The organism is Pseudomonas sp. L-22-4S-12 (assembly GCF_009799935.1).
GTDB lineage: Bacteria > Pseudomonadota > Gammaproteobacteria > Pseudomonadales > Pseudomonadaceae > Aquipseudomonas.
The window spans coordinates 36,720-84,717 of record NZ_WELL01000008.1 but is presented as its reverse complement, the minus strand read 5'-3'; the positions used below and the strand labels follow the sequence as shown (position 1 = coordinate 84,717).

Sequence of the window (47,998 nt, the reverse complement as noted above, 5' to 3'; positions counted from 1 at the left end):
CGATGGCGACACCGCCAGCGCCACCGTCAGCATCGACGTCGCCGCGGGCAACGACGCCCCCACCGGCACCGATGACGTCATCAGCCTCAACGAGGACGGCAGCCACAGCTTCAGCGCCGCCGACTTCGGCTTTACCGATACCGACAGCGCCGACAGCCTGCAGGCAGTGCGCATCGATAGCCTGCCGGGGGCCGGTTCACTGCAACTGAACGGCGCCGCGGTCGGCGCGGGCCAGGTGATTGCCCTGGCCGATCTCGACAACCTGACATTCAAGCCGGCGCCCGACGCCAGCGCTGACGATTACGCCAATCTGACCTTCTCGGTCAGCGATCAGGCCGGTCTGTTCGACAGCACGCCCAATACGCTGACCTTCGACGTGGCCCCGGTTGCCGACGCGCCCATCGTCACCCTCAATCTGGGCACAGGCACCCCCAGCATCACCACCATCAGCAGCGCCAACGCCACGGCGAGCGGCCAGGGCTTCAGCGTCAGCGCCGTCAAGCTCGATGGCACTGCGGGGGTGATTGCCATCAATGGCAGCCCGAATGGCTTCGGGGTCGCCGGGGCGGCCTCCGGCGCCGACAGCGAACTGGGCCAGGCCAATGGCCAGTCCGAACGTATCGCGGTGACCTTCGATGCCCCGGTGGCGAACGCGACCGTTAGCTTCGCCTGGCTGCATACCGGCGAAAGAGCCACCTACGAACTGTTCGACAGCAACGACAACCCGATCGGCAGCGGCACCATCGCCGGCCTGACCGACGCCGTCGACCCGGCCATCACCCTGACCAGCAGCACGGGTGCCGCGATCGGCCGCATCGAGTTCAGCGCCCCGGGCGGCGGAGACAACGATTACCTGATCAACTCGATCGAGTTTGTCTCCAGCATCGGCTACCCGCTGACCATCACGGCCACGCCCAGCGACATCGACCACTCCGAGTCCATCGCCAGCATCACGGTGGCAGTCCCCGACGGGGCCACCCTGTCCGCCGGTACCGACAATCTCGACGGCACCTGGACGCTGCCACTGACCGGCGCAGGCGGCTATAGCGTGGTGGTGAACCCGACCACCCAGGCGGTGACCATCAGCGGCCTGACCATGACCATCCCGGGCAACCCGGTTGGCAACCTGAGCGTGACCGTGACGGCGACGGCCCAGGATGGCGCGGACACCGAATCGGCCTCGGCCAACCTCACCATTGGCGATACTGGCGCCCCCGAAACCGACGATGAGCTCGTTAGCGGGAATGAGGATGCTGCTATCAGCATCACCCTGAGCGCGAACGATAGCGCCAGCAGTATTGCCAACTTCACTATCGACAGCCTGCCGGCGAACGGCACGCTGAGCTACAACGGCCAGGCGGTGCAGGTTGGCCAGGCCATTCCCGCCATCGGCGATCAGGCTGTCCTGAGCTTCACGCCGAACGCCAACTGGAATGGCAGCACCGAGTTCCAGTATCTGGCCACCGATGTGGCCGGTAACGCCGACCAGAGTGCGGCAACCGTTTCCATACAGATCAACCCGGTGAACGATGCGCCCGTCAACAACCTGCCGGCGAGCTACAGCTCTAATGAAGACAGCACACTCAAGCTAAGCGGTCTTTCGGTAAGTGACGTAGATGCCAGCGCCAGCAGCAACCTCTCGGTGAGCCTGAGCGTGAACAGTGGCCTGCTCAGCGCCAGCTCCAGCGCAGGCGTAAGCGTCAATGGTTCCGGCACCGGCAGCCTGCTGCTGACTGGCAGCCTGGCGGCGATCAACGCCTACCTCGCCGATGCGGCCAGCCAGCCGGTGTTTACCCCGGTGACCGACGCCAGCGGCACCGTCACCCTGAGTATGATCAGCAGTGACAATGGCAATACCGGCGCCGGCGGCCCCCTGACCGACAGCGACAGCATCAACATCATCGTCAACCCGGTGGCCGATGCCGTGCCCGGCAGCGATGTATCGCTGGTCATCGGCGCGCCGCTGACCAACGAAATCAGCTTCGTCAGCGATGGCGGCCTGACCGGCCTGAGCGAATACACCTTCGGCAATGGCGTGACCATCTCCACCAGCACTGGCACATTCCACTGGTCTAACGGGAATGACCTGGGGGTTGACGGCACGATCATCAAGAAAGGAGAGGTCGTCTCTGAAAGCGGTGATGATGAACAACGCATAGAAGGAAGCGACGAGGCCATCACCTTCACCTTCCCCTACGGCATGCAGTACATGGACCTGCGGCTGAAGAACTCGAGCGACGACTCGGTGCTGATCCGCAGCAACCTGGATGTAGGCGACCTGACCGACGAGAGCGTCGCCGGCAGAATCACCTCCTCCTCGGGGCTGGCTGTCGACTCCACCAGTCTCAAGATAGAGCTGGTCCTGAACCTTGACGGCCAGAGCAGCCCGCTGATCCTGGACAGCGTGAATAATTCCGATAAGGTCAAGGTCAACGCTGACGGCACCTGGTCCGCCGACCTCTCGGGCATTAGCGGGACCATCCTCGCCGCCTCCGTCAATGCCTATGTCGATGGTAGCCTGTTCAACCAGGGCGGCAACGGTGACGCCGGCCTGCATTACTCGATCGACACCGACATGACCCAGCTGGCGATCAGCCAGGACGCCGGCAATCTCTACCAGGAGAAGAACAACGGCTTCCAGATCGAGTACATCGCCGTGGACGCCAATCCGACCGGCCTGACCAGCTACAGCTACCCGGTGGATCTGTACGCCGTTGTGCAGGACCAGGTCGGCACCGCCGAGACCTTCACCGGCCTGACACTGAGTGACCTGCCGGACGGTTCGACCCTCAGCGTGGCGCTTGCCGACGGCACCTACCGGGAGATCATGCCCGACGCCCAGGGGGTCTATGATCTGAGCGCCTACACCGACCTGCTGAACACCGCGACCACCACCGTGGGCACCGACAAGATCTACCTGATCACCCCTGACCCGCTCCCCGACGGCTACGCCCCGACCCTTGCCATCCAGGTCAGCGACGGCGGCCTGAGCAGCGCCTGGACCATCCTCGGTGGCTCCGACGGCTCGACCCACACCGGTGGTGCCGGCAATGACTACATCAGCGGCGGCGCCGGCAACGACAGCCTGATTGGCGACAGCGGCAACGACATCCTGCTGGGCGGAAGCGGAGCCGATCTGTTTACCTGGACAACCGGCGATACCGGCAATGACGTGATCAAGGACTTCAATGCCGGCGAAGGCGACCGTATCGACCTGAGTGATCTGCTGAGCGATATGGACGACTCCGCCGACCTGTCCCAGTACCTTGGCCTGGACACCGACACCTCGACCCTGCTGATCAGCACCACGGGGACGCTGGCGACCGAGGGTGCGAATGTCACCATCAAGGTGGAGAATGCCGGGGTCAATGTGCTGACGGCCAGCGACACCATCAACTCGCTGATTGCAGGCGGCGATAGCGCGCTGGTCAAGGTCAACCCGGACTGATGGCGGAACCCCGCGCCCCTAGGCGCGGGGTTCACTCAGGGCGGTCAAGCATGTAAGGAGCAGTCGATGCTGTATGTGAAACATGACGCCTGGGGCAACCTGGAGCGGGTCGAACCGGCGCCATTCGCGGGCATGGACGGCGAGCTGGCGGCCGATAGTCAGGAAGCCCAGGCCTGGTTTGCCAACCAGAGCGTGGAAAACAGCCTGCTGCAACTGCAGCAGAGCGATCTGGACATGATCCGCGTGCTGGAAGACCTGATCACCGCGCTGATCCAGAAAGGCGTGCTGCGCATCACCGATCTGCCGGAAGCGGCGCAAGCCAAGCTGGTGGGCCGCAGCAAGGCGCGGGACGCGCTGGGCGGCCTGCACCGGCTGATCAACGATGAAGAGTCCGGCCTGATCTAGCAGGCCGTTGAAAAACTACCTGCGTTGCCGATGCGTCGTTAAAAACAGGCTCAGAAAGCCGCTTGCGGCTGACGCGCTTTAGCGCGGCCCGAAGGGCGAGCAGAGCGAGTCATGCTCATTTACAGCTCGTAAACTGCGCTTTTTCGCCGTTTTGACCAGCCGTAGGCTGTTACTAACGTTGCGCCTAGCCTCGGCTGCCTCGCCAACATTTTTCAACGGCCTGCGAGTCCGGCCGCGCGGGCCATGATGCAGCCCCCGCGCTCAGCCGACGCCCCTCCGCTCACGGCCACCCTATCCGACCGCCACTCCCGACCCCGAGTCAGGCGCAAGGCCACAGCCCGCGCCACAGGGCCGTCACTGCCAGGGCTGAGGCTCGCCGAACAAGCGGCCCTGCACGCCCACAATGCCCATCGAGCGCAGCACCTGCCACTCGCCGTCGGTCTCGACCCGCTCGGCGATCAACGGCAGGTCGATGCTGTTGGCGGCGCGCTGCATGGCCTCGATGAACAGGCGCTTGTCGTTTTCCTGATCGATGGCGCGGATGTGGCTGCCATCCACCTTGATGTGGCTGAGGCCTAGTTTGGCCAGGTTGCCGATCATGCTGAAACGCCCGCCGAAGTGCTGCAGAGCCATGCCGAACCCCAGCGCGTGCAGGCGCTGGGCCAGGGCCTGCAACTCGTCCTGCGCGGGCAGCTGGTCCTCATCCAGTTCGATGATCAGGCGCGCGCCCAGCTGGGCGTGCTGGCGCAGTTTCTCGTAGAGCCCGGCCAGCGCCTGCGGGTCGCGCAGGGTGCTGCCGGACAGGCTCAGCGCCACAGTGCCGTCGCGTTCGTGCAGGTGCGCCAGCACCCGGTCGAGCATGCCCATGTCCAGGCGCGCGGCCCAGCCGAAGCGCTCCAGCCAGGGCAGGAAACTTCCTGCCGGCAGCAGATTGCCCTGCTCGTCGAGCAGGCGCGCCAGCACCTTGTGGTGCAGCACCCGATCCGGCTGGTTGGCATCGACCACCGGCTGCGCATACAGCTGCACGCGGCCCTCGCTGAGCGCCGTATCCAGCAGGCGATACCACTCCTGGCGCTCGTCGACGGGCTGCTGCCCCTGGCCCTGCTCGCGGCAGGCCCAGTTGCGCTGCGTCTGGCTGGCCGCCTGGGCCAGCGCTTCGTCGGCGGCCTTGAAGATGGCGACGGCCTCGTCGCCGGGGGCGAAGGCGCTCAGGCCGATATGCGCCACCGGCAGGCTGTCGGCAATGCCGCTGCGCTGCAGGCCGGTCAGGGCCTGGTCCAGCATCTCGGCCAGTTGCTCGGCCTCGTCGCGTTGCAGGCCGATGGCCAGCAGGGCGAATTCGCCGCCGCGATTGCGCGCCAGCACATGGCGGCCCTGGCTGAGCAGTTGCAGTTGCTCGGCCACGGCCTTGAGCAGCAGGTCGGTGCGCTTGCCGCCCAGGCGATGGTTGAGCCCGGCCAGGTCGTTGATCCGCAGCAGCAGCAGGAAGCCGCTGCTGGCCTGCTCGCCGCTCAGGCGGCCTTGCAGCTGCAGGTCGAAGTAGCGACGGTTGGCCAGCCCGGTGAGGCTGTCCTCGTAGGCGTCGGCGCGCAGTTTTTCGCTGCGCGCGGCCTCCTCGGCAAAGAGCGCCTTGAGCTTCTCGACCATCTGGTTCATCGCACTGACCACCCGACGGAACTCGGGAGTCTTGGGCAGCGCCGGCAGGCTGAGGAACTCGCGCCGGGCGATGGCATTGGACTGCTCCACCAGGTATTCCAGCGGGCGCAGCTGGCGCTTGAGGAACAGCACGCCCAGGCCCACGCAGAGCAGGCTGCTCAGGGCCAGCCACATCAGGGTGCCCAGGGCGCTCTGCCAGAGTTTGCCGACGGCGAACAGCGGATGGCTGACCACCTCGACGCGGGCCGCCTGGCGCCAGCCGTCACTGACGATGGCGTCGCCGCTGGCGGCCTCCAGATCGACCAGGCGGGTGAACCACTCCGGGGCGCTGGGGCTGACCGGCACGCCACTGCGCTCGACCAGCAGCTCGCCGCTATCGGCGTCGAGCACGCGAATGCTCTGGAAGTAGCCGCTGTCGAAGATCGAGCTGACCATCAGCTCCATCATCGGCACGTCGTCGGCGTGCGGGCTCAGCGACAGGCCCAGTGCCGTCGCCGCATCCTGGGCGTGCGCGCGCAGCTGGTTGACCTGCTGCTCGCGCGAGCCCTCGACGCTGACCAGGAAGCTACCGGCGAAGTTCACCAGCATCAGCACGCAGATGGCAATGAACAGCTGTTTGAACAGTGACATGCATAAACCCCTCGGCCGTTATCAGGGAAATCCCTCGGCGCGCATTTTTTTCAACAGGTCTTGCCAGCGCGACAGGCGCTTGGCATCGCCGACCTGCTTGCCGCCGCCCGCTCCGGGCAGCCACAAGCCTTCGGCATTGAAGGCATAGACCGGCACCAGGTCGGTGCGGCGGTTGGCCGGCTCGATGGCATCGATCAGGTTGTCCAGCACCAGCGGTATCGCCGAGGGCTGCGGGTAATAGGTCAGCACCATGTGCGCCTGGTTCTGGCGCAACGCCTTGACGTAGGTGATGCGCAGCTTATGGCTGGGAACCCCGAGCTGACGCAGGCTGAAGTACTTGGCGATGGCGAAATCCTCGCAATCGCCGGCGCCGCGGTACAGGGCCTCCACCGGGGTGGCCCAGTAGTCCTTGACCCGCCACAGCTGGATGTCGTCGCGAAAGCGCAGGCGCAGGTTGAAGAACCGGTTGACCGCCTTCAGCTGTTGCAGCTCGGCCTGGCCCGCCTGCGCCTCGAACAGGCGCTGCCAGTCATCGATGCGCCCGCGCCCCTCGCCCAGCGGCCCGTAGAGTTTCTCCGCCCGCGAGCTGATCAGGCCGAAGTCCCAAGCGGCCTGCAGAACGCCGGCAACGGCCAGGCAGACCAGCAAAAAAACCACTTTCGCTGGCCTACCCGGATGCTGCAGAAAAGAGACTAGGCGACCGATCGGCAAAGCCGGTACATCCAAACCGATAAACGGCCGTCATGGTGAGTGGCGCAGGCTGAAAACACAATCCTCGCCCCGCTCGATCGGGCCGGACGGATGGCTCCGGCGACGCTCGCCTAACGCCGGCCATTACGGCTCGGCGCGGGCCTCAGTTGGCGATACGCCAGCCGCGCTGGCCATCCTGGTGCGACGAACGCTGCTGACGCCGCTCGTCGTGGTGGCGCTCATGCTGGCGGCCCTCGTCGCGGCGGTCGCTCTGGCGCAGCCAGGAGCCCTGGCGCCGCTCATCGTTGCCCTCGCGACGATCCCAGCCATAGCGCGGCTGCTCGCTGTGCCGGCGCTGCTCGTGGTAGCGCTGCTGGTCGCCGTAGCGCTGCTGCTCGGCGGAGCGATGGCGGTCGTTGCGCCAGTCATAGCGGCCGTCATGGCCGGGGGCATAGTGGGAGTGGCGGCGTTCCTGGTAGCGGTCGTGGTGGCCGCTGTAACGCCGGTCATCGTCGTAATAGCGGTAGACCCGATAGCTCGGGTACGTCTCGTAGTACTGCACGTTGTAACCGCTGTAAGGGGCGTACTGACGGTAGTGGGGGCGGTCATCGCCATAGGCGACGCAACCGCCGAGACTCAAGCCGAGAACTGCACACAAGACTGCTCGAATGGACATGGGCGGCCTCCTTCGACCGCTGGGATGGCGCCGACGAATATCGGCGCCCGGGATCACTCCCACAGGCTTTGACTCTTGCCCCCCGAATGAAGTGCCGAGCCGGCCCCGCGCATAAGTTGTATCCGCGCATTTCCGGTGCACCAGCTCGGCGCAAAGTGGCTCGCCGTTGGTGCAAAGGCCCATGGCAGAGCGCTCCGTGCCGACCGGGCAGGCCGCGCAATGGCGCCCAGCAGACGCTTTGGCACGCCATTCGCTAGGCAGGGCGGACACAGGATTGCCGCCACGCGCAATCGCACCAGTACATCATCGCAATGGTCGACTAGGGTTCCGGCTTGCCCGCTCCGCAACGAGACGGGCAAGCGACTGGTCCGAGAGTGGACAACCTCGGCAGAGGTCACACGGCGGGACAAAAGCCCGGGAGAACGCGCAGCGCCTGACTGCCGCCATCCTGTGCCCGTCTCTTCTGCCTGAGGTCAACCATGCCCCGCCGTTCCCTGTTCGCCCGTCTGCTTCTCGCCTGCCTGCTGGCCCTGCTGTTTGTGCAAGCGCCCGGCGCCAGCGCGGAAACGCCCAAGTTCAAGGTCTGCTGGTCGATCTACGCAGGCTGGATGCTCTGGGGGCAGATGGCCGAACAGGGCATCATCGACAAGTGGGCGAAGAAGTACGGCATCCAGATCGAGGTCGAGCAGGTGCCGGACTACGTCGCCTCCATCGAGCAGTACACCGCCGGCGACTACGCCGCCTGCGCCATGACCAACATGGACGCCCTGACCATCCCGGCTGCGGCCGGGGTCGACTCCACCGCGCTGATCGTCGGCGACTTCTCCGCCGGCGCCGACGGCATCCTGATCCGCGGCGCGGATCGCGACATCAAGGACCTCAAGGGCAAGACCATCCTCCTGGTGGAAAACTCGGTATCCCACTACCTGCTCGGCCGCGCCCTGGAATGGGCGCACCTGGACGAGAGCGAGGTGAAGATCGAGAACGTCTCGGACAAGGACCTGGCCCAGCTCTGGCGCAGCGGCAAGGGCGATGCAGTGGTGACCTGGAACCCGATCCTCGCCGACCTGCGCCAGGACGGCGACAGCACCCTGGTGTTCAGCTCGCACCATATCCCCGGGGAAATCCTCGACCTGCTGGTGATCAACAGCGCCACCCTGGCCGCCCACCCCGAGCTGGGCAAGGCGCTGACCGGCGCCTGGTTCGAGGGCATGCGCCTGATGGGCATGCCGACCGCCGAGGGCAAGGCCGCTCGCACGCAGATGGCGACTGCGGCAGGCACCAGCCTGGAAGACTTCGAGCTGCAACTGAAGACCATCCGCTCCTTCTACGCCCCGCGCTCGGCCCATGCCTTCGCCAGCAGCGACAAGATGCCCCTGCTGATGCAGCGCGTGGCCGGTTTCGCCGACGCTCATCACCTGCTCGGCAGCGACGGCAACGGCCTGCAGCAGCTGGGCATCTCCTTCAGCGGCAACCGCGTGCTGGGCAACCCGGCGCAGATCAAGCTGCGCTTCGACCCCAGCTATATGCAGCAGGCCGCCGAAGCCAGGCTTTAACGCGCCGTGGTGGGAGCGGATTTATCCGCGAAGGGCGCGACCAGGATCGCGCCCAGGCACCAACAACGAACACCGCGCACCAGGATGGCGCAGCCACTCATCCCATCCATAGCCAGGCTGGCCGCGCAAAGCGCCAGGCCAAGGGCCTTGCGCCAGCTGGCACGATGTTCGCTTTAGCTCAAACATGCAGAAGCACCCCGCAAGGGGCGCGGCACGACAATTTGCAATGGCTGACTAGGGTTCCGGCTCGCCGTTCTCCACGGAGTGCGGCAAGTGACTGGTCCGAGAGTTGGCGACCTCGTTCGGGGTTACACGGCGGGATAAAAGCCCGGGAGAACGCGCCACCTGGTCAGCCAGGCACGTGCCGCGCCGCTCCTGCCCGTATTCCCTGGAACTGGAGGTCTACCCATGCGCAAGTCCCTGCTGTCCTCGCTGATCGCTACCGGCCTGTCCGCCGCCCTGAGTTTCCCCGCCCTCGCCGCCCCGAAGACCGACTTCAGCGTCTGCTGGACCATCTATGCCGGCTGGATGCCATGGGAATACGGCGCCGCCCAGGGCATCGTCGACAAGTGGGCGAAGAAGTACGACATCAAAATCGACGTGGTGCAGCTCAATGACTACGTCGAGTCGATCAACCAGTACAGCGCAGGTGGGTTCGACGGCTGCACCATGACCAACATGGACGCCCTGACCATCCCCGCTGCGGGCGGCGTGGACAGCACCGCGCTGATCATCGGCGACTTCTCCAACGGCAACGACGGCATCGTGCTCAAGGGCGAGAAGCAGACCCTGGGCGACCTCAAGGGCCAGGACGTCAACCTGGTCGAGCTGTCCGTCTCCCACTACCTGCTGGCCCGCGGCCTGGAGCGCGCCGGCCTGGCCGAAAAAGACCTCAAGGTGGTCAACACCTCCGACGCCGACCTGGTCGCTGCCTTCGCCACCGATGACGTCAAGGCCGTGGCCACCTGGAACCCGCTGCTGGCCGAGATCGAAGCCACCCCGGGCGTGACCAAGGTGTTCGACTCCAGCCAGATCCCCGGCGAAATCATCGACCTGATGGTGGTCAACAGCGACACCCTCAAGGACAACCCGGCCCTGGGCAAAGCCCTGACCGGCGCCTGGTACGAAATCATGGCCACCATGAGCGCCGACACCCCTGCCGGCAAGGCCGCCCGCGAGCATATGGCCAAGGCATCGGGTACGGATTTGGCCGGCTACGAAGCCCAGCTGGCGGCGACCAAGATGTTCTACTCGGCCGCCGATGCCGTGGCCTTCGCCAACAGCCCGAAACTGCCGGCGACCATGACCAAGGTGGCCGAGTTCTCCTTCAGCCACGGCCTGCTCGGCGAGGGCGCGCAGAGTGCCGAAGCCATCGGCATGGGCTTCGCCAAGGGCGTGACCACCGGCGACAAGGGCAACCTCAAGCTGCGCTTCGACCCGAGCTACATGCAGATGGCGGCCGACGGCAAGCTCTGAGCCGTAGGTTGGGTTGAGCCTGCGAAGCCCAACGCCTGCCCAATGTTGGGCTTCGTGCCTCAGCCCCCACCTACGCGCCACCTTCATACAGAGGCAATCCATGCGCCTGATCAACCGACACCCGGACCGCGGCGGCCGCCTGCTGCTGATCCTGTTGCCCTTCGCCCTGCTGCTGTTCGCCTACTTCACGGGCTCGGCGGCGCGGCTGACGGACAACCCCAACGACAAGCTGCTGCCCAGCGCCAGCCAGATGGTCAGCGCCATCGACCGTTTGGCCTTCACCGAGGACAAGCGCAGCGGCAAGTACCTGTTCTGGCAGGACAGCGCGGCGAGCCTGGCCCGTCTCGGCATGGGCATCGGCATCGCCGCCCTGGTCGGCCTGTGCCTGGGCATCGCGGCGGGCATCCTGCCGCTGTTTCGTGCGCCGCTGTCGCCGCTGCTGACCGTGCTGTCGATGGTGCCGCCGCTGGCGATCCTGCCGATCCTGTTTATCGTCTTCGGCCTGGGCGAGCTGTCCAAGGTGATGCTGATCGTCATCGGCATCACCCCGGTGCTGGCCCGCGATCTGGAACAGCGCGCCCGCGAAATCCCCCAGGAAATCCTGATCAAGGCGCAGACCCTCGGTGCCAGCACCTGGACCCTGATCCTGCGCGTGGTGCTGCCGCAACTGCTGCCGCGCCTGCTGATCGCCCTGCGCCTGGTACTCGGTTCGGCCTGGCTGTTCCTCATCGCCGCCGAAGCCATCGCCGCCACCGACGGCCTCGGTTACCGCATCTTCCTGGTGCGCCGCTACATGGCGATGGACGTGATCCTGCCGTACGTGGCGTGGATCACCCTGCTCGCCTGGCTGATGGACCTGGGCCTGCGCCAGACCACCCGCCTGTGCTTCCCCTGGTATGAAGGAGCGAAGGCATGAAGCGCATAGAGAGCGGCGCCGTAGCGAGCGAGTCGCTGACAAGAAGCCCGGAGCGCAGCAACCGGAGTGGACATCTCGTCCATGAGGATTGCGAGCACCGCGCGACGCAGTCAGCGGCTCGCGCAGTAGGCGCCTTTATCGAGGTGAAAAACGTCTGGCAGCAGTATGGCGATCAGGTCGTACTGGAACGCCTCAACCTGTCGATCAACGAGGGCGAGTTCTGCACCCTGGTCGGCGCCTCCGGCTGCGGCAAGTCGACCTTCCTGCGCCTGCTGCTGGGCCAGGAGCGCGCCAGCCGTGGCGAGATTCTGCTGGCTGGCCAGCCACTGTCCGGCGAGCCGGATAGCAGCCGTGGCGTGGTGTTCCAGCGCTACTCGGTATTCCCGCACCTCAGTGTGCTGGACAACGTCGCCATCGGCCTGGAACTGCCGCGCTCGCCGCTGCTCGGCCGGCTGTTCGGCGCCGCCAAGCGCGACGCCCGCGCCCAGGCCGAGGTGATCCTGAAAAAAGTCGGCCTCGGCCACGCCCTGGACAAGTACCCGAGCCAGCTCTCCGGCGGCATGCAGCAGCGTCTGGCCATCGCCCAGGCGCTGATCATGAAACCGCGCGTACTGCTGCTCGACGAGCCGTTTGGCGCGCTGGACCCGGGCATCCGCAAGGACATGCACGCCCTGCTGCTGGAGCTGTGGAACGAGACCAAGCTGACCGTATTCATGGTCACCCACGACCTCAGCGAAGGCTTCAGCCTCGGCACCCGCCTGCTGGTGTTCGACAAGACCCGTATCGACCCGCACGCACCGAACGCCTTCGGCGCGCGCATCACCTACGACATCCCCCTGAACAGCGACCGCCGCGCCACCCGCGCCGCCGTCGAGGCGCTGCCGGCGCATATCACCGGCCAGCCGCAACCGGCCCTGTAAGGAGTTAGCCATGACTGCTGCACTCACCCTGCGCCCCAGCCTGTACGAAGAACTCGTACCCGGCGGCGGCCACACCTCCTTCGTCCTCAAGCGCGGCCAACTGCTGCGCATCACCGATATCGAAGGCGGCGCCAACGTCAGCCTGCTACTGCTTTCCGCCGCCGAGAAAAGCGAACGCCTGAACCTGCCCGACACCCTCAAGTGCCAGCACACCGCCAAGCTCACCGCCGGCCACTGCCTGTACTCGGACATGGGCCGCGTGCTGGCGGCGATCACCGCCGACACCTGCGGCTGGCACGACAGCTTCGGTGGCGTGCTGAACGCCGAGGAAGTCACCGAGAAGTACGGCAGCGGGCGCTACCAGGAACTGCGCAACGGCTACTTCCGCAACGGCGTGGACAACCTGCTGGTGGAGATGGGCAAGTGGAACCTCAACCTGCAGGACCTGCTGATGGCGCTCAACCTGTTCAGCAAGGTGACGGTCGATGGCGACGGCCGCTTCCACTTCGAATCGGGCAACTCCAAGGCCGGCGACTACATCGAGCTGTACGCGCCGATGGACTGCCTGGTGGTGCTCACTGCTCTGCAACATCCCATGGACCCGAATCCCGAGTACGCGCCCAAGCCGGTGCAACTGAGCTGGAGCAAGGTCGAGAGCGACGGCATCAGCGTGCTCTGCCGCACCTCGCGCCCGGAAAACGACCGCGGCTTCCACAACACCGAACGTCTGTATATCTGAGGGCTGCCAGCATGACTCTTACCCATAGCGACAAGCACCCCGAAGCCGCCGTCTACCGCCACGAGATCCCGGCCGGCGAGCCGTTCCTCTGCGAAGTCAAAGCCGGGCAGACCGTGCGCCTGCTCGACCTGGAAGGCAACCAGGCGGTCGACACGCTGTTCTTCAGCGCGCAGAACCCACGCGAGCGCTACGACCCGCAACGCACCCTGCGCAAACAGAACAGCGTCTACCTGACCACCGGCACCGTCCTGTACTCCAACCTGGGCAACCCGCTGCTGACCATCAGCGCCGACACCTGCGGGCGCCACGACACCCTCGGCGGCGCCTGCGCCCAGGAGAGCAACACGGTGCGCTACGCGCTGGACAAGCGCTATATGCACAGCTGCCGCGACAACTTCCTGCGCGCCAGCCTGCACGACGGCCGCCTGGAGAAGCGCGACATCGGCGCCAACATCAACTTCTTCATGAACGTGCCCGTCACCCCGGAGGGCGGCCTGACCTTCGCGGACGGCATCTCCGCGCCGGGCAAGTACGTGGAGTTGAAGGCGCATATGGACGTCATCGTACTGATCTCCAACTGCCCGCAGCTGAACAACCCCTGCAACGGCTGGAACCCGACCCCGGCCGAGGTGCTGATCTGGGATTGATGGCGCATGCACCATCGTAGGTTGGGTTGAGCGCAGCGAAGCCCAACGCCGCCATGTTGGGCTTCGCAGGCTCAACCCAACCTACAGGCCATCACCCGGATCTAGTCCGGACGACAGAATTTCAACCACGGACGACCGTGGTGCAGACCGAATACAGCGGGACGGCCCGCCAACCCTTCCGAGGGCAAGCAGATGTTCGACAAACTCCTGATCGCCAACCGCGGCGCCATCGCCTGCCGCATCCTGCGCACCCTGCGTCAGCTCGACGTCAAAGGCGTGGCCGTCTACTCCGAGGCCGATGCCGCCAGCCTGCACATCCAGCAGGCCGATGAAGCCTTCAGCCTCGGCGAAGGCCCGGCCGCCGGCACCTACCTGGTGGTCGACAAGATCCTCGCCGTGGCCAAGCAGACCGGCGCGAAAGCCATTCACCCCGGCTACGGCTTCCTCTCCGAGAACGCGGCCTTTGCCGAAGCCTGCGAGGCCGCCGGCATCGCCTTTGTTGGCCCGACGCCCGAGCAGCTGCGGGTATTTGGCCTGAAGCACACCGCCAGAGCGCTGGCCAAACAGCATGGTGTGCCGATGCTGGAAGGCACCGAGCTGCTGGAAAACCTCGACGCCGCGCTGGTCGCTGGCGAACAGGTCGGCTACCCGGTGATGCTGAAAAGCACCGCCGGTGGCGGCGGCATCGGCATGCGCGTATGCAACAGCGCCGCCGAGCTCTCCGACGCCTTCGAGGCGGTCAAGCGCCTGGGGCAGAACAACTTCAGCGACAGCGGCGTGTTTATCGAGAAGTACATCCAGCGCGCCCGTCACCTGGAAGTTCAGGTGTTCGGCGACGGCCAGGGCGAAGTGCTGGCCCTCGGCGTGCGCGACTGCTCGGTGCAACGGCGCAACCAGAAGGTGCTGGAAGAAACCCCGGCGCCCAACCTGCCGGCAGGCATGGCCGAGGAGCTGTGCGCGGCGGCAATCAAGCTGGCCAAGGCGGTCAGCTACCGCAGCGCCGGCACCGTCGAGTTCGTCTACGACAGTGAGGCCGAGCGCTTCTACTTCCTCGAAGTAAACACCCGCCTGCAGGTCGAACACGGCGTCACCGAACAGGTGTGGGGCGTCGACCTGGTGCGCTGGATGATCGAACTGGCGGCCGGCGACCTGGCGCCGCTAAGCGAGCTGGCCAAAGGCCTGCAGCCCAGCGGCCATGCCATCCAGGCGCGCCTGTACGCCGAAGACCCGGGCCGCGACTTCCAGCCGAGCCCCGGCCTGCTCACCGCCGTGGACTTCCCCAAGGCCGACGGCAAGGCCCTGCGCATCGACACCTGGGTCGAAGCCGGCTGCGAGATTCCGCCTTACTTCGACCCGATGATCGCCAAGGTCATCACCTGGAAACCGACCCGCGAGGAAGCCAGCGCCGCACTCAGCCAAGCCCTGGCCGATACCCTGCTGTACGGTGTGGAAACCAATAGCCAGTACCTGCGGCAGATCCTGGTCGACGCCCCCTTCGCCAGCGGCGAGCCGTGGACCCGCTGCCTGGAAGGCCTGCGTTATACGGCGCACACTTTCGAGGTGCTCTCCGCCGGCACCCAGACCACCGTGCAGGACTTCCCCGGTCGCCTCGGATACTGGGCGGTCGGCGTACCGCCGTCCGGGCCGATGGACGACCGTGCGCTGCGCCTGGGCAACCGCCTGCTGGGTAACATTGAGGGCGCCGCCGGCCTGGAAATCACCATGAGCGGCCCGCTGCTGCGCTTCAACACCGATGCGGTGGTGGCGGTGACCGGCGCGGCGATTCCGCTGAGCCTGGATGGCGCCGAGCAACCGATGAACACCGCGCTGCTGATCAAGGCCGGCAGCACCCTGAGCCTCGGCACCATCGCCGGCAGCGGTGCCCGCTCGTATCTGTGCCTGCGCGGCGGCCTGCAGGTGCCGGAGTATCTGGGTAGCAAAAGCACCTTCACCCTCGGCCAGTTCGGCGGCCACGGCGGTCGTGCCCTGCGCGCCGGCGATGTGCTGCATATCCCGGCATTGAGCGACGTGGACAGCGGCGCACAACTGCCCAACGAGCTGTGCACCGCCCTACCCTCCGTCCGCGAAATCCGTGTGATCTACGGCCCGCACGGCGCGCCGGAATACTTCACCCCGGCCTACATCGAGACCTTCCTCGCCACCGACTGGGAAGTGCACTTCAACTCCAGCCGCACCGGCGTGCGCCTGATCGGACCGAAACCGGAGTGGGTGCGCGACAGCGGCGGCGAAGCCGGCCTGCACCCGTCGAATATCCACGACAACCCCTACGCCATCGGCGCAGTGGACTTCACCGGCGACATGCCGGTGATCCTCGGCCCGGACGGCCCGAGCCTGGGCGGTTTCGTCTGCCCGGTGACGATCATCGAGGCGGACCTGTGGCAGCTCGGCCAGCTCAAGGCCGGTGACAAGGTCAGGTTCCTGCCGGTGAATATCGCTACGGCGCGAGAGCTGGCGAAAGCAAGGAAGCAGGAATGCACGGCTCTCTGTGGCAGCGAATTCATTCGCGAAGCAGGCAGCACCGCCATCGCGGATAAATCCGCTCCCACAACGGCGACGCTCACCTCGCCCATCGTGCTGGACATCGGCACAGCCGACAAACGCCTGGTCGCCCGCCTCTCCGGCGATACCCACCTGCTGCTGGAAATCGGCCAGCCGGAACTGGACCTGGTGCTGCGTTTCCGCGGCCATGCGCTGATGCAGGCGCTGGAAGCCAAACAGCTCAACGGCGTGATCGACCTGACTCCCGGCATCCGCTCGCTGCAGGTGCACTACCAGCCGGAAACCCTGCCACTACAGCAACTGCTCGACACCGTCGCCGGCGAGTGGGACGCGGTGTGCAACGCCCAGGACCTCAAGGTGCCGTCGCGCATTGTGCATCTGCCGCTGTCCTGGGATGACCCGGCCTGCCAGCTGGCGATCGACAAGTACATGACCACGGTGCGCAAGGACGCGCCCTGGTGCCCGAGCAACCTGGAATTTATCCGCCGCATCAACGACCTGCCCAACCTCGACGAGGTGTACAGGACTGTCTTTGACGCCAGCTATCTGGTGATGGGCCTCGGTGACGTCTACCTCGGCGCGCCGGTGGCCACCCCCCTGGACCCGCGCCACCGCCTGGTGACCACCAAGTACAACCCGGCGCGCACCTGGACCGCCGAGAACTCGGTGGGCATCGGCGGCGCCTACATGTGCGTGTACGGCATGGAAGGCCCCGGCGGTTACCAGTTCGTCGGCCGCACCCTGCAGATGTGGAACCGCTATCGCGACCTCAAAGCCTTCCACGGCAAGCCCTGGCTGCTGCGCTTCTTCGACCAGATCCGCTTCTACCCGGTGTCGGCCTCCGACCTGCTGCAGATCCGCCGCGACTTCCCGCTCGGCCGCCATGAGCTGCGCATCGAGGACAGCGAACTGGCCCTGGCCGACTACCAGGCCTTCCTCACCGAGGAAGCCGAGGGCATCGACGCCTTCCGCAACCAGCAACGCGCCGCCTTCGACGCCGAACGCCAGCGCTGGATCGCCTCCGGCCAGGCCCATTACGAGAGCGAGGAAGTGGCGCCCGAGCTGGGCGACGACGCCCCGCTCGGTGCCGGCCAGCACGGCATCGACAGCCATATCGCCGGCAACCTCTGGCAGGTGCAGGTCGAGTCCGGTAGCGCGGTGAAAGCCGGCGATGTGCTGGTGATCCTCGAGTCGATGAAGATGGAAATCCCCCTGCTCGCCCCGCGCGACGGCGTGGTCCGCGAAGTGCGCGTGCAACCGGGATCCCCGGTGCGTGCCGGCCAGCGCGTGGTGGTGCTGGAAGAGAACTGAATCTAACCCCATAGCGGATTACGTAGGTTGGGTTGAGCGCAGCGAAGCCCAACGACTTGGCACACGGCAGCGTTTGTTGGGCTTCGCCACTGCGCGGCTCAACCTACCCGAGGACACTGATCATGCAATTCGACTTCGACCTGCGCCTCGGCGCCCTGAAAACCGCCTACAGCGACGGCAGCCTGACCCCGCGCCAGCTGATCGCCGCCCTGCACGAGCAGGCCACGGCGCTGAACCCCGAGTTCAACCTGTTTATCCACTTGTTGAGCGTGGAACAGCTGGAACCCTACCTGGCCGCGCTGGACGACAAGTCAACCGCCGAGCTGCCGCTGTACGGCGTGCCGTTTGCCATCAAGGACAATATCGACCTGGCCGGCATCCCGACCACGGCCGCCTGCCCGGCCTTCGCCTATGTGCCCGAACGTAGTGCCACTGTCGTCGAGCAGCTGATCGCCCTCGGCGCCGTGCCCCTGGGCAAGACCAACCTCGACCAGTTCGCCACCGGCCTTAACGGCACCCGCTCGCCCTACGGTGAATGCCGCAACAGCGTGCACCCGGACTACCCGTCCGGCGGCTCCAGCGCCGGCTCGTCCCTGGCCGTGGCGCTCAGCGTGGCCAGCTTCGCCCTCGGCACCGATACCGCCGGCTCCGGCCGCGTGCCGGCGGCGCTGAACAACCTGGTCGGCCTCAAGGCCACCAAGGGCCTGCTTTCCACCGCCGGCGTGGTGCCCGCCTGCCGCACCCTGGACTGCGTCACCTACTTCACCGCCACCGCGGCCGAGGCCAGCCAGCTGCTGGCGCTGACCGCCAGGCTGGATGCGCGCGACGAATACAGCCGCAGCAATCCGCTGTGGAACGACGCCAGTGCCTTCGGCAAGCCGCGCACGGGCTTCCGCTTCGGCGTGCCGGCGCAGCTGGAATTCCTCGGCTGCGCGGAAAGCCCGGCGCTGTTCGCGCAGACCATCGAACAACTGAAGGCCCTGGGCGGCGAAGCGATGGAAATCGACTTCGCGCCCTTCCTCGAAGCCGCGCGCCTGCTCTATGAAGGTCCCTGGGTCGCCGAGCGCTACAGCGTCGCCGGCGCGCTGATCGAGCAGCAGCCGGACGCCGTGCTGCCGGTGATCAAGGCCGTGCTGGAAAAGGCGCCCGGCGTCAGCGGCGTCGACACCTTCCGCGCCCAGTACCGCCTGCAGACGCTCAAGGCGATCTGCGACCGCCTCCTCGCCGAGGTCGACTGCGTGCTGACCCCCGCCTACCCGCGCCCGGTGACCCTGGACGAACTGCATGCCGAACCGGTCAAGCGCAACTCGGACCTGGGCTACTACACCAACTTCATGAATATGCTCGACTACGCCGCCGTCGCGGTGCCCAGCGCCTTCATGCAAAACGGCCTGCCCTGGGGCGTGACCCTGTTCGGCCGCGCCTGCACCGACCAGTACCTGCTGAGCCTGGCCGACGGCCTGCAGCGCCAAACCGGCCTGCCGCTGGCCGGCGAGCGCACGCTGGATGCGCAGGCCCCGGCCACCCTCGCCCGCAACGACCGCGCCCGCGTGGTGGTGTGCGGCGCGCATCTGGACGGCCTGCCGCTGAACTGGCAGCTCAGGCAACGCGGCGGCCGCCTGCTGCTGGCCACGCAGAGCTCGCCGGACTACCGGCTGTACGCCCTGGCCGGTGGCCCGGTGCAACGCCCAGGCATGGTCCGGGTCGCCGAAGGCGGCGTGGCCATCGCCGTGGAAGTCTGGGAACTGCCGAGCGCCGAGCTGGGCTCGTTCCTCACCGGCATCCCCGCGCCGCTGGGCCTGGGCAAGGTGCAGCTGGCCGACGGCAGTTGGGAAACCGGCTTTATCTGCGAGGGCTACGGCCTGCAAGGCGCCGAGGACATCACCCGTTTCGGCGGCTGGAAGGCCTACCTGCAGAGCAAGGCCTGAAGCGCTGGCCTAGGCTGCGCCATGCGCACCGACAAGCCCGCGGCGGCAGGTAAATCCAGCAGGCCGCTGCTGCTTCATCACGCAGCAGCTTGTCTGGCAGGGGTTGCGCTTCGGGTTTAGAGTGCTTGCATTGAGGGAGTCACCCGCTTGCCGGGGCACAGCACGCACAGGGAACCGTATGCCGTCACTCACCCGCGACCAGGCCCAGCACCGCGCCGACGATATCCAGGCGTTCTACCGCGAGGTGGAGCGCCTGCACGAGGAGCAGGCGCTGGCGCTCGGCAACCAGCAGCTGCAGCAACTGCAACTGCACCACCAGGACTTGCTGGCGCAGTACCGCAGCCGTTTCGACATCGACCACACGCGGCAGAGCAAGCGCCTGTCGCTGAGCATGCGCATCGTCTCGCTGCTCGGCGCCCTGGCCCTGGCCGCCAGCCTGCTGTTCTTCTTCTACCAGTTCTGGGGGCTGTTCAGCGAGACGACGCAGGTCGCCATTCTCGGCGGTTTCGCCCTGGGCAGCCTGCTGCTGACCTTCGCCATCCGCCGGCGCGACCCGTCCGGCTATTTCAGCAAGCTGGCCGCCCTGCTCGCCTTCGCCTGCTTCGTGCTGAACATCAGCATGCTCGGGCAGATCTTCAATATCACCCCCTCGGACAAGGCCCTGCTGCCCTGGGCCGCCCTCGCCCTGCTGCTGGCCTATGGCTGCAACGCGCGCCTGCTGCTGGTCGCCGGCCTGGCCTGCCTGCTGGCCTACAGCGGCACACGGCTGTGTGCATGGAGCGGGTTCTTCTGGCTGGAAGCGGGCGAACATCCGGAAAACTTCCTGCCCGGTGGGCTGCTGGCGTTCCTCCTGCCGCTGTTCGTCAGCCAGGCGCGCTTCAGCGGTTTCGCCGCCACCTACCGGATCATGGGTCTGCTCGCCCTGTTCGTGCCCATGCTGGTGCTGGCCAACTGGGGGCATGGCAGCTACCTGCCGTTCTCCGCCGCCAGCATCGAAAACGGCTACCAGCTGCTCGGCTTTGTCGCCTCGGCCCTGGCCATCTGGCTCGGCACCCGGCGCGACTGGACGGACGTGGCGCTGACCGGCCAGCTGTTCTTCATCGTCTTTCTCGGCATCAAGATGGTCGACTGGTGGTGGGACGTGCTGCCCAAGTACCTGTTCTTCCTCCTGCTTGGCCTGGTCGCGGTGCTCACCCTGCTGGTCCTCGGGCGCTTGCGGCGCAGCCACAAGGGGGCCCGCGCATGATCACGCTCACCACCCGGCACGGCCTGCTGGCCGGCCTCGCCCTGATCCTGCTGACCAATGCCGTGGCCCTGGCCGGCGTCTGGTACAACCGCCAGGGCCAGCCGGAGAGCAGCCTGCTGCTCTCCGAGCGCGAGCTGCTGCGCGACCATGAGGGGCCCAGCCGGGAAAACAGCGGCCTGGCCCTGCGCCTGGACTGGCGCAGCCCGCGCCCGGCCGACGCCAGCAACCGCTACGAGCGCCGCCCCCTGCAGCAGGAGCAACTGCTGGCCCTGGGCTTCGCCCCGCTCGACGAACGCGACCCCGACTACCGGCAGCGCCATGGCAAGCGCCAGGTGCTGGTGGTGCTGGAACTCGATGGCCCGGCCTACCAGACCGAACTGCGGCGCACCGAGGCCGAGCTGCAGCAGGCCAGCCAGGCCCTCGCCCAGCTACCGGACGATGAACAACTGCAGATCCGCGAGAAACTGGCGCGCGAGGACCTCGCCAGCGAACGCCAGCACGCCAGCCGCCTGTTCGCCATCGATGTCGGCCTGGATGCCGCCAGCCTGCGCCAGCGCTATCCGGACCGCAGCCGCTATGCCCTGGTCCCCGGCACGGTAAGCGCCTGGTGCGACTGCAGCGGCGACGTGCGCCAACTGACCGGGCAGATCAGCCAGCTGTACAACAGCAGCCTCAACGTGCCGCATGCCTGGCGCAGCCTGCTGGCCGAGCGTCTGCCCGCCGCTTATTCGAGCGAACAACGTCCCTCCTTCCAGGCCCGGGTCAACTATGGCCAGCGCCTGGAGCCGTGGATCAGCGCCATCCACGGCCTCGCCGAATAACCCGCCAGGGCCGGTGACGCCGGCCCGGCCGGCGCGCTAGCATGGAGCCACTACTCCAGGGCCCCTTTCCATGCCACTCCGTCACTCGCGCAAAGCCCAGACCCTGCTGCTCCTGCTGCTGCTCGCCCTGCTGCTCAGCGGCTTCACCGCCACCGCCCTGGTCAGCTACTACACCTCGCGGGACAACATCCGCCACAGCATCGTCAACACCGAACTGCCGCTGACGTCCGACAACATCTATTCGGAGATCCAGAAGGACCTGGTGCGCCCGGTGGTGATCTCCTCGATGATGGCCCGCGACACCTTCGTCCGCGACTGGGTGATGAGCGGCGAGCAGGATCCCGCGCAGATGACCCGCTACCTGCGCGAAGTGCAGGAACACTACGGCGCCTTCACCAGCTTCTTCATCTCCGAGAAGACCCACACCTACTACCAGGCCAAGGGCGTGCTCAAGCAGGTCAGCCCGAGCGAGCCGCGCGACGTCTGGTATTTCCGCGTGCGCGAGATGCAGGAGCCCTACGAGATCAACGTCGATGTCGACATGGCCAACCAGGACCGGCTGACCTTCTTCATCAACTACAAGGTCTTCGACTATGCCGGCAACTTCATCGGCGCCACCGGCGTCGGCCTCACCGTCGATGCCGTGGTCAAGCTGATCGACGACTACCAGCAACGTTACGAGCGCAGCGTGTATTTCGTCGACAGCAGCGGTCGCATCGCCCTCACCGGGGCCAGCGGCGGGCCGCTGGGCGCCCGGGCCGGGCAGGCACTCGGCAGCGTGGCCGGCCTGGAAGCACTGCTGGCCAAGCTGCCGCAGCCGCAAAGCGGCCACTACGACTATCAGGAGCACGGCCGCGGCCACTTCCTCAACGTGCGCTTCATCCCCGAACTGGACTGGTACCTGTTCGTCGACAAGCACGAGGAAGGCGCCCTGGCCGGCATCCGCCACACCCTCTACCTCAACCTGCTGATCTGCGCGCTGATCAGCGCCATGGTGCTGTTCCTGGTGTACCTGGCCATGCGCCGCTACCAGCGCCACATCGCCACCCTGGCCACCACCGACGTGCTCACCGGCCTGCCCAACCGCCGCGGCTTCAACCTGCTGGCCGGCCAGGCCCTGAACGAGGCGCAGCGCAGCCAGAGCCCGCTCTGCGCCCTGCTGATCGACCTCGACCACTTCAAGGAGCTCAACGACAGCTACGGCCACCTGGCCGGTGACGAAGTGCTGCGCGGCTTCGCCCAGACCCTGCAGGGCAACCTGCGCCAGTCCGACATCATCTGCCGCTGGGGCGGCGAGGAGTTCATCCTCCTGCTCAAGGACACCGACAGCGCCACGGCGCGCCTGCTGGCCGAGAAGCTCCGCGAGCAGAGCGCCGCCAGCAGCATCCCCTTCAATGGCGTCAACCTGCAGGTGAGTACCAGCATCGGCCTCACCGAACTGCACGGCGAGGACAGCCTCGACCGCCTGATCGCCCGCGCCGACCGGGCGCTGTACCGGGCCAAGCAGTCCGGGCGCAACCGCGTCTGCGAAGAAACCTTCGAGCCGCCGGCATGAGCGACGCCAGCCGTTGCCCGCGCTGCGGCCAGCTCAACCGCTGCGCCCAGGCCGGGCAGAGCGAGCCCGCGACGGATTGCTGGTGCTTCCACAGCCCGGTCGATGCGGCCGTGCTCGACAGCCTGCCGGCCGAGCAGCGCGACCGCGCCTGCCTGTGCCCGCGCTGCGCCCAGGGCCTGCCCGGCGCCCCGCAAGCCGCGGACTGAGCCGTGCGTCTCGACCGTTTCCTCAGCAACCTGGCGCAATTCAGCCGCGCCGACGCCCGCCTGCTGCTGGCCAGCGGGCGCATCCGGGTGGATGGCGCAGCGGTGCGCGACGGCCGCTGCGAGGTCCGCGAATTCAGCCGCATCGAACTGGACGACCAGCTGCTGCAGGCCGGCAAGCCGGCGCGCTTCTTCATGCTGCACAAGCCGCTCGGCGTGGTCAGCGCCACCTGCCACCCTGAACACCGCACCGTGCTCGATCTGCTCGACGAGCCGGACAAGCACGAGCTGCATATCGCCGGACGTCTCGACCTGGGCACCAGCGGCCTGCTGCTGCTCACCAACGACGGCCTGTGGTCGCGCCGCCTGACCGAACCGCGCAGCCGCCTGGGCAAGGTCTACCGGGTACGGACCGAACAGCCGATCACCGCCGAGTACATCGAGGTGTTCGCCCGGGGCCTGTACTTCGCCTACGAGAACCTCACCACATTGCCCGCCGAACTGCAGATTCTCGACAGCCACAGCGCCCTGCTGACCCTGCACGAAGGTCGCTACCATCAGGTCAAGCGCATGTTCGGCCACTTCCAGAACAAGGTCATCGGCCTGCACCGCGAGCGCATGGGCCCGCTGCAACTCGACCCGAGTCTGGCGCCTGGCGAATACCGGGCGCTGAGTGCCGAGGAAGCAGCTCTGGTCTGAGTGCTACCGTCCGGCAGAAGTTGCGAAATCAGCCATGCGAGTGACTTGCTTCGGTCACACAAGCCTGCTTGAATCAAATCCAAGGTCCGTAAGTGACCAGCAAGTCATAAGCAGCATCTAAGAAAACTTTTTTGGTTGAGGGTGCCACGGCACCTGTAACGGGACTGCCCCCGATCATATCGAAGCGGAGTGACGCCACTCCTCCTCGGTCGATTCCCGAACCGAAAAATCGCCCGCCAATAACAATACCTGTCGGCCAGCCTGTACCCGTCGACAAGGGCCCCCACTTTCCAGGCGCATGCCTACCTGTCCTGAAGCTCGTGCAGCTCGCGTTCCTGCGGCTGCGCGTCCGCAACACTGCACGTCAGGGGCATGTACGATGAAACCAGAAACCGCTGTGCTGGATATCCAGGGGCAATACCGGGTTTACACGGAGTTCTACCGCGCCGACAGCGCCGAGCACACCATCATTCTGGTCAACGGTTCACTGTCGACAACGGCGTCCTTCGCCCAGACCGTCCGCTATCTCTACCCGCACTTCAATGTGGTGCTGTTCGACCTGCCCTATGCCGGCCAGTCGCGCGAGCACAACGAGCACACGCGCCTGATGACCCGCGAAGAGGAAGCCGACATCCTCCTCGAACTGGTCGAACAGTTCGCCTGCGACCACGTGCTGTCCTTCTCCTGGGGCGGTATCGCCACCCTGCAGGCCCTGGCGCGCCGGCCGCGGCGCATCGTCCGGGCGGTGATCAACTCGTTCTCGCCGGTCACCAACCAGGCCATGCTCGGCTACCTGGAGCGCGGCGTGGCGGTGATGAAGGCCTGCGACCGCGAGAACGCCGGCCTGCTGCTCAACGGCACCATCGGCAAGCACCTGCCGTCGCTGTACAAGCGCTACAACCATCGCCACCTGACCAGTCTGGAAGTCTACGAGTACCAGCAGATGTGCTTCCACGTGGAAAACGTGCTGAACATGGAAGGGCGTTCCTGCACCAGCTTCGCCGCGGAAATCGAAATTCCCACGCTGTTCGTCAACGGCGAGTGGGACGAGTACACCACAGTCGAGGATGCCCGCCTGTTCGCCCAGTACGTGCGCCACAGCGAGTTCCGCAGCATCGACCAGGCCGGCCACTTCCTCGACATGGAGCACAAGGGCGCCTGGCTGCAGACCCGCGACACCCTGCTGGGCTACCTGCAGCAACCGCTGGGCCAGCGCCAGCGCAGCGTGGCCATGGCCGAGAGTGCCGCCCTCGCCGGCTGAACCCCGTTGCCAGCCGGCAGCCCGACAAGGCCCCGCCGCGGCTGCCGGCGGCAACGGCGTACGCCACGACGCAGGTATTTCTTGCGCCGTGGCTTCACCTCGGCAATCGATTCTGGTACAAAGTCACCCGCCCAAGCGGGCGTCGTATAATGGCATTACCTGAGCTTCCCAAGCTCATGACGAGGGTTCGATTCCCTTCGCCCGCTCCAGAACTTCAAAGAAAAAGCCCTGCTCATGCAGGGCTTTTTCGTTTCTGCCGCTTGCCGGATCAGGCCAAAGAGCGCCAGACAGCTTGCACAGACGGCATGCGCGGCGCATCGCAGCGCTGATGGCCGAGGGGTAGCCTCAGGCTCATTTCTTCCTAGGGCCTGGCTCCATGACCCAGAAAAAGAAAACCCCGCACGCGGGCGGGGCCAAAGGAGCACTGCATCTTGGGGATTTCAGTGGAATCAGGCTATGGCCTGATCCGTGAAACTTTCGTGAAGACGATGTCGGTAAAACGGTAAACCGCGAATTTCGTCACCCCGCTACGCCCCGGCCTCAGTCGGCGCCACGCAGCCACTGCGCCAGGCTGCCGCTGAACAGCGCCGCCTGTTCTTCATGGAGCATCTCCAGCGCCCGGCGCAGGCCCGGATACCAGACTTCGTCATCCAGCTTGTCCGGCAATTGCCCGGGGCGCGGCAACGGCCAGGGGCTACGGCTGAGCAGTTGATGCAGGCTGAAATGCTCCAGGTCGCGGCACAGCACCCAACCGCCGCCACCGCTGACCCGGCAGACCAGGTGTTCGCCCTCGAGGAAGTCGAGCACTTCCTCCCACTCGTCCTCCGGCAGCAGCCAGCCTTCGCGCTGCACGTCGCCATGGCGCAGCGGCACGCCGCGCAGCTGGCGCTCGTGAAACACCCGCAGGATGCCCAGCAGCACCAGCAGCCGTGGCAGCGCGCGGCGGCGCCAGTGCCGCGAGGCCGTCAGGTTGCACACCAGCTCGGCACCGAACAGCACGATCAGCCAGGACACGTAGATCCACAGCAGAAACAGCGGCACCGTGGCGAAGGCGCCGTAGATCAGCTGGTAGCCGGGAAACAGGCTGACGAACAGGCCGAACAGCGCCTTGGCCACCTCGAACAGCACGGCGGTGAACAGGCCGCCGAGCAGCGCATTGCGCAGCGGCACCCGCGCATTCGGCACGGTGGCGTAAATCAGGGTGAAGGCGGCGACGCTGGACAGCAGCGGAGCGAAGCCGAGCAGGGTCTTGGCGCCGATCAGCGCATGGGGGCCGGACAGCAGTGACAGCGAGGTGATGTAGGTGCTGACCGCAAAGCCCACGCCGAGCAGCAGCGGGCCCAGGCTGAGGATCGCCCAGTACAGCAGGAAGCTGGAGACGCCGCGGCGCGGCTGGCGCACGCGCCAGATGGTGTTGAAGGCCTTCTCGATGGTCACCAGCATCATGAACGCGGTGAGCGCCAGCAGGATCACCCCGGCCCAGGTCAGCTTGCGCGCCTGCACGGTGAACTCGCGCAGGTACTCCTGCACCGTGGCCCCGGACGACGGCACGAAGTTGCGGAAAATGAAGCTCTGGATGTCCTCGCCCATGCCCTGGAAGACCGGGATCGCCGAGAGCATGGCGAAGGTCACGGTCATCATCGGCACCACCGCGAACAGGGTGGTGTAGGTCAGCGCGGCTGCGCTCTGGGTAGCGCGGTCGGCGAAGAAGCGCTGAACCAGGAAACGCCAGAACTCCGTAACATCCTCTAGGCGCTGACGCATTCCCTCTCCTTAGCCATGCTGGACTGCGCTGATCCGCGCCGAGGTGGGTAGAATAGCGCCCACCTCAGGCTAGATGCGACCCATCCATGACCGACTTGACCCTCTATCACAACCCGCGCTGCTCGAAATCCCGCGGCGCCCTGGAACTCCTCGAAGCCCGCGGCCTGACGCCGAACATCGTGCGCTACCTGGAAACCCCGCCCAGCGCTGGCGAGCTGCACAGCCTGCTGGGCAAGCTGGGCATCGGTGCGCGCCAGCTGCTGCGCACCGGCGAGGACGAATACAAAGAACTCAACCTGGCCGACGACAGCCTCAGCGAGGCGCAGCTGATCGAAGCCATGGTCGCCCATCCCAAGCTGATCGAGCGGCCGATCCTGATCGCCGGCGACAAGGCGGTGATCGGCCGGCCGCCGGAGAAAGTCCTGGAGCTGCTGGCATGAGCGCGCCCTATATCCTGGTGCTCTACTACAGTCGCCACGGCGCCACCGCCGAGATGGCCAGGCAGATCGCCCGCGGTGTCGAACAGGGCGGCCTGGAAGCGCGCCTGCGCAGCGTGCCGGCGGTATCCACCGAGTGCGAAGCCACGGCCCCGGCGATTCCCGCCGAAGGGGCGCTGTACGTCAGCCTGGACGACCTGAAGCACTGCGCCGGCCTGGCCCTGGGCAGCCCGACCCGCTTCGGCAATATGGCCGCGCCCTTGAAGTATTTTCTGGACGGCACCAGCAGCCTGTGGCTGACCGGCGAGCTGGTCGGTAAGCCGGCCGGGGTGTTCACCTCGACCTCCAGCCTGCATGGCGGCCAGGAAAGCACCCTGCTGTCGATGATGCTGCCGCTGCTGCACCACGGCATGCTGCTCTGCGGCCTGCCCTACAGCGAAGGCGCCCTGCTCGACACCCGCGGCGGCGGCACGCCCTACGGCCCCAGCCACCATGCCGGGGCCGACAGCAAGCGCGCCCTCGACGAACACGAAATCGCCCTGTGCCGCGCCCTCGGGCTGCGCCTGGCCAAAACCGCCCAGCAGCTGGAGACCCCGCGTGGCTAAGCAAGCGAAACCCCTTCCGGCCCTCGACTGGCTGCAACCGCGGCTGAAACTCAGCCGCGCCCTGAGCCTGTTCAGCTTCATCGCCCTGTTCGCCTTGCTGCTGGGGTGGAACCTCGGCTTCGCCGACCTGCACGGCGCGCGTATCTGGGTGGTGCTGAGCATCCAGCTGGTGCCGCTGCTGCTGCTCGCTCCCGGCCTGCTGCTGGGCAGTGCCCGCGCCCACGCCTGGACCTGCTTCGTGGTCAACATCTACTTCATCCAGGGCGTACTGGCCGCCATCGACCCGGCCCGCGCGCTGTTCGGCATGCTCGAAGCGGTGATCAGCTTCGGCCTGTTCTGCTGCGCCCTGCTCTACACCCGCTGGCGCTTCCAGTACGACCGCAAGCTGGCCGGCGAGGCCTGATGCGCCTGCTGTTGCTGCCGGGCCTGAACGGCAGCAACCGCCTGTTCGCCCCGCTGCTGCCCTGGCTGGATGGGCTGCAGCTTGTGCCACTTGAGCTACCGCAGCACGGCCCGCAGGACAGCGACAGCCTGGTCTCCGTCCTGCTGCCCCGGCTCGGCGCCAGCCCCTTCGTCCTGCTCGGCGAGTCCTTCTCCGGGCACCTGGCCTACCGGTTGGCCCTGCGCCAGCCGCCCGGCCTGCGCGGGGTGATCTTCGCCGCCGCGTTTCTTCGCCGTCCGCACCCGCTGCTACCACTGAGCCGCTACCTGCCACTGCCCAGGCGCCTGCTCAGCCATGAGCGGCTGTTGCAGCTGTTCTGTGTCGGCCGAAACGCCAGCCCGGCGCTGCTCGCCCTGCTGCGCGAGGAAATCCGCCAGTTACCCGACGCCCTGCTGCGGGCCCGCCTGCACAGCCTGGCGCGACTGCAGGAACCCGCCCAGCCGCTCCACCTGCCCGCCCTGCACCTGTGGCCGCAGCAGGATCGCCTGGTCTCGCAGCATGCCGCGGCCAGCCTCAGCCGGCACTGCAGCGATCTGCGCCAGATCGCGCTGGGCGGGCCGCACTTCGTCCTGCAGAGCCGGGCACAAGCCTGCGCGCAGGCGATCAGTGAGTTTGTCGCGGAGCTGGAAGCACTGCCGACCTAGCAGCCGGTGCCAGGCAAACGGCTACCAGCCGAGGACTTCTTTCAGGAAGGGAATGGTCAGCTTGCGCTGAGCCTGCAGCGAGGCCTGGTCGAGACGTTCGAGCAGTTCGAACAGCGCGCTCATGCTGCGCTCGCCACGGTTGAGGATGAAGCGCCCGACTTCGTCGGTCAGGTGCAGGCCGCGGCGCGAGGCACGCAGCTGCAGGGCACGCAGCTTGTCCTCATCGGACAGCGCATGCAGCTGGAATACCAGCGCCAGGGTCAGGCGCGACTGCAGGTCGGCCAGGCCGATCGGCAACTCGCGCGGCGCGGCGGCGGCAGCGATCAGCAGACGCCGCCCCGAATCCCTCAAGCGGTTGAACAGGTGGAACAGCGCCTCCTCCCACTCGGGCCGGCCGGCCACCGCTTCCAGGTCGTCCAGGCAGACCAGCTCGCACTGCTCCAGGTTGTCGAGCAGCTCCGGGCCGTAGTCGGCCACTTCGGCCAGCGGCAGGTAGACCACCGATTCGCCGCGCTGCTCGAACCGCAGGCAGGCCGCCTGCAGCAGATGGCTGCGCCCGACACCCTCGCTACCCCAGAGGTAGATCAGGCTTTCGGTCCAGCCGGCATCGGCCTCGCACAGGCGCTCGGCATAGCCAAGGGCCGCGGCGTTGGCGCCGGGATAGTAGTTGGCGAAGGTGGCGTCATCACGCAGACGCACCCCCAGGGGCAGCTGAATCGGGATCATGCAGGGTTGGGCGGTTCGTCAGAACCGCCTCCGGGCTCACCATAGAGGGCGGAAAGTTTATAGAAATCATGAGCATGGCGCAGCAAAACCATGATGATCGCCGCCACCGGCAGGGCCAGCAGCACGCCGGTGAAGCCGAACAGCTGGCCGCCGGCGAGGATGGCGAAGATCACCGCCACCGGGTGCAGGCCGATGCGGTCGCCGACCAGCCAGGGCGTCAGCAGCATGCCTTCGAGCAGTTGGCCGATGCCGAACACCACGGCTATGCCGACCAGCGGGTACAGCTCGAAGCCGCCGAACTGGAACAGCGCCGCCACCAGCGCCGCACCGAAGCCGACGATAAAGCCCATATACGGCACGATGCTGGCCAGCCCGGCCAGCACACCGATCAGCAGGCCCAGCTCCAGGCCGACCAGCATCAGGCCACCGGCATAGATGCCGGCCAGCGCCAGCATCACCATCAGCTGGCCGCGGATAAAGGCGCCGAGCACCTCGTGGCACTCGCCGACCAGGCGCACGATGAAGCCCTCGCGGGCGCGCGGCAGCAGGCCGCGCAGCTTGGCCAGCATCACGTCCCAGTCGCGCAGCAGGTAGAAGGCCACCACCGGAATCAGCAGCAGATTGCCCAGCCAGCCGAGCAGCGCCAGGCTGGAGGCGGTCGCCTGGGCCAGAACCAGGCCGACGATATCGCCAGTCTTGCCCAGGTGCTCGCTGAGCGCCGCCTTGAGCTGATCCAAACGCCAGAAGTCCTCGGTCAGGCCGAACTGCGCCTGCATCCAGGGCAGCGCCTCGTGCTGCAGGCGGTCGAGCATCAGTGGCACCAGCTCATACAGGCGCACCAGCTGGCGGCCGAGCATGGGCAGCAGCACCAGCAGCAGGATCAGCAGCAGCAGGCTGAACAGGCCGAACACCAGCACCACGGCCCAGGTCCGCGACAGCTTGTGGCGTTCCAGGCGATCGACCAGCGGATCACCCAGGTAGGCCAACAGCATGGCCACCAGGAACGGCGAAAGAATCGGGGTCAGCAGGTAGATCAGCCAGCCGCCGAGGAACAGCCCGGCCAGCCACATCCAGCGCCTTGAATCGGTCATCTCGGGCTCTCCGCCTCGGTTCATCCCTGTCTCCGCGTGCCTTGGCCCACGGCTGTATGTGCTGCTTCAGCCCTTGCGCCTGATGGGCGGGGTGCTGCCGTGCGGCAAGCTACCAGCGAAAACGCAGCAGATTGGCCGGCGCCGCGGCCGGGGCGCTGCCCGCGGGCGCCGCCGCATCCAGTGGCGCGGCATCGACGGGGATTTCCTGCAGCCCGGCCAGGGCCAGCTGGGCGCGCAATTGTGCGGCGCTGGCATTGACCTGCCAGGTCAGCTGGTCGCCCTTGACCTTGATCAGGCGCGCGGCGAAGGGTTCGAGCAGACTCGCCAGATTGGCATAGCGGGCCAGGTCGGTGCCCTGCACTTCGACCAGCAGGGCGCCGGCCGTCCCCGGCTTGACCACGAAACGCGGCGCCAGGCGCTCGCTCACGGCCAGCAGCACGGCATCGGCCAGGGCATTCTGGTCAGCGCCCTGGGCCTTGCCCTGCTCGCGGCTGTCGCCCAGCCACAGGCGCCACTCGGCCTGCCACTGGCCACCCTCTTCGCGCGCCTGCACGGCCAGCAAGGCATCGGCGGCGTAGCGCTCGGAGGCCGGCTGCAGGGCATCCGGCTGGTCGGCGCCGAGGGTTTCCGGGGTCGCCAGCAGTTGTTCCTGCAGATCGGCCAGTGGCAGGCGCAGCGGCAGGCCACGGTTCTGCGCGGCCTGGCGCAGCGGTGCGGCCGCTTCCTGGCCATCGCCGAGCAGGCTGAAGCCTTCCACTCCGGCATTCAGCCACCAGGCCAGGATCGCCGGGCGATTGGCGCCCCACAGGGCCAGGCCGGCCTGGCGCAGCTTGTTCTCGGTGGTCAGCGGATCGAAGTCGACGATCAGGGTGTCGCCCTCGTAGACGTACTGGCTGACCAGTTGCTGCGGGTCCTTGCGCACCCCCTCCAGGCCCGACGCCTGCAGCGCCTGGGCATCGCCGGTCAAGCGCAGTACCAGGGTTTCCAGGGCCTTGCCCAGGACCACGCCGCGCTCTTCCGGCTGCTGGCTGGTGACCGCCTCGCGCACCTGATAGAGGCCGCTGACCGGCTCGGCAAGGGACGGCAGGCTGAGCAGCGCACAGCACAGGGCAAACAGACGGACGAACAGGCGCATGTGAGGTCTCGACGGCTGGAGGTGTGTGCGACGGGCGCACGCGAAGGCTTATACCTTAAACAGCCGCCCGCCATGCGGCAACCGTCGGGGCCGGTGGCCGCTGACGGACAAGCCTGATAAAATCGCGCGCCTTCGCAGACCGGCACGCGCGTGGACTCCCGCCCGGCCCGGTCGACAACCGCATTTCCCCCTTAAAGGCCTGAACCCATGAGCAAGCAACCCTCCATCAGCTACAAGGACGCCGGTGTAGACATCGACGCCGGCGAAGCCCTGGTCGAACGCATCAAAGGCGTCGCCAAGCGCACCGCACGCCCGGAGGTCATGGGTGGCCTGGGTGGCTTCGGCGCCCTCTGTGAAATTCCCGCCGGCTACAAGCAGCCGGTACTGGTCAGCGGCACCGACGGCGTCGGCACCAAGCTGCGCCTGGCGCTGAACCTGAACAAGCACGACAGCATCGGCCAGGATCTGGTCGCCATGTGCGTCAACGACCTGGTGGTGTGCGGCGCCGAGCCGCTGTTCTTCCTCGACTACTACGCCACCGGCAAGCTCAACGTCGACGTGGCCGCCACCGTGGTCACCGGCATCGGCGCCGGTTGCGAGCTGGCCGGCTGCTCCCTGGTCGGTGGCGAGACCGCCGAGATGCCCGGCATGTACGAAGGCGAAGACTACGACCTGGCCGGTTTCTGCGTCGGCGTGGTGGAAAAGGCCGAGATCATCGACGGTTCGAAAGTCGCCGCTGGCGACGCGCTGATCGCCCTGCCCTCTTCCGGCCCGCACTCCAACGGCTACTCGCTGATCCGCAAAATCATCGAAGTCGCCGGTGCCGACATCGAGGCCATACAGCTCGATGGCAAGCCGCTGACCGAGCTGCTAATGGCGCCGACCCGCATCTACGTCAAGCCGCTACTCAAGCTGATCAAGGAAACCGGCGCGGTCAAGGCCATGGCCCACATCACCGGCGGCGGCCTGCTCGACAACATCCCGCGCGTGCTGCCGCAAGGCGCCCAGGCGGTGCTCGACGTGGCCAGCTGGACCCGCCCGGCGGTGTTCGACTGGCTGCAGGAGCAAGGCAACGTCGACGAGCACGAGATGCACCGCGTGCTCAACTGCGGCGTCGGCATGGTCATCTGCGTGGCCCAGGACCAGGTCGAAGCGACCCTGGCCAACCTGCGCGCCAGCGGCGAAGCGCCGTGGCTGATCGGCCAGATCGGCACTGCCGCCGAAGGCGCCGCCCAGGTCGTGCTGAACAACCTGAAAGCCCACTGATGGCCGACTGCAATGTCGTGGTGCTGATTTCCGGGTCCGGCAGCAACCTGCAGGCCCTGATCGACAGCATCGCCGAGGACGGCAACCCGGCACGCATCTGCGCGGTGATTTCCAACCGCGCCGATGCCTACGGCCTGGAGCGGGCGAAACAAGCCGGTATCGACACCCGCGTGCTCGACCACAAGCAGTTCGACGGCCGCGAGGCCTTCGATGCCGCCCTGGTCGAGTGCATCGACGGCTTCGCCCCGCAGCTGGTGATCCTGGCCGGCTTCATGCGCATCCTCACCCCCGCCTTCGTCAGCCACTACAGCGGCCGCCTGCTGAACATCCATCCCTCGCTGCTGCCCAAGTACAAGGGCCTGCACACCCACCAGCGGGCGCTGGAGGCCGGCGACCACGAGCATGGCTGCAGCGTGCACTTCGTCACCGAGGAACTCGATGGCGGCCCTCTGGTCGTACAGGCCATAGTGCCGGTGCAGTCGGACGACACGCCGGACAGCCTGGCCCAGCGCGTCCACGCCGAAGAACACCGCATCTACCCACTGGCCATGCGCTGGTTCGCCGAAGGCCGCCTGCGCCTGGGCGGCACCGGGGCAGAATTGGATGGCCAGGCCCTGCCGCCCTGCGGGCAGCAGCTACGTAACTAGGAGATCGATCGATGCGCCGCGCCCTGTTATTGCTCCTCGCCCTGTTCAGCCTGCCGCTGGCGGCAGCCGGGCTGACCCCGTTCTCGGCCAGCTACACCGCCGACTGGAAACAACTGCCGATCAGCGGTACCGCTGGACGCAGCCTGAAGGCCCTGGATAACGGCCGCTGGGAACTCAGCTTCGAGGCCGCCATGCTGGTGGCCAGCCTCAGCGAAGTGAGCACCTTCCGCGTGGAAAACGGCACCTTCCTGCCGCTGACCTACCGCTTCGACCGCAGCGGCCTGGGCAAGGCCAAGCAGGTCGAGCATGACTTCGACTGGACCGAGAAGCAGGTGATCGGCAGCGATCGCGGCGAGCCGGTGCGCTTCGCCCTCAACCGCGGCATGCAGGACAAGTCGACCTACCAGCTGGTGCTGCAGGAAGACGTCGCCGCCGGCAAGCAGAGCATGAGCTACCAGGTGGTCGACGGCGACGAGATCGAGGTCTACGACTTCCGCGTGCTCGGCGAGGAGCGCGTGCGCACCAAGGCCGGGCTGATCGACGCGATCAAGGTCGAGCGCGTGCGCGACCCGACCCAGAGCAGCCGCAAGACCGTGCTGTGGTTCGCCAAGGACTGGGACTACCTGCTGGTGCGCCTGCACCAGGTGGAGAAGGACGGCAAGGAATACCAGATCATGCTCAAGGACGGCACCGTCAACGGCCGCACCGTCGAGGGCATCCAGGAGTAAGCGCTCCTGCCGAGAACGAGCCGGGCACTGCCCGGCTTTTTTCTGCCAGGCGAAAATGCCCTAGGCTGGTCAGTTAGCAATCAGGGGAAAGCGCCATGAACGACAGCTACCAGCCCATCGCCTGCGACCTCTACGACTACCTGGAGATCGCCTGCCTGCACCATTACCAGTTACGCATCGAGCTGACCGACGGCAGCGAGCTGCTGGCCGAGGCAGTCAATACAGCGATTACCGCGAACAAGGAGGAGTTCTTCGTGGTGCGCGGCGCCGGCGGCGAGCAGCGCCTGCGCATGGATCGCCTGCTGGCCATCACCCCGCTGAATGCGGGGGCCAGTTTCGGCCGGGTGCTGCTGGGCAATGCACGTTGCTAAAGCATCATCACGGCCCAGAGCAGAACCGGACCGCTGTTGTGGGAGCGAATTTATTCGCGAATGAGAGCAACCCGGAGCTGCCGGCGATCGCGAATGAATTCGCTCCCACAGGTGTTCTGCAGGGCATGAAAAAGCCGGGATAAACCCGGCTTTTTCACTCGCCCCGGCATCACCACATCAGGTCGTCCGGCACCTGGTAGGCGGCGTACGGGTCGTCGGCGTCCGGCGCTTCGGTCTGGGTGTTGAGCAGCAGCACGCGCTGCGGATCGCGTTCCTGGATCTTCAGCGCGGCCTCGCGCGGGATGATCTCGTAGCCGCCGGCATGCCGGACGATGGCCAGCGAGCCTCGACTGAGCTTGTCGCGCAGCATGCCGTTGACCGCGATGCGCTTGACCTTCTTGTCGTCGACGAAGTTGTAGTAGTCCTCGCTGGTCAGCTTCGGCAGGCGCGAGGTCTCGATCAGTTGCTTGATCTGCGCGGCGCGGGCCTTCTGCGCGGCCTTCTCCTGCTGCTGGCGGTTCAGCTCCTGGTCGCGCGCGGTCTTCTCGGCCATGGCCTGCAGGGCGGCCTGTTTCTGCGAATCGTCGACTTCGACCTGGTTCTTCTTCTCCAGGCGCTGCTGCTTCTGCTTCTGCTTGCCGGCCTGCTTGGCCTGCTTTTCATTGACCAGGCCGGCTTTCAGCAGCTGATCGCGGAGGGAAAGACTCATAAGGCATTCAATCTCGACAGTTAACAGCCAGGCAGGCGTTTTTCCTGCTGCTTGGCTTCGCCCCACAGGGCATCCAGTTGTTCCAGGCTGCAATTCTCAATGGGCTGGCCGGCTGCGCGCAAGGTTTGTTCGATAAAGCGAAAGCGCCGTTCGAACTTGCCGTTGGCACTGCGCAAGGCAGTTTCCGGATCGACCTTGAGATGGCGCGCCAGGTTGGTGACCACGAACAGCAGGTCGCCGATTTCCTCGGCGATGGCCTGCGGGTCGTTCTCGCTCATGGCCTCCAGCACTTCGTCCAGCTCTTCGCGCACCTTGTCCACCACCGGCAGGGCTTCCGGCCAGTCGAAACCGACCCGGGCCGCACGCTTCTGCAGCTTGGCCGCGCGACTCAGGGCCGGCAGCGCGTTGGGCACGTCATCCAGCAGCGACAGCTGCTCGGGGGCGGCCGCCTTTTCTGCACGTTCCTCGGCCTTCAACTCTTCCCAGCGTTGCTTGACCGCCGCTTCCTCGAGCCTGGCCGCATCCGGCGCGCCATACAGGTCGCCATCGACGAACACATGGGGATGGCGGCGGATCAGCTTGGCCGTGATGCCATCGACCACCTGGGCGAACTCGAAGCGCCCCTCCTCGCGGGCCAGCTGGCTGTAGTAGACCACCTGGAACAGCAGGTCGCCGAGCTCGCCCGGCAGGTGCTCGAAGTCGCTGCGCTCGATGGCGTCGGCCACCTCGTAGGCTTCCTCGATGGTGTAGGGCACGATGGTCGCGTAGCTCTGCTTGAGATCCCACGGGCAGCCATGCTGCGGGTCGCGCAGGCGGGCCATCAGGTGCAGCAGGTCGTCGAGTTGGTACATGACAAGCCCCGAAACAGGTGAGGGTTAGGGTTGGACGTGACGGCGGAAAAGCCCGCTTGGCTGTAGCCACTTGGGCATTTTCCGGCGCCACTGCAACAACGCCAGAGCGAGCGCAGCCGCTCAACTGCTGCGGCTGCGGCGGACCTCGATGATGTTGGGCAGCTGCGAGATGCGCCCGAGCAGGCGCCCGAGGGCATCCAGACCGGGAATTTCGATGGTCAGCTGCATCGACGCGGTGTTGTCTTCCTTGTTCGAGCGGGTATTGACCGCCAGCACGTTGAGCCGCTCGTTGAGCAGCAGCTGCGACACGTCGCGCAGCAGGCCGGAACGGTCGTAGGCCTTGATGATGATATCCACCGGGTAGGTCTGCACCGGCACCGGCCCCCAGCTGACCTGGATGATCCGCTCCGGCTCGCGCCCGGCCAGTTGCAGCACCGAGGCGCAATCCTGACGATGGATGCTGACCCCGCGACCGAGGGTGATGTAACCGACGATCGGGTCGCCCGGCAGCGGCTGGCAGCAGCCGGCCATCTGCGTCAGCAGGTTGCCGACGCCCTGGATCTGGATATCGCCGCGCTTGCCCGGCTTGTAGCCGCCGGCGGCGCGCCGCGGGATCAGCTCCAGCTGCTCGCTGCTGCGCTCCGGCTCGACCAGCTGCTGAGCCAGGTTGACCGCGTGGGCCAGGCGCAGGTCGCCGGCGCCGAGGGCGGCGTACATGTCCTCGGCGGTCTTCATGTTGCACTTGTCGGCCAGCTTGTCGAAGTCCACGTGGGGCAGCGCCAGGCGCCCCAGCTCGCGGTCGAGCATGGTCTTGCCGGCGGCGACGTTCTGGTCGCGGTCCTGCAGCTTGAACCAGTGGACGATCTTCGCCCGCGCCCGGCTGGTGGTGATGTAGCCGAGGTTGGAGTTCAGCCAGTCGCGGCTCGGCGAGCCGTGCTTGCCGGTGATGATCTCCACCTGCTCGCCGGTCTGCAGGCTGTAGCTGAGCGGCACGATGCGCCCGTTGACCTTGGCGCCGCGGCAGTTGTGGCCGATCTGGGTATGCACGCGGTAGGCGAAGTCCAGCGGCGTGGCGCCCTTGGGCAGGTCGATGGCATGGCCGTCCGGGGTGAACACGTAGACCCGGTCCGGCTCGATGTCGACGCGCAGCTGCTCGGCCAAACCGCCGATATCGCCCAGCTCCTCGTGCCATTCGAGCACCTGGCGCAGCCAGGAGATCTTCTCCTCGTAGTGGTCGGAGTTTCCCTTGACGTCGGTGCCCTTGTACTTCCAGTGCGCGCACACGCCCAGCTCGGCTTCCTCGTGCATGGCCGAGGTGCGGATCTGCACTTCCAGGACCTTGCCGTCCGGGCCGATCACCGCGGTGTGCAGGGAGCGGTAGCCGTTTTCCTTGGGGTTGGCGATGTAGTCGTCGAACTCCTTGGGGATGTGCCGCCACAGGCTGTGCACGATGCCGAGGGCGGTGTAGCAGTCGCGCATCTCCGGCACCAGCACGCGCACCGCGCGCACGTCGTAGATCTGGCTGAACTGCAGGCCCTTGCGCTGCATCTTGCGCCAGATCGAATAGATGTGTTTCGCCCGGCCGCTGATGTCGGCCTTGATCCCGGCGGCGGTCAGTTCGTCGCGCAGCTGCTGCATGACGTCGGCGATGTACTGCTGGCGATCCAGGCGGCGCTCGTGCAGCAGCTTGGCGATCTGCTTGTACTGCTCGGGTTCCAGATAGCGGAAGGACAGGTCCTCCAGCTCCCACTTGATATGGCCAATCCCTAAGCGGTGGGCCAGCGGCGCGTAGATGTCGAACACCTCGCGGGCCACCCGGTGGCGCTTCTCGTCGTCGGCATGCTTGACCGCGCGGATCGCGCAGGTGCGCTCGGCCAGCTTGATCAGCGCCACGCGCACGTCGTCGACCATGGCCACCAGCATCTTGCGCAGGTTCTCCACCTGCGCCTGGGAGCCGAGTACCAGGGAATCGCGCGGGTTAAGGCTGGCGCTGATCGCCGCCATGCGCAGCACGCCCTCGACCAGCTTGGCCACCACCGGGCCGAATTTTTCCTGCACGGTCTTGAGGGTGATCTTGCCTTCGCGCACGGTGCGGTAGATCACCGCGGCGACCAACGAATCCTGGTCGAGCTTGAGATCGGCGAGGATCTCGGCGATCTCCAGGCCCGTGCGGAAACTGGAGTTGCCCTCGGCCCACAGGTTCTGCGCGGCATTGGCCTGCTGCTCGGCGTCGCGGGCGAACTCACAGGCGACTTGCAGCGCCGCGCGGTCCAGCGCCGGATCGGCACTCAGGGTGTGGTCCAGCCACGCCTCCAGGTTGATGCTGCCGTCATCGTTGATCGGCTGATGAGCCCTGACCTGTACCATTGCTTACCTTCCCTACGGCGAGCGTCTGGCTCGCTGAAATATCGCCGGCCTCTCTGGGCCAGTCGGATTGCGTGAACGTCCTAGTCCACCTCGAATAACGCCATCGCCTCGACATGCGCCGTCTGCGGGAACATGTCGAGGATGCCGGCCCGCTTGAGCCGATACCCCTGGCGCACCAGCTCGGCCGCATCGCGGGCCAGGGTCGCCGGGTTGCACGATACATAGACCAGGCGCCGGGCACCCAGCGCGCCGATCTGCCTGACCACCTCGAACGCACCGTCGCGCGGCGGGTCGAGCAACACCGCGTCGAACGGCTGCCGGGCCCAGCCGGCCTCGACCAGCGGTTTCGACAGGTCCGCCTGGAAAAAGTGCAGATTGCCCAGGCCATTGGCCGCGGCATTGCCGCGCGCCCGCTCGACCATCGCCTGCACCCCTTCCACCGCCACCACCTCGCACACCCGCTGGGCCAGCGGCAGGGCGAAGTTGCCCAGGCCGCAGAACAGGTCCAGCACGCGCTCGCCAGTCTGCGGCGCCAACCAGTCTAGCGCCTGTTCGACCATCGCCTGATTGACCGGCCCGTTGACCTGGACGAAATCGCCCGGGCGGTACTGCAGCTCTAGGTTCCACGGCTGCAGACGGTAACCCAGGCTCTGCCCGGGCTGATCGGCCGCCGGCTCGCCGGCACCGTGCAGCCACAGCTGCGCCTGATGCGCGGCGCAGAAGGCGCGCAGGCGCGCCAGGTCGGCCTCGCCCAGCGGCGCCGTGTGGCGCAGCAGCAGGGCCGCCTGGGTGCCGTGAAACAGCTCGACGTGACCCAGCGCCTGGGGCTTGTCCAGGCTGCGCAGTAACAGCGGTAACGCGCGCAGCAAGGGCTGCAAGGGCTGTACCAGTACCGGGCAATCGGCGATGGCGACTATGTCCTGGCTGGCGGCGGCACGGAACCCCACTTCCAGTTGCCTGGCCTTGGCGTCCCAGCGCACCGCGATGCGTGCGCGGCGGCGGTAGGCGAATTCGGGGCCGACCAGCGGCGCGGCCCACTGCTCGGGCTCAACTCCGCCCACACGCTGCAGCTGCTCACTCAGGCTGCGCTGTTTCAGAGCAAGCTGCTCGGCGTGCGGCAGATGCTGCAGGGTACAGCCGCCGCAGCGGCCGGCATGCGCGCAAGGGGGCTGGCGGCGCAGCTCCACTGCCTGCAGGATGCGCTCGGCGCGGGCCTCGACCACCTGGCTGCGGGCCGCCAGCACGCGCGCCTCGACCTCCTCGCCCGGCAGCGCACCGGCGACGAACCAGCTGCGCCCGTCGACGAAGGCGATGCCGCGGCCATCGTTGGCCAGCCGCTCAATGCTGAGCTTCTGTTTCTTGCCCACCGGCACTTGCGCCTTGCGCTCGCCGCCACTGGGTTGGAAACGCAAGCAACTGCTGCGCTTGGCCATCTGCAATACCTGCTGATCAATACGTGAACATGGGCCGCAGCCTGGCTGCGGCCGTGGTGATTACTGCGGGTCGTCGTAGATCCCGGTGGACAGGTAGCGGTCGCCGCGGTCGCAGATGATCGCCACCATCACCGCGTTCTCCACTTCCGCGGACAGGCGCAGCATGCCGGCCACCGCCCCGCCGGAGGAAACGCCGCAGAAGATGCCCTCCTCGCGCGCCAGGCGGCGCATCACCTGCTCGGCCTCCTGCTGGCCCATGTCGATCACCCGGTCGACCCGCGTGGCGTCGAAGATCTTCGGCAGGTATTCCTCGGGCCAGCGGCGGATGCCGGGGATGGCCGAGCCTTCCTGGGGCTGCAGGCCGACGATCTGCACCGCCGGGTTCTGTTCCTTGAGGTAACGCGACACCCCCATGATGGTGCCGGTGGTGCCCATGGAGCTGATGAAGTGGGTGATGCGCCCCTGGGTCTGCTGCCAGATCTCCGGGCCGGTGCTGCTGTAGTGGGCCACCGGATTGTCGCCGTTGGCGAACTGGTCGAGGACCTTGCCGCGCCCCTCCTCCTGCATCTGCAGGGCCAGGTCGCGGGCACCTTCCATGCTGTCGACCAGGATCAGCTCGGCGCCGTAGGCGGTCATCGCCGCCTTGCGTTCGGCGGTCGAGTTGTCCGGCATGATCAGCACCATCTTGTAGCCCTTGATCGCCGCGGCCATGGCCAGGGCGATGCCGGTGTTGCCGCTGGTGGCCTCGATCAGCACGTCGCCGGGGCGGATGTCGCCGCGCAGCTCGGCGCGGCTGATCATCGACAGCGCCGGGCGATCCTTCACCGAACCAGCCGGGTTGTTGCCTTCCAGCTTCACCAGCAGGGTATTGGAGGTGTGGCCGGGCAGGCGTTGCAGGCGTACCAGCGGGGTGTTGCCGATGCACTCGGCGATAGTGGGGAACTGCAGGCTCATGGCGAACTGAATGATCCGGGTACAGATGGAGACGCCCATGATACCGGCAAACCGGGCCAGGCCATATTGCGGAACGCTCGCACTTTATTACCGCGGGTTATGGAGAGGCCGCCGAGCCAGGAGCGTCGCCGCTTCACCAACCTCCGGCGGGCGCAGAACAACAGCCGCAAACTCAGAACCAAGGCCAATTGCTGGCAATTGCGCAAAAGCCCTGGGAGATTCCCGATCGATGTGCCGCTAAACTGCCGGCAACACCACGATGGAGAAGGTCGTGTTCAAGGAACTCGGTATCAAGGGCCGCGTGCTGCTGCTCACCCTGCTGCCCACCAGCCTGCTGGCGCTGCTGCTCGGCGGCTATTTCACCTGGATGCAGCTGGCCGAGCTGCGCAGCCAGCTGCAGCAGCGGGGCGAACTGATGGTGCAGCAGCTCGCCCCGCTGGCCGCCACGGCGCTCGGACGCAACGACGCCGCGCTGCTCGAGCGCCTGGCCAAGGAGACCCTCGACCAGGACGATGTACGGGCCGTCAACTTCCTCTCCAGCGAGCGCACGCCCCTGGCCCACGCCGGCCCGAGCATGCTCAGCCCGCCGCCGCAAAGCGATGGCAGCCCCTTGGTGCAAAGCAGCGGGCGCGACGCCACACGCTTTCTGCTTCCAGTGTACGGCCGCCACCGCAGCCTGGTCAGCGCGCAGAGCGATGCCGAGGCCAACCGCCTGATCGGCTGGGTCGAGCTGGAGCTGTCGCACCACCGCACCCTGCTGCAGGGCTACCGCAGCCTGTTCGCCAGCCTGCTGCTGATCGCCGCCGGGCTGACCGTCACCGCCCTGCTCGCCCTGCGCATGAGCCGCAGCATCAACGAGCCGCTGCGCAGCATCAAACAGGGGGTGGCCCAGCTCAAGGACGGCAACCTGCAGACGCGCCTGCCGGCGCTGGGCAATCACGAGCTGGATGAGCTGGCCTCGGGCATCAACCGCATGGCCGAGTCGCTGCAGAACGCCCAGGACGAACTGCAGCACAGCATCGACCAGGCCACCGAGGACGTGCGGCAGAACCTGGAAACCATCGAGATCCAGAACATCGAGCTGGACTTCGCCCGCAAGGAGGCCCTGGAGGCCAGCCGGATCAAGTCCGAATTCCTCGCCAACATGAGCCATGAGATCCGCACCCCGCTCAACGGCATTCTCGGCTTCACCAACCTGCTGCAGAAAAGCGACATGAGCCCACGCCAGCAGGACTACCTGGGCACCATCGAGAAGTCCGCCGAGAGCCTGTTGGGGATCATCAACGAGATCCTCGACTTCTCCAAGATCGAGGCCGGCAAGCTGATCCTGGAAAGCATCCCGTTCAACCTGCGCGACCTGCTGCAGGACACCCTGACCCTGCTCGCCCCGGCCGCCCACGAGAAGCAACTGGAGCTGGTCAGCCTGATCTACCGCGACACGCCGCTGTCGCTGCAGGGCGACCCGCAGCGCCTCAAGCAGGTGCTGACCAACCTGGTGAGCAACGCCATCAAGTTCACCCGAGAAGGCACCATCGCCCTGCGCGCCATGGTCGAGGACGAAAGCGACGACCGCGCGCAGCTGCGCATCAGCGTGCAGGACACCGGCGTCGGCCTCTCCGAGGACGACCAGCGCGCGCTGTTCCAGGCCTTCAGCCAGGCCGACAACTCGCTGAGCCGCCAGGCCGGCGGCACCGGCCTGGGCCTGGTGATCTCCAAGCGCCTGATCGAGCAGATGGGCGGCGAGATCGGCGTCGACAGCAGCCCGGGCAGCGGCTCGGAGTTCTGGATCAGCCTGAGCCTGCCCAAGGCCCGCGACGACAGCGAGGACCTGCCGCGCGCGCCACTGGGCGGCCGGCGCGTGGTCCTGCTGGAAAGCCATGCGCTGGTCAACCAGTCCCTGCAGCACCAGCTGGAGGACTGCGGCCTGCAGGTGCTGGCCTTCAACAGCCTCGACGGCCTGCTCGAATGCGTGGAACAGCAGCACCAGGGCGAGCAGCCGATCGAACTGGCGGTGCTCGGCGTGCGCGTCCAGGAACTGCCACCGGAACAGCTCAGCCAGCGGGTCTGGGACCTCGACCGGCTCAACTGCAAGAGCCTGGTGCTGTGCCCCACCACCGAACAGGCGCTGTACCACCAGTGCCTGCCGGACGCGCACAGCCAGCTGCAGGCCAAACCGGCCTGCACGCGCAAGCTGCAGCGCGCGCTGATCGACCTGGTCCATCCGCGCCCGCACAAGGTCGAGGCGCGCCAGCCGCTGACCAGCCGCGCCCCGCGCCTGCTCTGCGTCGACGACAACCCGGCCAACCTGCTGCTGGTGCAGACCCTGCTCGGCGACATGGGCGCCGACGTGATCGCCGTCGACAGCGGCTATGCGGCCCTCGACAGCGTCCAGCAGCACAGCTTCGACCTGGTCTTCATGGACGTGCAGATGCCCGGCCTGGATGGCCGCCAGACCACCGAGGCGCTGCGCCTGTGGGAACAGGAACATGGCCGCAGCCCGATGCCGATCATCGCCCTGACCGCCCACGCCCTGGCCAACGAGAAGCGCGCCCTGCTGCAGAGCGGCATGGACGACTACCTGACCAAGCCGATCAACGAACGCCAGCTGGCCCAGGTGGTGCTCAAGTGGACCGGTCTGGACCTGCGCAGCCAGCCGACCGCGGAGGCCGCCGAGGTGCAGCCGGCGACCAGTACGCTGTGCGTACTGGACCCCGAGGAGGGCCTGCGCCTGGCCGCCGGCAAGGCCGACCTGGCCAGCGACATGCTGGGCATGCTGCTGGCCTCGCTGACCGCCGACCGCCAGACCATCCGCCAGGCCCGCGATGCCGGCGAGCGCAACGTGCTGATCGAACGCGTGCACCGCCTGCACGGCGCCACCCGCTACTGCGGCGTGCCGCAGTTGCGCGCCGCCTGCCAGCGTTGCGAAACCCTGCTGAAGCAGGACGACCCGGCGGCGCAGCAGGCCCTCGACGAACTGGACGCCGCCATCGCCCGCCTGGCCGAGGAAGCCGCGGTCAGCGCCTGAGGCCGCGCCTCCGCTGCGCGGCAGCGCGTTCATTCGCGACCCCTAACCCACTCACAGACGCAGGCTGGCAGCCTGCGTCCAGCCCCGGAAACCCGCCATGCGCACCCTCCTGTTCAGCAGCAAACCCTATGACCGCGACAGCTTCCTCGCCGCCGGCTGGCCCGCCGGCTGGCCGCTGCAGTTCCAGGAAGCCCGCCTGAGCCTGGATACCGCCACCCTGGCCGAGGGCTATGCGGTGGTCTGCCCGTTCATCAACGACGATCTCTCGGCGCCCGTGCTGCAGCGCCTGGCCGCCGGCGGCACGCGGCTGATCGCCCTGCGCTCGGCCGGCTACAACCATGTCGACCTGAAGGCCGCGCAGCAGCTGGGCCTGACCGTGGTGCGGGTGCCCGCCTACTCGCCCTTTGCCGTGGCCGAACACGCGGTGGCGCTGATCCTGGCGCTCAACCGGCGCATCCACCGCGCCTTCAACCGCACCCGCGAGGGCGACTTCAGCCTGCACGGGCTGAGCGGTTTCGACCTGCACGGCAAGACCGTCGGCATCATCGGCGGCGGCCAGATCGGCCTGGCCTTCGCCCGCATCATGGCCGGCTTCGGCTGCCACAACCTGCTGCACGACCCCTGCCCGCTGGCCAACCTGGACGCCGTCAACGGACGCCAGGTCGGCCTCGACGAACTGCTCGCCAGCAGCGATGTCATCAGCCTGCACTGCCCGCTGACGCCCAGCAGCCACCACCTGATCGATGCCGTGCGCCTGGCGCAGATGAAGCCCGGCGCCATGCTGATCAACACCGGGCGCGGCGCGCTGGTCGACACCCCGGCGCTGATCGGCGCGCTGAAAAGCGGCCAGCTCGGCTACCTGGGCCTGGATGTCTATGAAGAAGAAGCGGAACTGTTCTTCGAGGACCGCTCCGACCAGCCCCTGCAGGACGACGTGCTGGCGCGCCTGCTGAGCTTCCCCAATGTCATCGTCACCGCCCACCAGGCCTTTCTCACCCACGAGGCGCTGAGCGCCATCGCCGCCACCACCCGCGACAACATCGCCGCCTGGGCCGCCGGCCGCCCGGTCAATCAGGTGCAACCTGGGCCGTGATAGCATGCCGGCACCATTCCGGAGGACCCATGGCCGAACACGATTTCCGCTATTCCCTGCTTGCCCCGCAACATACCCTGACCGAGTGCCGCGCCCTGTCGCCCGGCCGCTACCAGGTGACCGGCAACGGCGGCTCGATTCAACCCGGCGACACCCTGCTGGTGACCCTCAAGGGCAGCCGGACCCTGACCCTGCGCCTGCTCGTGGAGAAGGTCCGCCACATGATCACCCCGCCCGGCCAGTGGCTGGCGGTCGCCAACGGCCCGGCCTTCCGCGAACTGGCTATCCTCAACTGGCAGGTCAACTGCAACGGCTGCGCCAGCCAGCTGGATTTCGAATTCGCCGTGGACGCCGCCCTGGGCGAGCAGGCCCGCCCGGCCGCCGCCGAGGCACGCATCCGGGAACTCGGCTGGCGCAGCCATGCCGGTCAGCACTTCTGCCCCCGCTGCACGGAGAAAAGCGCATGAAGCCAACGCTCGCCCTCGGTCTGCTCGCCGCCTGCCTGGCCGGCTGTGCGGCCGACCCGATTCGACTGGAAAGTGACAAGACCTACCAGGTGGAATGGATCGGCGAGCGCCCGCTGATCGACCGCAGCCACCTGACCCTGACCCTCGGCGAGGATGGCCGCGCCTACGGCAACGCCGGCTGCAACCACTGGTTCGCCTCTTTCACCCTGGAGGGCGACAAGCTGACCTTCGGCCAGGCCGGCAGCACCCGCAAGATGTGCGCACCGGCGCTGATGGAGCAGGAGCAGCGCTTCCTCGCCACCCTCGGCAGCGTGCAGCGCTGGGATGTCTCGGGGATCGGCCAGCTGCGCCTGTGGCCGGCCGAAGGCAAGCCGATCCGCCTGTGGCCGGAAGAAGGCTGAGAAATACCTGCGTGGATACGTAGGTTGCGGTTGAGCGCAGCGAAGCCCAACGGGCGATGTTATGTGCGCTGCTACGCTGGGCTTCGCCGCGTTGCTCCTCAACCCTGCCTACGGCGCAAACAGCTCCAGCTGCTCATGGCGGCCGCGCAGGTCGACCAGCCTGACCCCCACCCCCAGCAGACGCACCGGCTTGTTGCCGCGGGCGAAGGCGGCGCTGAGCAGCAACTGGTAGCTGTTCAGGTCGCGCCGCGCGCCGGCCTGCTCCAGGGTGGTCTGGCTGAAGTCGTGGAACTTGACCTTGACGAAGGGCTTGTCCGCCTTGTAGCTGCTGTCCAGCCGCGCCAGGCGGGTTTCCAGCTGTTCCAGCAGCTCCGGCAGGCGCTTCAGGCACAGCGCCAGGTTGGGGATGTCCTCGTCGTAGGTGTTCTCCACGCTCACCGACTGGCGCCGGCTGTCGGTCTGCAGGGCGCGCTCGTCGATGCCGCGGCAGAGGTTCCACAGGCGCTCACCGAAACTGCCGAACTCGCGCACCAGGGCCAGCTTGTTCCATTCGCGCAGATCGGCGCAGGTGCCGATACCCAGGCGCCCCAGCTTGTCCGCGGTGACCTTACCCACCCCGTGCAGCTTGCTCACCGGCAAGGCGGCGACGAACGCCTCGACCTGATCCGGGGTGATCACGAACAACCCGTTGGGCTTGCGCCAGTCGCTGGCGATCTTGGCCAGGAACTTGTTCGGCGCCACCCCGGCGGACACGGTGATATGCAGCTCCTGCGACACCCGCCGGCGGATTTCCTGAGCGATTCGTGTGGCGCTGCCGGAAAAATGCGGGCTGGCGCTGACGTCCAGATAGGCTTCATCCAGCGACAAGGGCTCGATGATCTCGGTGAAATCGCGAAAGATGCCGTGAATTTCCCGGGAAACCGCCTTGTAGGCGTCCATCCGCGGCTTGACCACCTGCAGATCCGGGCACAGCTTCAGGGCCTGGCGCATGGGCATGGCCGAACGCACGCCCCAGGCCCGCGCCTCGTAGTTGCAGGTGGCGACCACCCCGCGGCGATCGGCGGCGCCGCCCACGGCCAGCGGTTTACCGGCCAGGCGCGGGTCGTCACGCATCTCGATGGCGGCGTAGAAGCAGTCGCAATCCACATGGATGATCTTGCGCACGAAAAGTCCGGAAAGCCCCAGCAGGCAAGCCCTGAAGCCCCCGAGTCTACCACCCGCCCAACGCTAAGCACCTGAGTGATCAGGATTTTTTCCAAGTTAAAGGTTGACAGCCGAGGATTTGGCGATAGAATTGGCGCCGCGGGATGGAGCAGTCTGGTAGCTCGTCGGGCTCATAACCCGAAGGTCGTAGGTTCAAATCCTGCTCCCGCAACCAGTTTCGAAGAAAGGCCACTCAAACGAGTGGCCTTTTTCGTTTCCGCCTTTTTATTTAAGTATTTGATTAAAAAGCAGAAATCGATTGACAGAAAGTTCTCCCGCAGTAGAATTGGCGCCGCGGGATGGAGCAGTCTGGTAGCTCGTCGGGCTCATAACCCG

41 protein-coding genes, 2 tRNA genes and 2 riboswitches are annotated in these 47,998 nt (G+C 66.8%); of the genes, 30 read left to right on the top strand and 13 right to left on the bottom strand.

Translation table 11 applies throughout. The features are described 5' to 3' along the window. Together F3I16_RS17760 and F3I16_RS17755 are read left to right on the top strand one after the other, a co-directional pair. Nucleotides 1-3,448, top strand: a 3,448-nt coding sequence (locus tag F3I16_RS17760) for an S-layer family protein (protein WP_160494886.1), incomplete at its 5' end; no start/stop codon positions are given. Between the two features lie 66 nt (nucleotides 3,449-3,514). Continuing rightward, nucleotides 3,515-3,853, top strand: a complete 339-nt coding sequence (locus tag F3I16_RS17755) for a tryptophan synthase subunit beta (protein ID WP_160490282.1) — start codon at nucleotides 3,515-3,517, stop codon at nucleotides 3,851-3,853. Between the two features lie 354 nt (nucleotides 3,854-4,207). On the opposite strand, the gene lapD is transcribed toward F3I16_RS17755, so the two are convergent. The 3 genes from lapD to F3I16_RS17740 all read right to left on the bottom strand — a co-directional run bounded on the left by lapD (nucleotide 4,208) and on the right by F3I16_RS17740 (nucleotide 7,505). Beyond that, nucleotides 4,208-6,139: a cyclic di-GMP receptor LapD gene (gene lapD / locus F3I16_RS17750; RefSeq protein WP_160494885.1), complete on the bottom strand. Its 1,932-nt coding sequence runs from the start codon at nucleotides 6,137-6,139 to the stop codon at nucleotides 4,208-4,210. Nucleotides 6,140-6,160: 21 nt separating this feature from the next. Continuing rightward, the gene (gene lapG / locus F3I16_RS17745; RefSeq protein ID WP_372239648.1) at nucleotides 6,161-6,787 is read right to left on the bottom strand and encodes a cysteine protease LapG; all 627 of its coding nucleotides are present in this window, start codon (nucleotides 6,785-6,787) and stop codon (nucleotides 6,161-6,163) included. 205 nt (nucleotides 6,788-6,992) lie between these two features. Continuing rightward, nucleotides 6,993-7,505 (bottom strand): hypothetical protein, encoded by a 513-nt coding sequence (locus F3I16_RS17740; protein WP_160494884.1) that lies wholly within the window; start codon nucleotides 7,503-7,505, stop codon nucleotides 6,993-6,995. 308 nt (nucleotides 7,506-7,813) lie between these two features. Further along, nucleotides 7,814-7,928, top strand: a riboswitch (guanidine-I (ykkC/yxkD leader). A 56-nt stretch (nucleotides 7,929-7,984) separates the two neighbouring features. Between F3I16_RS17740 and F3I16_RS17735 the strand changes: the two genes are divergently transcribed. The 15 genes from F3I16_RS17735 (at nucleotide 7,985) to F3I16_RS17665 (ending at nucleotide 25,512) form a co-directional block, all read left to right on the top strand. Continuing rightward, a complete protein-coding gene (locus F3I16_RS17735; RefSeq protein ID WP_160494883.1) occupies nucleotides 7,985-9,061 on the top strand; it encodes a putative urea ABC transporter substrate-binding protein in 1,077 nt (358 codons plus the stop codon). Between the two features lie 223 nt (nucleotides 9,062-9,284). Then, nucleotides 9,285-9,398: riboswitch (guanidine-I (ykkC/yxkD leader) on the top strand. A gap of 71 nt (nucleotides 9,399-9,469) precedes the next feature. Next, on the top strand, nucleotides 9,470-10,537 hold the full coding sequence (locus F3I16_RS17730; RefSeq protein ID WP_160494882.1) for a putative urea ABC transporter substrate-binding protein: 1,068 nt from the start codon (nucleotides 9,470-9,472) through the stop codon (nucleotides 10,535-10,537). A gap of 100 nt (nucleotides 10,538-10,637) precedes the next feature. Beyond that, on the top strand, nucleotides 10,638-11,453 hold the full coding sequence (locus tag F3I16_RS17725; RefSeq protein ID WP_160494881.1) for an ABC transporter permease: 816 nt from the start codon (nucleotides 10,638-10,640) through the stop codon (nucleotides 11,451-11,453). Further along, the gene (locus F3I16_RS17720) at nucleotides 11,450-12,373 is read left to right on the top strand and encodes an ABC transporter ATP-binding protein (protein WP_160494880.1); all 924 of its coding nucleotides are present in this window, start codon (nucleotides 11,450-11,452) and stop codon (nucleotides 12,371-12,373) included. The genes F3I16_RS17725 and F3I16_RS17720 overlap by 4 nt, the downstream gene beginning before the upstream one ends. A gap of 10 nt (nucleotides 12,374-12,383) precedes the next feature. After that, the gene (locus tag F3I16_RS17715; protein ID WP_160494879.1) at nucleotides 12,384-13,112 is read left to right on the top strand and encodes an urea amidolyase associated protein UAAP1; all 729 of its coding nucleotides are present in this window, start codon (nucleotides 12,384-12,386) and stop codon (nucleotides 13,110-13,112) included. A gap of 11 nt (nucleotides 13,113-13,123) precedes the next feature. Beyond that, nucleotides 13,124-13,759, top strand: coding sequence for an urea amidolyase associated protein UAAP2 (locus F3I16_RS17710; protein WP_160494878.1), 636 nt, complete (start codon nucleotides 13,124-13,126; stop codon nucleotides 13,757-13,759). A 192-nt stretch (nucleotides 13,760-13,951) separates the two neighbouring features. Then, a complete protein-coding gene (gene uca / locus F3I16_RS17705) occupies nucleotides 13,952-17,590 on the top strand; it encodes an urea carboxylase (protein ID WP_160494877.1) in 3,639 nt (1,212 codons plus the stop codon). Nucleotides 17,591-17,712: 122 nt separating this feature from the next. Then, on the top strand, nucleotides 17,713-19,518 hold the full coding sequence (gene atzF / locus F3I16_RS17700; RefSeq protein ID WP_160494876.1) for an allophanate hydrolase: 1,806 nt from the start codon (nucleotides 17,713-17,715) through the stop codon (nucleotides 19,516-19,518). Between the two features lie 178 nt (nucleotides 19,519-19,696). Next, on the top strand, nucleotides 19,697-20,764 hold the full coding sequence (locus F3I16_RS17695; protein ID WP_160494875.1) for a DUF2157 domain-containing protein: 1,068 nt from the start codon (nucleotides 19,697-19,699) through the stop codon (nucleotides 20,762-20,764). Then, nucleotides 20,761-21,585: a DUF4824 family protein gene (locus tag F3I16_RS17690; RefSeq protein WP_160494874.1), complete on the top strand. Its 825-nt coding sequence runs from the start codon at nucleotides 20,761-20,763 to the stop codon at nucleotides 21,583-21,585. Before F3I16_RS17695 ends, F3I16_RS17690 begins: the two co-directional genes overlap by 4 nt. A gap of 70 nt (nucleotides 21,586-21,655) precedes the next feature. Next, on the top strand, nucleotides 21,656-23,140 hold the full coding sequence (locus F3I16_RS17685; RefSeq protein ID WP_160494873.1) for a sensor domain-containing diguanylate cyclase: 1,485 nt from the start codon (nucleotides 21,656-21,658) through the stop codon (nucleotides 23,138-23,140). After that, entirely contained in the window at nucleotides 23,137-23,346 is a 210-nt protein-coding gene (locus F3I16_RS17680) for a cysteine-rich CWC family protein (protein WP_160494872.1), read from the top strand. Before F3I16_RS17685 ends, F3I16_RS17680 begins: the two co-directional genes overlap by 4 nt. 3 nt (nucleotides 23,347-23,349) lie before the next feature. After that, complete coding sequence (locus tag F3I16_RS17675; protein WP_160494871.1) at nucleotides 23,350-24,042, top strand: pseudouridine synthase; 693 nt, start codon at nucleotides 23,350-23,352, stop codon at nucleotides 24,040-24,042. Between the two features lie 379 nt (nucleotides 24,043-24,421). Then, nucleotides 24,422-25,303 (top strand): alpha/beta fold hydrolase, encoded by an 882-nt coding sequence (locus F3I16_RS17670; protein ID WP_160494870.1) that lies wholly within the window; start codon nucleotides 24,422-24,424, stop codon nucleotides 25,301-25,303. A gap of 135 nt (nucleotides 25,304-25,438) precedes the next feature. After that, nucleotides 25,439-25,512 (top strand) — tRNA-Gly (locus tag F3I16_RS17665). 331 nt (nucleotides 25,513-25,843) lie between these two features. Here the strand turns inward: F3I16_RS17665 and F3I16_RS17660 are convergent. Continuing rightward, on the bottom strand, nucleotides 25,844-27,067 hold the full coding sequence (locus F3I16_RS17660) for a YihY family inner membrane protein (RefSeq protein WP_160494869.1): 1,224 nt from the start codon (nucleotides 27,065-27,067) through the stop codon (nucleotides 25,844-25,846). Nucleotides 27,068-27,153: 86 nt separating this feature from the next. Here F3I16_RS17660 and arsC point away from each other — a divergent pair, with 86 nt between their 5' ends. Genes arsC through F3I16_RS17640 form a run of 4 tightly spaced genes read left to right on the top strand, consistent with a single transcriptional unit; the run spans nucleotide 27,154 to nucleotide 29,195 of the window. Next, nucleotides 27,154-27,507: an arsenate reductase (glutaredoxin) gene (gene arsC, locus F3I16_RS17655; protein ID WP_160494868.1), complete on the top strand. Its 354-nt coding sequence runs from the start codon at nucleotides 27,154-27,156 to the stop codon at nucleotides 27,505-27,507. Further along, on the top strand, nucleotides 27,504-28,109 hold the full coding sequence (gene wrbA / locus F3I16_RS17650) for an NAD(P)H:quinone oxidoreductase (protein WP_160494867.1): 606 nt from the start codon (nucleotides 27,504-27,506) through the stop codon (nucleotides 28,107-28,109). Before arsC ends, wrbA begins: the two co-directional genes overlap by 4 nt. Beyond that, nucleotides 28,102-28,512, top strand: coding sequence for a DUF2069 domain-containing protein (locus tag F3I16_RS17645; RefSeq protein ID WP_160079136.1), 411 nt, complete (start codon nucleotides 28,102-28,104; stop codon nucleotides 28,510-28,512). Before wrbA ends, F3I16_RS17645 begins: the two co-directional genes overlap by 8 nt. Next, a complete protein-coding gene (locus F3I16_RS17640) occupies nucleotides 28,512-29,195 on the top strand; it encodes an alpha/beta fold hydrolase (RefSeq protein WP_160494866.1) in 684 nt (227 codons plus the stop codon). The genes F3I16_RS17645 and F3I16_RS17640 overlap by 1 nt, the downstream gene beginning before the upstream one ends. Nucleotides 29,196-29,216: 21 nt before the next feature. Here the strand turns inward: F3I16_RS17640 and hda are convergent, their stop codons facing one another. The 3 genes from hda to F3I16_RS17625 all read right to left on the bottom strand — a co-directional run bounded on the left by hda (nucleotide 29,217) and on the right by F3I16_RS17625 (nucleotide 32,147). Further along, nucleotides 29,217-29,921, bottom strand: a complete 705-nt coding sequence (gene hda, locus F3I16_RS17635) for a DnaA regulatory inactivator Hda (RefSeq protein WP_160494865.1) — start codon at nucleotides 29,919-29,921, stop codon at nucleotides 29,217-29,219. Then, complete coding sequence (locus F3I16_RS17630; protein ID WP_160494864.1) at nucleotides 29,918-31,012, bottom strand: AI-2E family transporter; 1,095 nt, start codon at nucleotides 31,010-31,012, stop codon at nucleotides 29,918-29,920. Before F3I16_RS17630 ends, hda begins: the two co-directional genes overlap by 4 nt. Nucleotides 31,013-31,121: 109 nt before the next feature. Beyond that, nucleotides 31,122-32,147: a DUF2066 domain-containing protein gene (locus tag F3I16_RS17625; protein ID WP_160494863.1), complete on the bottom strand. Its 1,026-nt coding sequence runs from the start codon at nucleotides 32,145-32,147 to the stop codon at nucleotides 31,122-31,124. 207 nt (nucleotides 32,148-32,354) lie between these two features. On the opposite strand from F3I16_RS17625, the gene purM reads away from it, so the two are divergent. The 4 genes from purM (at nucleotide 32,355) to F3I16_RS17605 (ending at nucleotide 35,159) form a co-directional block, all read left to right on the top strand. Further along, nucleotides 32,355-33,413, top strand: a complete 1,059-nt coding sequence (purM, locus tag F3I16_RS17620; RefSeq protein ID WP_160494862.1) for a phosphoribosylformylglycinamidine cyclo-ligase — start codon at nucleotides 32,355-32,357, stop codon at nucleotides 33,411-33,413. Continuing rightward, nucleotides 33,413-34,060, top strand: a complete 648-nt coding sequence (gene purN / locus F3I16_RS17615; protein ID WP_372239646.1) for a phosphoribosylglycinamide formyltransferase — start codon at nucleotides 33,413-33,415, stop codon at nucleotides 34,058-34,060. The genes purM and purN overlap by 1 nt, the downstream gene beginning before the upstream one ends. Before the next feature lie 11 nt (nucleotides 34,061-34,071). Next, entirely contained in the window at nucleotides 34,072-34,788 is a 717-nt protein-coding gene (locus tag F3I16_RS17610) for a DUF3108 domain-containing protein (RefSeq protein ID WP_160494861.1), read from the top strand. A gap of 95 nt (nucleotides 34,789-34,883) precedes the next feature. Further along, complete coding sequence (locus tag F3I16_RS17605; RefSeq protein WP_160494860.1) at nucleotides 34,884-35,159, top strand: Rho-binding antiterminator; 276 nt, start codon at nucleotides 34,884-34,886, stop codon at nucleotides 35,157-35,159. A 169-nt stretch (nucleotides 35,160-35,328) separates the two neighbouring features. Here F3I16_RS17605 and F3I16_RS17600 read toward each other — a convergent pair whose 3' ends face one another. From F3I16_RS17600 to cysM, 5 genes are all read right to left on the bottom strand, one after another. Continuing rightward, nucleotides 35,329-35,868 carry a DUF2058 domain-containing protein gene (locus F3I16_RS17600; protein WP_160494859.1) on the bottom strand — a complete coding sequence of 180 codons (540 nt, stop codon included), beginning with the start codon at nucleotides 35,866-35,868 and terminating at the stop codon, nucleotides 35,329-35,331. Between the two features lie 20 nt (nucleotides 35,869-35,888). Next, the gene (gene mazG, locus F3I16_RS17595) at nucleotides 35,889-36,719 is read right to left on the bottom strand and encodes a nucleoside triphosphate pyrophosphohydrolase (RefSeq protein WP_160494858.1); all 831 of its coding nucleotides are present in this window, start codon (nucleotides 36,717-36,719) and stop codon (nucleotides 35,889-35,891) included. 120 nt (nucleotides 36,720-36,839) lie between these two features. Beyond that, nucleotides 36,840-39,086 (bottom strand): GTP diphosphokinase, encoded by a 2,247-nt coding sequence (relA, locus tag F3I16_RS17590; RefSeq protein ID WP_160494857.1) that lies wholly within the window; start codon nucleotides 39,084-39,086, stop codon nucleotides 36,840-36,842. 80 nt (nucleotides 39,087-39,166) lie between these two features. Next, nucleotides 39,167-40,519 carry a 23S rRNA (uracil(1939)-C(5))-methyltransferase RlmD gene (gene rlmD, locus F3I16_RS17585; protein ID WP_160494856.1) on the bottom strand — a complete coding sequence of 451 codons (1,353 nt, stop codon included), beginning with the start codon at nucleotides 40,517-40,519 and terminating at the stop codon, nucleotides 39,167-39,169. Between the two features lie 60 nt (nucleotides 40,520-40,579). Beyond that, complete coding sequence (gene cysM, locus F3I16_RS17580; protein ID WP_160494855.1) at nucleotides 40,580-41,473, bottom strand: cysteine synthase CysM; 894 nt, start codon at nucleotides 41,471-41,473, stop codon at nucleotides 40,580-40,582. A gap of 271 nt (nucleotides 41,474-41,744) precedes the next feature. On the opposite strand from cysM, the gene F3I16_RS17575 reads away from it, so the two are divergent. The 4 genes from F3I16_RS17575 to F3I16_RS17560 all read left to right on the top strand — a co-directional run bounded on the left by F3I16_RS17575 (nucleotide 41,745) and on the right by F3I16_RS17560 (nucleotide 46,459). Beyond that, nucleotides 41,745-44,498, top strand: coding sequence for an ATP-binding protein (locus F3I16_RS17575; RefSeq protein WP_160494854.1), 2,754 nt, complete (start codon nucleotides 41,745-41,747; stop codon nucleotides 44,496-44,498). A gap of 97 nt (nucleotides 44,499-44,595) precedes the next feature. After that, the gene (locus F3I16_RS17570) at nucleotides 44,596-45,591 is read left to right on the top strand and encodes a 2-hydroxyacid dehydrogenase (protein WP_160494853.1); all 996 of its coding nucleotides are present in this window, start codon (nucleotides 44,596-44,598) and stop codon (nucleotides 45,589-45,591) included. A gap of 29 nt (nucleotides 45,592-45,620) precedes the next feature. After that, nucleotides 45,621-46,058 (top strand): hypothetical protein, encoded by a 438-nt coding sequence (locus F3I16_RS17565; RefSeq protein ID WP_160494852.1) that lies wholly within the window; start codon nucleotides 45,621-45,623, stop codon nucleotides 46,056-46,058. Further along, on the top strand, nucleotides 46,055-46,459 hold the full coding sequence (locus F3I16_RS17560) for an META domain-containing protein (protein WP_160494851.1): 405 nt from the start codon (nucleotides 46,055-46,057) through the stop codon (nucleotides 46,457-46,459). Before F3I16_RS17565 ends, F3I16_RS17560 begins: the two co-directional genes overlap by 4 nt. A gap of 108 nt (nucleotides 46,460-46,567) precedes the next feature. On the opposite strand, the gene dinB is transcribed toward F3I16_RS17560, so the two are convergent. Further along, nucleotides 46,568-47,623, bottom strand: coding sequence for a DNA polymerase IV (gene dinB / locus F3I16_RS17555; RefSeq protein WP_160494850.1), 1,056 nt, complete (start codon nucleotides 47,621-47,623; stop codon nucleotides 46,568-46,570). A 137-nt stretch (nucleotides 47,624-47,760) separates the two neighbouring features. On the opposite strand from dinB, the gene F3I16_RS17550 reads away from it, so the two are divergent. Then, nucleotides 47,761-47,837: transfer RNA gene (locus F3I16_RS17550), tRNA-Met, on the top strand. The last annotated feature ends 161 nt before the right edge of the window (nucleotides 47,838-47,998 follow it).

Coding starts and splice junctions, on each gene's coding strand:
- F3I16_RS17755 (WP_160490282.1), top strand. CDS start 3,515: ATGCTGTATGTGAAACATGACGCCTGGGGCAACCTGGAGCGGGTCGAA.
- lapD (WP_160494885.1), bottom strand. CDS start 6,139: ATGTCACTGTTCAAACAGCTGTTCATTGCCATCTGCGTGCTGATGCTG.
- F3I16_RS17740 (WP_160494884.1), bottom strand. CDS start 7,505: ATGTCCATTCGAGCAGTCTTGTGTGCAGTTCTCGGCTTGAGTCTCGGC.
- F3I16_RS17735 (WP_160494883.1), top strand. CDS start 7,985: ATGCCCCGCCGTTCCCTGTTCGCCCGTCTGCTTCTCGCCTGCCTGCTG.
- F3I16_RS17730 (WP_160494882.1), top strand. CDS start 9,470: ATGCGCAAGTCCCTGCTGTCCTCGCTGATCGCTACCGGCCTGTCCGCC.
- F3I16_RS17725 (WP_160494881.1), top strand. CDS start 10,638: ATGCGCCTGATCAACCGACACCCGGACCGCGGCGGCCGCCTGCTGCTG.
- F3I16_RS17720 (WP_160494880.1), top strand. CDS start 11,450: ATGAAGCGCATAGAGAGCGGCGCCGTAGCGAGCGAGTCGCTGACAAGA.
- F3I16_RS17715 (WP_160494879.1), top strand. CDS start 12,384: ATGACTGCTGCACTCACCCTGCGCCCCAGCCTGTACGAAGAACTCGTA.
- F3I16_RS17710 (WP_160494878.1), top strand. CDS start 13,124: ATGACTCTTACCCATAGCGACAAGCACCCCGAAGCCGCCGTCTACCGC.
- uca (WP_160494877.1), top strand. CDS start 13,952: ATGTTCGACAAACTCCTGATCGCCAACCGCGGCGCCATCGCCTGCCGC.
- atzF (WP_160494876.1), top strand. CDS start 17,713: ATGCAATTCGACTTCGACCTGCGCCTCGGCGCCCTGAAAACCGCCTAC.
- F3I16_RS17695 (WP_160494875.1), top strand. CDS start 19,697: ATGCCGTCACTCACCCGCGACCAGGCCCAGCACCGCGCCGACGATATC.
- F3I16_RS17690 (WP_160494874.1), top strand. CDS start 20,761: ATGATCACGCTCACCACCCGGCACGGCCTGCTGGCCGGCCTCGCCCTG.
- F3I16_RS17685 (WP_160494873.1), top strand. CDS start 21,656: ATGCCACTCCGTCACTCGCGCAAAGCCCAGACCCTGCTGCTCCTGCTG.
- F3I16_RS17680 (WP_160494872.1), top strand. CDS start 23,137: ATGAGCGACGCCAGCCGTTGCCCGCGCTGCGGCCAGCTCAACCGCTGC.
- F3I16_RS17670 (WP_160494870.1), top strand. CDS start 24,422: ATGAAACCAGAAACCGCTGTGCTGGATATCCAGGGGCAATACCGGGTT.
- F3I16_RS17660 (WP_160494869.1), bottom strand. CDS start 27,067: ATGCGTCAGCGCCTAGAGGATGTTACGGAGTTCTGGCGTTTCCTGGTT.
- arsC (WP_160494868.1), top strand. CDS start 27,154: ATGACCGACTTGACCCTCTATCACAACCCGCGCTGCTCGAAATCCCGC.
- wrbA (WP_160494867.1), top strand. CDS start 27,504: ATGAGCGCGCCCTATATCCTGGTGCTCTACTACAGTCGCCACGGCGCC.
- F3I16_RS17640 (WP_160494866.1), top strand. CDS start 28,512: ATGCGCCTGCTGTTGCTGCCGGGCCTGAACGGCAGCAACCGCCTGTTC.
- hda (WP_160494865.1), bottom strand. CDS start 29,921: ATGATCCCGATTCAGCTGCCCCTGGGGGTGCGTCTGCGTGATGACGCC.
- F3I16_RS17630 (WP_160494864.1), bottom strand. CDS start 31,012: ATGACCGATTCAAGGCGCTGGATGTGGCTGGCCGGGCTGTTCCTCGGC.
- F3I16_RS17625 (WP_160494863.1), bottom strand. CDS start 32,147: ATGCGCCTGTTCGTCCGTCTGTTTGCCCTGTGCTGTGCGCTGCTCAGC.
- purM (WP_160494862.1), top strand. CDS start 32,355: ATGAGCAAGCAACCCTCCATCAGCTACAAGGACGCCGGTGTAGACATC.
- purN (WP_372239646.1), top strand. CDS start 33,413: ATGGCCGACTGCAATGTCGTGGTGCTGATTTCCGGGTCCGGCAGCAAC.
- F3I16_RS17610 (WP_160494861.1), top strand. CDS start 34,072: ATGCGCCGCGCCCTGTTATTGCTCCTCGCCCTGTTCAGCCTGCCGCTG.
- F3I16_RS17605 (WP_160494860.1), top strand. CDS start 34,884: ATGAACGACAGCTACCAGCCCATCGCCTGCGACCTCTACGACTACCTG.
- F3I16_RS17600 (WP_160494859.1), bottom strand. CDS start 35,868: ATGAGTCTTTCCCTCCGCGATCAGCTGCTGAAAGCCGGCCTGGTCAAT.
- mazG (WP_160494858.1), bottom strand. CDS start 36,719: ATGTACCAACTCGACGACCTGCTGCACCTGATGGCCCGCCTGCGCGAC.
- relA (WP_160494857.1), bottom strand. CDS start 39,086: ATGGTACAGGTCAGGGCTCATCAGCCGATCAACGATGACGGCAGCATC.
- rlmD (WP_160494856.1), bottom strand. CDS start 40,519: ATGGCCAAGCGCAGCAGTTGCTTGCGTTTCCAACCCAGTGGCGGCGAG.
- cysM (WP_160494855.1), bottom strand. CDS start 41,473: ATGAGCCTGCAGTTCCCCACTATCGCCGAGTGCATCGGCAACACCCCG.
- F3I16_RS17570 (WP_160494853.1), top strand. CDS start 44,596: ATGCGCACCCTCCTGTTCAGCAGCAAACCCTATGACCGCGACAGCTTC.
- F3I16_RS17565 (WP_160494852.1), top strand. CDS start 45,621: ATGGCCGAACACGATTTCCGCTATTCCCTGCTTGCCCCGCAACATACC.
- F3I16_RS17560 (WP_160494851.1), top strand. CDS start 46,055: ATGAAGCCAACGCTCGCCCTCGGTCTGCTCGCCGCCTGCCTGGCCGGC.